A 57263-nucleotide genomic window follows, 5' to 3' on the forward strand; every position below is an offset into this window, starting at 1 on the left:
TCCTGGATGCGGCGAGCCTCCGCGTACAGGGCGGCCGGCTCGTAGACCCACTCGCGCCCTGAGATCTCCTCGATCTGGGTGCGGATGGCCTCCAACTCGGAACGGATCTCCGCCAGAACCTGGCTGTTATCTGCGCTCGAAGCACCGGAAGCCGTCAACGTGGATGCGGCATGGGCGCGCTCTACTGCCAGTAGCTCCTTGGCTTCGTGTGCCTGGCGGCGGTAGCGCACCACCAGGAAGAAGCCCAGCACCGCGGCCCACAGGGAGGCGAGCAGGGCAATCTTCAGCGCATTCGCCGAACCCGAAATCAGCATGACCAGGCTGGCAATAACCGCGAGGATGACTAGAACGATGAGCCCGATGGAACCGGCGTCCGTCTTCGAGCCGGACTCAGAAGTCTCTGAAGTCTCTGCCGACGTTGGCAGCTGAGAGTCCGGCTGCGCAGAAAACTGGGTCGTCGGGCGATCATCCGGGGCCGACTCGTGCTGTGGCTGAGGGGCGTGGTGCGGGCTCGTCATGCCCACTAACTTACCGCTTGTGCACCATCAGTTGGAGGTGGCACCTCGCAGTGTCGCTCCAGCACCACTCCAGCGATACACATCGCGGCACCACCCAGCGCCGAGGACACCACCCCGGCCAGGTCACCGGACGCAGCGACGAGCTCACCGGCGCGCGGCACGACATAGACCGCCATGCCCGCATAGGCCCCGCCCACGATCGCACCCGTCCACGCGGAGGCTTTACCGACGAGCAGGAATTGCGCGATGGTCATGGGATTCAGCTGCGAATTATCCAGGCCGATGCCGTGTTCATCCTCTTTGGCGTTGCGGACTTTGAGGGTAAGGAGGCCGCACACCACAGCCATGGCCCAGAGAGAAATCGACACCGTTGCCGGAATGGCCAGCATTGAGCCATAAAAGCGGGTGGTGAGGATGGCGGCCGCCGCGGCCACGAAGAGGGCCGTGCCGATGAGCGCGCCTACCGACGTCCTTGTCATTACTCCCCCAGTTCCTTCACCGCAGCGACCTCGTCTTCATCGAGGCCCGCGATGAGCTCGCGCACCGAGGTGCCGTTGAGCTGTGCGTTCTCATCCGCGGCCAACCACGGCACGAGGACGAAGGCGCGCTCATGCGCATAGGGGTGCGGGAGGGTCAGCTCAGGATCATCGGAGGTCACGCCGTCAACCTGCACGATGTCCACGTCCAAGGTGCGCGGACCCCAGTGCCGCACGCGGACGCGCTCGGCGGCCTCCTCCAGCTTCTGGCCACGGCGAAGAAGTTCCAGCGGGGTGCAATCCACGTCCACGATGAGCACCGCGTTGAGGAATTCATCTTGATCGGTCACGCCCCACGGCGGGGTGGCATAAACCGGGGAGGCAGCGACGGTCTCCTCAGCAAACTCATCAAAGACGGTCTGCAGCAGCGCACGGCGGTCCTCCATGTTGGAGCCGATGGACAAGACAGCGCGCATTAGCCTGCCATCCGCTTCCGGGAGCGGCGCGCTACGACCGCGACGTCGGCAAAGGTACGCGGGATGGGTGCCTTCGGCTTGTGGATGGTCACCTCGATGGCGTGGAGGATCTCAAAACGCTGCATCGCGGTCTCAGCGACCTCCTCAGCCACCGTCTCGATGAGGTCCCGGGAGGGGCCCTCGACGATGTCTGCGGCGACGTCAGCAAGCTCGGCGTAATTCACCGTGCGGGACAGGTCATCCTCAATGCCCGCGGTGTCCAACCAACATGTGACGTCCACGATGAAGGGCTGGCCGGTTTTCTTCTCTTCCTCGAAAACGCCGTGGTAGCCAAAGCATTCCAGGCCGGTGAGCTCGATGCGATCTGCCATGGGCTTAAGCCCTCCCCAGCGAAGTCGAGACCACGGTTCCTCCATCGGCGCCGTTGGCGTAGCTACCGGAGGCATGCGCGCCACCGGTGTAGGCCGCGCCCGCATTCCAGGCGGCGGCGACATCCACGGCATCGCGCGAGACATCGACCTCGTGCACGCGCACGCCCCACGCTCCCATCTGTGCGGAGATGGCGGTCACGGCCGCGGTGGCCGGATCCGCGAGCAGCGGGCTGGACTCGGCACCCCGATCCTCCCGGATGGCGGCGAGGAAGCGCTTGCGGGAAGCGCCCACGAGCAGCGGAAACTCGCCCTGCAGGAACTCCGGCAAGGCCTTGAGCAAAGCCCAGTTATCCTGCGGGGACTTGGCAAAACCCAGGCCCGGATCCACGACGATATTGTCGTGGCTAACACCGGCTTGCAGGGCGTTATCGGCAAGCTTCGCCAAGGATTCGTGGACATCGCGCACGACGTCCCCGCCGTGGTCGGCCACTCCGGCCGCGCTGCCGAACTGGACGGTGCGCCAGTGCATGAGGCACACCGGCAGGCCGGTAGCCGCCATCGTGCGGTACATGTCCGGGTCGGCGGCACCACCAGAGACGTCGTTGATCATGTCGACACCGGCTTCGGCGGCCGCTGTGGCAACCGAGGCCCGCATCGTGTCCACCGAGGTCTTGATCCCCTCCTCGTGCAGCGCCTTGATGACGGGCACGACGCGACGCTCCTCCTCCTCGGCCGCAACACGCACCGCACCCGGGCGGGTGGACTCGCCGCCCACATCGATCATGTCCGCGCCGGAGGCCACCAAATGCCGGGCGTGCGCGATGGCGTCGTCGACATTAATCCAGCGTCCGCCGTCAGAGAAGGAATCTTCCGTGACGTTGACGATGCCCATGACCAGCGTGCGGCCGGGGACGGTGAGGTTGCTGACTGCCATGGAAACTAGCTCCTAATGAGGCTCATGACCTCCGCACGGGAGGCTGCATTCTTCTTGAAACCGCCGCGGACCGCGGATGTCGTCGTGGTCGCCCCCGGCTTACGGATGCCGCGCATGGCCATGCACAGGTGCTCGCACTCGATGACGACGATGACGGACTGCGCGTGGAGGACCTCCACCAGCGCATCGGCGATCTGGCTCGTGAGGCGCTCCTGCACCTGCGGGCGCTTGGCGTACATATCCGCCAGGCGTGCCAGCTTGGACAGGCCGGTGACGTGACCGTCGGAACCAGGGATATAGCCAATGTGCGCCGTGCCGTAGAAGGGCACGAGGTGGTGCTCGCAGGTGGAATAGATGGGGATATCGCGCACGAGGACGAGCTCTTGGTGCTCCTCGGCAAAGGTCTTGTGCAGGACCTCAGTCGGGTCCTGGTGGAGTCCTGCGAAGACCTCGGCATAGGCGCGGGCCACACGGGCCGGGGTCTCGCGCAGGCCCTCGCGGTCGGGGTCCTCGCCCACCGCGATGAGCAGCTCACGGACGGCGGCTTCGGCACGCTCGTGATCGAAGTCGCGCTGCGCCGGGATGTTATCGCTCATTGTTCTGGCCGTCCTTGTACGGGTTGTTGCGGTATTCATTCTCTCCCCAGCCGGGCGCGCCCCAGGCGTGATCCTCCGGCTTGGCGTGGCGGCCGCGGCGTTCCGGTTCGCGCGGTTGCGGCTGGGAATCTGGCTGCGGTGCAGCAGCATTCGGTACACGCGGAATCTCTTGGGTGTCCTCGCTGCTGGGCCCTGCTTGCTCTGGGGCCACGGTCTCCTCCTGCGCCGCGTCGCTGACAGCTTCGTCCTCGCTCAGCTCGCGGCCAGTGGGTTCGGTGATCTCGGATTCGCCGAAGAAGGTATTGCCCTTGTCCGGGTCCACATAGTCACCTGCGTGCTGGCCAAAGCTGAAGCCGATCTCCTCGACCGGCGCCCCCTGCTTCGGACCATTGGCCTCCCCGCGCTCGAGCTCCGCCTGGCGGCGCTCGCGGGCGGCACGGGAGGCGTCGAGAAGCGTCATGCGTTTCGGCAGCTCCTCACCGCGCTCCTGGGCCAGCTCCACCGGGGTCTTCACCGGCTCGCGGCCAGCCTGGCGCGGGAAGCGAGCGTCCTCGTTCGGGAAGACGTCGAAAGCCTCGCGCGGCTCGATGCCCTTGAAGATGCCCTCGAGGTCCGGGCGGCGCAGGGTTTCCTTCTCCAGCAGCATCTCGGCGAGCTTATCCAGGTAGTCGCGGTGCTCGGACAGGATGTCATAGGCCTGCTGGTGAGCGCGGTCCAGCAGGTAGGCCATCTGCTCGTCGATCTTGGCAGCCACGGCATCTGAGTAATCAATGCTTCCACCGCCGCCGGCATAGCTGAAGGGATCGCCCTGCTCCTGGCCGTACTTGACGGTGCCCAGGTCCGGGCTAAAGCCATACTCAGTCAGCATGGAGCGCGCGATCTTGGTGGCGTGCTCAATATCGGAGGATGCACCGGTGGTCGGTGCGCCGAACACGAGCTCCTCCGCGGCACGCCCGCCCATGGCGAAGACAAGGCGAGCGAAAAGCTCATCGCGGGTGTACATGCCCTTATCGTCTTCCTGCGCGGTCATGGCGTGGCCGCCAGTGCGGCCGCGGGCCAAGATGGTCACCTTGTAGACACGCTCGATATCCTTCAGCGCCCACGCGGACAACGTGTGGCCACCCTCGTGGTAGGCGGTGACCTTCTTCTCATGCTCGGAAATGATCTTGCCCTGGCGGCGCGGGCCGCCGACGACGCGGTCGGTAGCCTCCTCCAGCGCGTCATAGGTAATGACGTTGCCGCCAATGCGGGCGGTGAGCAGGGCGGCCTCGTTGAGCACGTTGGCCAGGTCTGCACCGGACATGCCAGCGGTGCGCTTGGCCAGCTGCGCCACGTCGACTTCCTTGGCCAGCGGCTTGTCCTTGGCGTGCACGCGCAGAATCTGCTCGCGGCCGGCCAGGTCCGGGTTGGTCACCGGGATCTGGCGGTCGAAGCGGCCCGGGCGAAGAAGCGCGGGGTCCAGGATGTCGGGACGGTTGGTAGCGGCAATGAGGATGACGCCTTCACGGTCGCCGAAGCCATCCATCTCCACGAGCAGCTGGTTCAGCGTCTGCTCGCGCTCATCGTGACCACCGCCAGTGCCGGAACCACGCTGGCGGCCCACGGCGTCAATCTCATCGACGAAGATGATGCACGGGCTATTCTGCTTGGCCTGCTTAAACAGATCACGCACGCGGGAAGCACCCACGCCGACGAACATCTCCACGAAGTCGGAACCAGAAATGGAATAGAAAGGCACGCCGGCCTCGCCCGCGACCGCGCGGGCCAGAAGCGTCTTACCGGTACCCGGCGGGCCATAGAGCAGCACGCCGCGCGGGATCTTCGCGCCCAGCTCATGGTAGCGCTCCGGATCATCCAGGAAGTCCTTGATCTCCTGCAGCTCATCCACAGCTTCATCCGCGCCGGCCACATCCGCGAAGGTGTTGGTGGGCATGTCCTTGGTCAGCTCCTTCGCCTTGGAGCCACCGATGCCGAACATGCCGCCCGCGCCCTGCTGCATGCGGGTCATCATCCAGAACAGCAACGCGAAGAGGATCAGCATCGGCAGCAGGAAGCTGATCATGGAGCCAATGAAGGAATCCTGCGTGACCTTGGTCTGGTACTTATCCGCACCAGAATCCTTCACCGCGTTGAAGACCTGCTCGGAGGCGCGTGCCGGGTACTTGGCAATGACTTCCTCGATACCCTCCTGCTCTTCTACCGTCACCGGTTCTCTGAGCTTGAGGCGCACCTGTTGCTCGCGATCATCGATCTGCGCTTCCTCGACGTTCTTAGAGCTCAACTGCTCCATGGCCACGGAGGTGTCGACCTGCTTGAAGCTCCGGGCATCGTTGCTAAAGAACGTAAAGGCGTACAGCAGAATGAGAACCAGGCCCGCGATCGAGCCATAGCGGATGATGTTCTTGTTTTTCATTAATTACCTTGCGAATTCGAGGCCTCAAACCAAAAGAGGGCAAGAAAAGACTAATCGTTGCTGTAGACCGCAGGCTCCAGGGTGCCCACGTAGGGCAAGTCGCGGTAGCGCTCCGCGAAATCCAGGCCATAGCCCACGACGAACTCATTCGGGATGTCAAAACCTACATCGAAGAGATCCAGCTCCGCCTTGACTACTTCGGGCTTGCGCAACAGCGTCACCACTTCCAGGGAACGCGGCTGGCGGCCCTGCAGGTTGCGGATGAGCCAGGACAAGGTCAGGCCGGAATCAATGATGTCTTCCACGATGACAACGTCGCGGCCCTCGATATCGCGGTCCAGATCTTTCAGAATCCGCACCACGCCCGAGGATGAGGCAGAGTTGCCGTAGGAGGACACCGCCATGAACTCCAGCTGGGACGGGATAGCCAGTTTGCGGGCGAAATCCGTCAGGAAGAAAACCGCGCCCTTGAGCACGCAGACCAAGATGAGGTCCTCGTCGGTGTTGCTGTATTTCTCGGACACGCGATCCGCCATCTCCTGGATGCGCGCCTGAAGTTCATCTTCGGTGATGAGAACGTTTTTGATGTCCTCTCCATAAGGATTGGCGGGGACGGCTAAATCATGGTTGTCGTGCACGTGAGCGCTCCTTTGCTGACCGAGGCAATATTGACAGTTTGCCACCAACGCGTGCGACTTCCAACCTTGTGCCTTTCTTTTCACTGCGGACGGCGACGGGGCCTTGTCCATGCCACCGCGTGCACAGGGCATCGATGCCGCGCACTGCCTCGCGAGTAACCTCTACTCCTTCCTCGCGCAGCCACGCGGCGATCGCCCGGCGGCGCTTCGGTTCTGGGAGAACGGCCAGCGCGGTGCAGTCGGTGGTGGGGTGGGTGCTGAGGAGGGCGTCGTCAAGCGCGGCGTCGTGGGCTGCCTGGGCTAAGGCCGGGACGGGGTCTCCGCCCACGATCTCCTGCAGGCGCGGGAGGATCTCGCGGCGCAGTGCCACGCGGCGGAAGGCCAGGTCCTGGTTCTGGGGGTCCTGCCAGACCTCCAGCCCCAGCTCCGCGCAGGCGGCCTCGGTCTGGGCGCGGCGCACGCTGAGCAGGGGGCGCAGGACGTGCACACCTTCGACCGAGGAACGCTCGCGCATGCCCGCCACTCTCCCGCGGAGGGCGCTGAGCAGCAGGGTTTCGGCCTGGTCATCAGCGGTATGCGCCACCGCCACCTCTTCCCAGGGTGCGAAGGCACGGTACCGGGCGCCGCGGGCTTCGGCCTCCACGGAGCCTTGCTTGCCGACGTCCACCCGCAACACCTCCGCCCCCGCCCCCAAAGCGCAGGCCTGCTCAGCAGCCCGGCGCGCCTGCGTGGCCGAGCCTTCCTGCAAACCGTGATCGACGCACAGCGCTGTCACCTCGTGCCCCTCTGCGAGGAGTGCTGCGGTCAGCGCCAAGGAGTCGGCGCCTCCGGACAGGCCCACCGCGATGGCGCGTGGTTGCTCACCCATCACGGCGCGCGCAGCGACGCGGCAGGCCAAGAAGTTGGGGCTTGTGCGCGGCCAGAAGGGCTTCTTAGAAGTCATGGAGTGCGGCGGCGAGGGCGTCTTGGGCCTGGCGGGCGGAGGTGACTTCGCCGTCGTTGACCAGGAAGGCGAAGGCGTAAACGCGGCCCGACTGCCCCTGGGCGGTGCCGGTCAGCGCGGAAGTTCCCGTGAGGGTGCCGGTCTTGGCGCGAACGTACCCGCGGGCGGGCGACTCGTGATAGCGCTCGTAGAGGGTTCCTTCGCCGCCGGCAAGAGGGAGGTAGCCCAGGAGTGGGCGTAGCTCGTCGGTGGCTACGGCTTGATCTGCGATGTGGGCGAGGAGCCCGGCGGGGATGCGGTTATCGCGGGAGAGGCCGGAGCCGTCCTTGAGGGTAACGCCGTTGACGTCGATGCCGGCTCCACGTAGCTCGTCGAGGATGGCCTTCGTGGCGCCCTCGAAGCTTGCTTCCCTACCCTGGCTGACGGCCAGCTCGCGGGCAATGGCCTCCGCCATGACGTTGTCAGAATCTTTCGCGGCTTGCTGGGCTCGCAGGGCCAGCGGCTCGGACTCGCTGGAGGCGATGACCTCGGAGTTTTCGGGTGAAGCAGCGATATCCGCCTCGTCGGCTCCCAGGCGGGTGGCCAAGGCGCGGGCAACATCGAGGGCCGGCTCGTGGGAGCGCGGAACGTCGCCGGTCTTTTCCCCGATGCGCCCACCATAGAGCATGGCCGGCTGGATGGGAGCGACATAGCCGCCATCAATATTGTCATCGTCCCAGCCCGGTGCTTGGTCGGGGCCGGCCCAGATGGAGGTGTCGATGGAGACCCGCGTGACGGTATCCATCTTCTGCTGAATCTGTTTCGCCAGCTCATCGAGGCGCTCGTCCGTCAGCCAGACATCGCCGGCGGCCTTGATAACAACTTCGCCTTCCTGCTCACCTGCGACCACTTCGGTGGTGAGGCGTTCTTCCTCATCGAGCGCGAGTGTTGCTGCGGCGAGGGTGAGGACCTTGGTGGCGGAGGCCGGGGTCAGCGGCTTCGCGGGCTCGCGCTCCCACAGCACCTCGTGGGTGGTGGTGTCGATGACCTGGCCGCCGAAAGTGGCGAGGGCCTTGTCTTTGCCCAGCTCATCCAACTTCGCTTTAAGCGCGGCGGTGTCTATCTCACCAGGCTCGACGGGCTGGACCAGTGTTGTGGGTTCTTCCTGCTTATAGGGCTGACCGTGGTCCAGGTGATCGTAGGTGCGTTGGACTTCTACGCCCACTGCGGCCGTCGCCGCCACGGCACCAGCCGTGACGAGGGCCGCAGTACTCCACCAGACATGCTTAGCTTTCATCGCCCTTTAGACTAGCGCGGTAGACTAAGCGGAGCACATACCAACCTATTAGTTATGGAGGATTCAGCCGTGAGCGTTGAAGTAACCATCGAGATCCCTAAGGGCTCCCGCAACAAGTACGAGATCGACCACGAGACCGGCAAGGTCCACCTCGACCGCTACCTGTTCACCCCGATGGCCTACCCGGCTGACTACGGCTACATCGACCACACCCTGGGTGAGGACGGCGACCCGTTGGATGCACTGGTCATCCTCCCGGAGCCGGTTTTCCCCGGCGTTGTTGTGGAGGCTCGTGTCCTCGGCGTGTTCAAGATGACTGATGAGGCCGGCGGCGACGACAAGCTGCTCGCCGTCGTCGATGACCCGCGCTGGGAGCGCTACCAGGACATCAACGATGTGGAGCAGCACATCAAGGACGAGATCGAGCACTTCTTCACCCGCTACAAGGACCTGGAACCGAACAAGGAAGTTACCGGCTCCGGCTGGGGCGACAAGGCTGAGGCAGAGAAGATCCTCGAGGAAGCGAAGGCTCGCTTCAAGTAGGCCGCCGCGTTCCGCACGTTGAGGGACGTTTCGATCAAATAGGGGTCCAAAACCAAAGGTTTGAGAGGCCTTAGTTGATCGAAACGTCCTTTTTCTTTGTCGCCGCGACAACTCCTCGTTCGTGACGTACGATTCGATCAAATAGGGGGCCGAAAACAGCGGTTTCTGGGGGCTTATTTGTTAGAAACGTACGCATCGGGGGCACATGGAAATTTTCGAGGGACGCGCGGGGACTCGCCGCGCAGCTAAGGGCCAAGCAATCAAGATTTGTCACGGTCTGTATTTATCTGCAGCGCCAACACCGCGCCAACTCGCTGAAATCGTCTCGCGGCGTTGGCCAGACTCAGCTCTGGACGGCTACTCCGCCGCCCAGCAGTATCTTGGCCAAGAGCTGACCTACCCACTTTATTTTCTTCGCGCTGGAACGATGGCATCGAGCGCGTTCTTTCGCAGTCGGCGGGCACGGCCCAAGGCACTGGGCAGCATGAACGGGGTGAACGTGTGCAGTCCACTGCAGTGCATTGAGGCGATGGAGCACGAAGATGCCGGAGCCTTCATTGAGGCTTTCTTCGCCGGGCCGCACGGGCGCTCGCGCATCGAGACCGAGCAGCTGGACTTTCGCCGCCTGCCCAAGCACACGCGCGAGGTGCTGGAACGGGCCATCGTCGGAGCGGATAGCAAGCCGGAGCGCGACCTGACCCGGGGTCTCGAGCCCCACGTCAAGGTCCGCAACAACGTGCGGGTTGGGCCCTACCGATGGGACTTGGTACTGGAGGAACACAAGGTCGCCATCGAGGTGGACGGCTATGCCTATCACAAGGGCGAGAACCGGCAGCGTTTCGAAATCGACCGCCAGAAGCTTAACGACGCCATCCAGCGCGGCTACCGGCCCCTCCACTTCACCGCCGCCACGATCGAGCATCACCTCGACGTCGCTGTTCACCAGGTCCTCGCGGTCATCAAAGGGCGGGGCGAGTTCGTGCCTCCACCTTGGAAGTGGCACCACTACTGGAGGTGGCAAGGCGAGCGTTGGGCAGGCTAGCGTTGCGGCTTACCAGCCGCAACGTGCCGACAACGAACTGGGCTGGCTAACGCTGCGACTTACTAACAATGCAGCTAACTAGCTGCAGTGGGAAGCGAGCCAGCCGTCGAGCTCGGATTCCGGGGCATCGGGGTTAATCGGGTCCTCGGCGAATTCCTCACCTGTGCGCGCCTTGTCCTTGGCAGTGGTGAGCATGAGCGAGCGGCCGTCCGGATAGTCCAGGACCACGTTGGCGGAGGCGTAGCCGGCGGTCGGCTCGCCGAAGGTGCGCACGTTGTCCAGGCCGCGGAAGGCCAGGAGGGTGGCCTCGCCGGAGGACGCGGTTTCGTCGTCGGTGAGCACAGCGACGGGAACCTCAAGCTTGCCGCCCGACGTGGTTGTCGGCGTGCCACCGCCGGTGACGGAATTGCCGTCGATGACCACCTCGGATGTGCCCATGCGGCTGACGAAGGACAGCGCGGGGCCGTCCGGCAGCAGCGGGCTTAAGCCCGCGTACATCGGGCCCATGTCGCCACCACCGTTGCCGCGCAGGTCCACCACAGCGGCACAGGCCTCCGGGTGGGCGGTCAGGCCTTGAGCCAAAGTGTCGGCATAGGCCTGGCCATCATCGTGGCGGCCGATGGAGGGCACGGTAGCGCGCAGGACGCCATCGTTGAAGTCGACCGAAGGCTCAGTGCTTTCGGCGGCCTTTTCCTTTTCGACGCTAAAGACTTTGGAGTGCTTGCCACCGGCGGCGTCGATGGCGGAATCGAGGAGCTCGGCGTTCGTGGGGTCCTCTTTGAAGGCCTCGCGGGCGCGCTGGAATTCTTCGCTCTCGCCATAGATTCCGGAGATCGCTGCAGTATCCACCATCGCGGTATTGATGCGCTTCTCGCTGGCATTGAAGAGGAAGTAGGGCTTGCCCAAGAGCGCTCCGCCATAGGAAGGGCCGAAGAAATACACGGCCGCGGCCACAGCAACAAGGGCAACAAGAAACAGTCCGCCGAAGATTTTCAGTACAGTTTTCATTCTTTCCTCCCTCCCGTGCGCAGCACGTAGCCGCGCAGGGGTTCAACAAGGACAATGGCTAGCAACGTGACCAACCAACCTATGGCCAGGAAACCGAAGGCCATGAGCATGCGGCCGAGAACGTCGACATCACTTTGATCGACGCTGGAGAAGAACATCAGCGCGGCGATACTGCCACCAAAGAGGAAGCCGAAGAAGCTCAAGCCCACCACCGGCCCCATGATGGTTAGGGCACCGGAGCGGAACTGGAATCCGCGCGGCACGCCCATGAGATCCAGGGAGCGGATGAGCTCCTTGTCCTCAAAGATGCCGGAAACCTGGCCCAGGATGATGGACATGGTGGTCAGTGTGAAGCCAAAAATGAGGGTTAATAGAACACCAGTGGAGATGTCTTTGAACACCACGTTCATTCCCTGGTCTTCCTTCAGGACCATGGCCAAGGCATCAGAGCCCAGGGGCGCGGCAACGAGGAAGCCCGTCAAGTATCCGAAGAAGCCGATGGCAGCACTCCGCTTCCATGCCGGGCGCGCATTGCCCGCTACGCGCTGGCAGGCCACGAAGTGCGCGTTTCCGGGAAAGAGGGACATGATGTGTGCGCCGAGCTGCAGGATGAAAGGGGAAATGAGGTTGATACTCATCACCATGCCAAACATGACCACGATGACCATAGCGGTCGGCGGCCCCGCCTTACCGGAGAGCAGAACACCACCGATACCTGCGATGATGAGGAAGACGATGACACGCCACCAGCGGTAGGCCGCGGGCATCTGGCGCTTGGCGACGCCCAGCGGGCTCACGCGCACGCGCTGCATGCCGGCGAGTGCGGCACCGATGGCCAGCAGGAAGAGCACACCCGCCACGGCGAGGTAGCCCCACCACGGGAGGAGAAGCTCGGACAGAGCAATGGAACGCATCTGGAAATCCAGCTGGGTGAAGACCGGCGCGACGAGCAGGCTGATCAGCCCGCCGAGCACGATGCCGATCACTGCCTGGAGGCCGGTCTCGACGATGACCATGCGCTCCACCTGGCGGGAGCTCAATCCCAACAGGCGCAGCGTGGCCAGGCGCTGCTCCCTGCCGGAAGCACCCAGGACGGCGGCTTGGGCAGTGAGGTTAAACAGCGCCGGAAGAATGAACGCGCAGGCCAGCAGGGCCAGGGCGAACCACGGGTAGAGGAAGGCCTCCATCTCGTTGCCGAAGGCCTCCTGCAGAGCGGGCGCGGCATCCTCAACGTGCTGGGCGCGCTCCCAAAACATCCACGTACCGCCCGCCACCAGGAAGGCGATGGCGGAACCAATGGTCAGGCTCACAATTGCCAGAAGCGAGACAATACCCGTTCCCGAGCGCGCGCGAATCGATTCGCGCTGCAGGTCAAAGACTAAAGTCGCGGTGTTCATCGGATCACCTCGAGGCGGCGGTCATCGTGAATGATGCCATCGCGAATCTCCACGCGGCGCTGCATCCAGTCGGCCACCTTCGGGTCGTGCGTGACCATGACCAGGCTGGCACCCGACTGGCGCACGATGGTGGTGAGCATCTGCATGACCTCGTGGCCCGTGGACTGATCCAGCGCACCGGTCGGCTCGTCGGCGAAGACCACGCCCGGAGAAGCCACCAGCGCACGCGCAATGGTCACGCGCTGCGCCTGACCGCCAGAAACCTGCGCCGGGCGGCGCTCCGCCAAACCACCCAGGCCCAGCTGATCTAAAAGCTCCATCGCGCGCTTGCGGGCCGCACCCCGCCCCATACCGTTAAGCATCGCGGGCAGCGCCACGTTATCCACGTTGCTCAGCTCCGGCAGCAGCTGGCCATCCTGGAAGACGAAGCCGAAATTGCGCAGGCGGGTGCGGGAGCGGGGGCCGTCGCCAAGCGCGGAAAGCTCCTCATCCCCGTAGCGCACACTGCCGTGCGTGGGGGTGAGCACGCCGGACATGCAGTGCAGCAGCGTGGACTTGCCAGAACCGGACGGCCCCATGACGGCCACGAGCTCGCCCGGTTCAATGTCGAGGGAGATTCCGGCGAGCACCGGGCCGCCGCCGAAATCCTTGGTGATGTCTGTCAGGGAAAGTGTCTTTGCCATGTCTCTCATTCCACCGTGAAGGGCCCGCGGAAAGAACAGCCCTAGCGTTGCTCTTTAAGGTAGTGCCAGCACTACCCCTGTGATCAGTAGAGCCCGTTATGCTGAAAACCGTGTTCCGAAGAAAGCCCCAGCCCACCAACCATGAGCAGCAGCAAGCGGAGAAAATCGCGCAGCTCACGGCCTCGCGTCGCGCCATCGCGGATGCCTACGAGGTGGAGCGCGCACGCATCGAGCGCGACCTGCACGACGGCGCGCAGCAATACCTCGTGGCCGCGAGCATGAAGTTGGGGGAGGCTCTTCTCGACGCCCCCTCTGACCTCGCCGTGCTGCTTACCGCCGCCAAACAGGACGTGGACCGCGGCCTCAAGTCCTTGCGCGCCACGGTGCACGGCATCCACCCGCAGGTGCTGCAGGATCACGGTTTGGTGGCCGCGCTTGCCGACGCTGCTTCTTCCCACGGCCCCCACGTCAGCGTCTTCGCCCCGCATCCTTTGCCCAAGCTTTCCGCCTCCGTGCTGGCCTGCGGCTACTTCTTCGGCACGGAGGCTTTGACCAACGCTGCCAAGCACGCGCCCGGCGCGCCGGTGTCTGTTTTAGTGACCGCGGATGCCTCCTTGAAAATCGCCGTGGTGGATGAGGGGCCAGGCGGCGCGCGGGTGGTGCCGGGCCATGGCTTGGCGGGGATGGCCGAGCGCCTCGCCGCTTTCGGCGGAGAGATGACTCTGTCCTCTCCCCCAGGCGGGCCGACGAGGCTAGCGTGCTCGATTCCTCTTCTTCTCGATCGCGGACAGTCAGGAGTTTAAGAAATGAGTTTGAGAATCGTCGTGGCGGATGACTCCGCCATTCTGCGCGAGGGCCTCGCCGGCCTTCTGGAGCGCCGCGGGCATTCGATTGTGGGCCAGGCGGACTCCGCACCGGAGCTTGAGGCCGTTGTGGATAAGCTGCGCGATGAGCTTCCGGACATCGTCATCACGGACGTGCGCATGCCGCCAGGCATGGGCGATGATGGCTTGAAAGCCGCCGTGAACTTGAGAAATGCATACCCGGGCTTACCCGTCATGGTGCTCTCCCAGTATGTAGCCCCGGCTTACGCGGTGGAGCTCTTCGACTCCCCCGATGCCGGCACCGGCTATCTTTTGAAGGACCGTGTCTCCGAAGTGCGGGACTTCCTCTCCAGCCTGGACGTGGTGGCTCAGGGCGGCACCGTCATCGATCCCACCGTGGCCCAGGCTTTAATGAGCTCCGGGCGCAGCGGCTTGGGCGAGCTCACCCCGCGCGAGCGCGAGGTGCTCGAACTCATGTCGCGCGGCAAATCCAACAAGGACATCGCCTCTGAGCTCGTCCTGTCTTCCGCCGCGGTGGCCAAGCACGTTTCCAATATCTTCACCAAGTTGCGGCTGGATCCCAGCGAGGACAACCGCCGCGTGAAAGCCATTCTGGAGTACCTCTCCGCGCACCGCTAAAGCCCGCGCCTGCCCACCGTCCACACGAGCGCCCTGACAGGGACCGTTCACAGGATCCCAAGGAAACTGTGACGCAAGACACATAAGCTTGTCCGTGCCCTTACCCAACCCACTCTGGAAGGACCCCGCTTAATGGACGTGCAGCTCAACATCGTGCGCTTTAACCGAGAAAAAATTGCTGACCATGACTATTTTCTGGAGTTAATTCAGACGGAAGGGCTGGCCTCCTTCCGGAAGCCGGATCCAGAAATGGAAGAAGCATCGGCCGCACTCTCCAAACTTTTCGGACAGGACGTGCCCGCGCATTCGGCCGTCACGGTCACGATGGATTCGAGCGATTTAGAGCTCCAAGAAAAGCTAGCTTTGCTGGCGTATTACCACGGCTTGGTGGTCTTCATTGGAACCACGGACATCCTCTTTAATGCGACTGGAATCCCCACGAGCAGCAATGGCCTTTCCTCCATCAGAAACTGCATGGGAACTATGTGGCGACAGGTCAGCAGACCTATGCTTGATCGCGCCTTTGAGGACGCCCTGCGCCTGCCGGTGTCCGAACAGACGTGGATTCAGGTAATCAACTATGGCTCGGAAGAACGAAGCTACGGCCTCGAAATGTCCATGCACGTGCGCGCAAGCGGACAGTTCGAACTGATATGGTCCAGCCTCCCTCCAGAGGCCACTCAACCGGTATTCCGCACGCTCACTGTCGATACCTATGAAGAATCACGAGAGATTCTGCTTTCCTTCAGTGATCACAACCCGTTGATCGAAGAACTTGCGTGGGAGCCGTTGCCTCAACGCGCATCTAAGCCAATCCTGGATCCTTCAGTCCGCCACGAAACACCCTGGCGCCGGCTGGACGCGGTGAAGGAGCTCCCCGCAGGCGTGATGGTCCACCTGCATAAATGGCCAACATTTTCCTTGGCCTACGGCCGCAATGCACAAGGACAGTGGACCGCGAAAGTTTACGATAACCTCGGCACCGACAATGTGCAGACCTTCGACATCGCAGACGAAGCCATCGCAGTGGCGGAGCACTATTTAGACGGCAACGGCGAGATGATTTCCACAGTCTTCCCGGACTCTTCATCTTCGGATCCGGCGCCGTACACCACGGTCACCGCAATGGAGCTGCCGGAGCGCGAAGAGCAGTGGACTGAAGCATCAGTATGCATGATGCACCGCATCCGCGCTGACCATAATGGCGAGCCCAGCCCTCGGATGCAGAAATATATTGAGAGGATTAACACAAAGCTCGGAAGCGAAATCCTCCTCGCCGAGGAGCACGTGGAGGCACAAGCACTCACACGGCTGCTCATCCCTGCTGATGTCAGGACGGTCACGATAGAGAGGCTTACTCATCTGGCGCAGGATTACGGCATTTCGCTTGTTGTCGATGATTCCCTGGCACTGTATAACCCGTCGGGCAAGCCGCTTCCGGGAGCCGAGAGCTGCCAGTTGAAGCTACTCGCGGATAAGTTGTATGTGAACACCTGGGAGGTGGCCACATCCTCCTCCGTACTCGAAGCGGGGCTTCGCCTCTTCACAGGATGGAGGCTTGAGGTTCGATCCGGGAGTCAGGTGGACTTCCAGGAGCGTTATACCTTGGAAACAACCTATACGGGCGACAACGTTTCGCTTGACCTTGTCACCCCCGACGGGAACCTACACGAAATCCCATCCATCTCACTGCCCCTTGCTCTGGATTTGATGGTTGAATTCACCTACTCCCCAGCGCAGTTGGTGGACAAAGTGAATTGGCAAGATCAGAAGTCGTCCTCAGATATCCCTGAGGACGAGCGCTTCATGGTCAACGCCACGGTCTTCGGCTCAGCTGCGTATCTTTTCAACGATGACCTTCTCGAGGCAGTTCGCCAGGACGGCTTCCCCGAAGTGGGAGCGTGGGTAGCGGCCTTTGACCGAATAGTCCCGGGCGACTACTGCCAGGTCGACCGTGTGGAACCCTCAGAAACAGGAGCGGCACGCTACCTCGTCGAATGGGGCCACAACAACGGTGAGGAAGAAAACTTCCAGATGCTCCTTGAGGACATCGACGAAGCCTTGTCCCTCCTTGAACGGTTTGTGAACGGGGACCGCGCAGAGTTTGAGGCCCTTCCGTGGACGCGGCGAGTGGAGTAACAGCACTAGGCCCTATGCGTGACTAGGGTATGGGGCATGAGAAACGTAACGCCCCAGGAAGTACCTGAGAACGCCCAGCTTATCGACGTCCGCGAGGACCACGAGTGGAACACCGAGCATGCCCAAGGCGCCACCCATATCCCGATGGGAGACCTGGTCGAGCGCCTCGACGAGATTGACCCGGACCGCGATATCTACGTCATCTGTCATGCAGGCGGGCGCAGCATGCAGGTCTGCCAGTACCTCGAGCACGCGAAAGGCTGGGATGTCATCAACGTCGACGGTGGCACGGATGCGTGGAAGACCCAAGGCTGCCCTATGGTTTACCCAAACCACTAGTGGTACCATTTGCGGTACCATGCAAGTGTGGTTTCCAAGATAGAAAAGATCCTCACAAAGATGCGGACCTCACGGACAAACGTCCGCTTCTCAGAGCTGCAACTTGTGTGCGACTTCTATTTCTAGGAGCAGATCATGAACCTCGCAGACAAGTACACCTACCAAACCGCTTGGTCCGAAGAAGATGGCGAGTTCGTGGCCACAGTCCTAGAGTTCCCTTCCCTGTCATGGCTGGATACTACTGCGGCCACCGCAGAGGCCGAGTTGCGCAGCGTCGTCGAAGAAACCCTAGAAGATATGCAACGCAACAATGAACACATCCCAGAACCATTCGGACAACGAAGCTACTCGGGGAAGTTCAACCTCCGCATACCTCAGTCACTTCACCGAGACCTGACCATCGAAGCAGAACGGGAAGGCGTTTCTCTCAACACACTCATTGTGCAGAAGCTAGCCTCAGCCTAAAACTAATGGGCCACAACCCATGATTTAGGCATGCCACCGTAGGCGCGTTAGAATCATCGGCATGCCTTCATTGAATTCTGTTTCCATCCCTACCGCGCTCCTGGAGTCCCCCTCCTTCCAGCTGGAGCGCCTCCGCCGCCGCACCCGCGAGGGCGTCGAGGCCGCGCTGCAAACGCAGAAGACCACCCTGCGCGAGTACTGGGTTCTCACCTGCCTCGTTGCGGAGGCCGCGTCCTCGCAGTCCGCACTATCGGAAACCTTGGCCATTGACGCCTCCGACATGGTGCGCCTGCTCGATTCCCTGGAGTCCCGCCACTGGGTTAAGCGCGAGCGGGATGCCAAAGACCGCCGCCGCCAAATCATTGCCTCCACCAAGAAAGGCGTGAAGGCGCACAAGGAGCTCACCGTTTTGGTAGCGAAGGCTGAGGACGAAGCCCTCGACGCGTCCACCAACAAGCAGCTCAAGCACCTGCGCAAGCTGGCCACCGCCATCATCGCGGCTGACGCACCCGGTGATACAGAAAGCAGTGATGCTTAAATGTCGGAACCCGATAACCTTCCTAGTACTGGGGGCCGCCACGCCCTCCGCACAGACGAGCCCGAGACCCCGACGATGCCCGAGGTCCCCGAACACTACCTGCTAGGCTCCGAGGCCGCCCCCGCGCGCACCCTCTGGGATATCGTTCAAACCACCGCCGAGCACTACCCCGAAGCCGCCGCGCTCGACGACGGTGAAATCCTCACCTACGCCGAGCTGCTTGCCGACGTCTCCGCATGGGCCACCGAACTCTACGCCAGCGGAGTGCGCCGCGGCGACCGCATCGGCATCCGAATGACCTCCGGCAAGCGCGAGCTCTACCTGGCCATCCTGTCCACGCTCGCCGCCGGCGCGGCCTACGTGCCCGTCGACGCCGACGACCCCGATGAGCGCGCCGAAATGGTCTTCGGTGAGGCCGATATCGACGGTGTCTTCACCGACGAAGGTTTCCGCATGCTGCGGGAAGGTGGGGCGGCGCGCCCCACGTTCGACGAAAGGGACGGTAGAGACGGCGCACTTTTCCAGGAGCCGCGCCCCGAAGACACCGCGTGGATCATTTTTACCTCCGGATCGACGGGCAAGCCCAAGGGCGTGGCCGTCAGCCACCGCTCCGCGGCCGCCTTCGTCGACGCCGAGGCAGCCCTCTTCCTGGCAGATAACCCGCATGGCCCGCTCGGCCCGGACGACCGCGTCCTGGCCGGCCTGTCCGTGGCCTTCGACGCCTCCTGCGAGGAAATGTGGCTGGCCTGGGGTCACGGTGCCTGTTTGGTCCCGGCCCCTCGCTCCCTGGTGCGCTCCGGGATGGACTTGGGTCCCTGGCTCATCCGCCGCGACATCACGGTGGTCTCCACTGTGCCGACCTTGGCCGGCCTCTGGCCCGCCGAGGCCCTAGACAACATCCGCCTTCTCATCGTTGGCGGCGAGGCCTGCTCCCAGGAGCTCACGGACCGCCTGGCCACCGAGGACCGCGAGATGTGGAATACCTACGGTCCCACCGAGGCCACCGTCGTGGCCTGCGCGCAGCGCATGCTGCCCGGCAAGCCCGTGTCGATTGGGCTGCCGCTGAAGGGCTGGGATCTGGTGGTCGTCGACAAGCACGGCGTCCCCGTGAACATCGGTGAGGTAGGCGAACTCGTCATCGGTGGTGTGGGCCTGGCTGCCTACCTGGACCCGGTGAAGGATGCAGAGAAGTACGCGCCGCTGGAGTCCCTGGGCTGGGAGCGCGCCTACCGCACCGGTGACCACGTGCGTTTGGAAGAGGATGGCCTGTACTTTGTCGGCCGCGTCGATGACCAGGTCAAGATTGGTGGCCGCCGCATCGAGCTCGGTGAGGTGGAGGCTAACGTCGCCGCCCTGCCGAACGTGTACAACTCCGCCGTGGCCGTGCAGAAGACACCGGGCGGCGAGTCCGTGCTCGTCGGCTACGTCTCCCTGGATGACCCGGATGCCGGCTTCGACCACGAGGCCGCGCATGCCCGCCTGGCGGAGACCATGCCGGCAGCGCTCGTCCCGCGCATCTGCATCATGGAAGAGCTGCCGATTCGCACCTCCGGCAAGGTGGATAAGAAGGCCCTGCCGTGGCCGCTGCCAGGAGTAGGCGTGGAGGCAGACGGCCTCAACCCCACCGAGCAGTGGCTGGCGGAGCTGTGGGTGGACACCCTGGGTGTTTCCGTCGAGGACGTCAACGCGGACTTCTTCTCCCTCGGCGGCACCTCCCTTGCCGCAGCGACCTTGGTCGGCCGCATCCGCGAGCGCTTCCCTACCGTGGCCGTGCGCGATCTCTATGACCACCCGCGCTTGGGCTCCCTGGCGGAGCAGCTTGCTGGTGCCGAGTCCGTGGAGGACGCAGGGCCTGCACGCGAGGTAGCGCCCGTGCGCGCCGGCACGCGCATCGCGCAAACACTCATCCAGATCCCCGTAATGACGCTGGCCGCCACGACGTGGCTGGCCTGGTTGCTGCTGGGCTCCAACGTGGCGAACCTACTGGGCGTGGACTGGGCCATGACCACCCCGTGGTGGCTGGTCATTCTTCTCCTCGTCATCTTTGTCGCTCCCATCGGCCGCATCCCCATCGGTGGTTTCGGGGCGCGGCTAATCACCGCCGGCATCACGCCCGGCGAGTATCCGCGCGGCGGTTCCACGCACCTGCGCATTTGGGCAGCGGAGCGCTGGGTTAATGCCATAGGCGCCAGCTCCCTGGCGGGCGCTACCCGCGTCAATAACTATGCCCGCGCTCTGGGCGTGAAGATTGGCCGCGGTGTGGATCTCCACTCGCTGCCGCCTGTGACGGGGCTGCTGACCTTGGGCAAGCACGCCGCTATTGAACCGGAAGTGGACCTCACCGGCTACTGGCTGGACGGCGATATCCTCCGCGTCGGTGCCATTGAAGTCAAGGAAGGCGCGCGCGTGGGTGCGCGCTCCACGCTGCTGCCGGGCACCGTCGTGGGCAAGTACGCCCACGTGGAGGCCGGCTCCACCGTGACGGGGCGCAAAAAGGTCAAGGACGGCCAGCGCTGGTCCGGCTCCCCCGCCAAGAAGGTGGGCCGCTCCAAGCACCGCTTCCCGTCCCATACCCCGAAACGCCGCCCGCTATGGGTTCCTGTGTATGACTTCACGTCCGTCCTGCTAGCCTTGCAGCCCATTGTGGCGCTGGCGGTCGGCGCGGCTGTCGTCGTTAGCCTCATCGCGCTGACCGATGGCTCCGCCTTCGTCGGCTCCATCTTCTTCGCGCCGCTCGGCGCCCTAGTGGCGTTTGCTACCTATATGCTGCAAACCTGGCTGGGCGTGCGCTTGCTTTCCATTGGCATCACACCCGGTGTCGCACCGGTGCGCTCCGCCAAAGGTTGGCGCTTGTGGACCATCGAGAGGCTCATGGACGAGGCCCGCACGCAGCTCTTCCCCATCTATGCTTCGCAGCTCACCCCGGCGTGGCTGCGTTCCTTGGGCGCCACGATTGGCAAGGACGTGGAGATTTCCACGGCTGTCATGGTGCCCAAGCTCACTGAGGTCAAAGACGGTGCCTTCCTGGCGGATGACACCATGATCGGCGGCTATGAGCTCGGCGGCGGATGGCTGCTCACGGGTGAGACCAAGGTGGGCAAGCGTTCCTTCGTGGGCAACTCCGGCATCACAGGCCCGGGCCGCAAGCTGTCGAAGAACTCGCTGGTTGCCGTGCTCTCCTCGACACCAAAGAAGACCAAGTCCGGCGCTAACTGGTGGGGTTCCCCGCCGGAGCGCATGCGCCGCGTCGAGGCCCACGTGGACGGTGTGGAGGGCGAATCCCTGACCTATAACCCGGGCTTTGGGGTCAAGGCCGCGCGTGGTGCGATTGAGACCATGCGTCTGCTGGCGCCGATGACCTCGGCCATGCTGCTGGCGGGCACCCTGGCATCGCTTTACGCGCTTGCCGACGCCCTCGGCATCGCCGCCGCCTGGGCCCTCGGCGGCCTCATCCTCATGGTGGCCGGCGCCATCGCCATGACCATCACCGTCGCGGTGAAGTGGATCTGCGTGGGCACGCAGACCGCTGGCGACCACCCACTGTGGTCCGCCTTCGTGTGGCTCAACGAGCTGCAGGACACCTTTGTGGAGGCTGTTGCTGCCCCATGGTTCTTTAGCCACACGTATGGCATGGGCGAAATCAACCAGGGCCTGCGCGCTCTCGGCGTGACGATTGGCCGCGGCGCGTGGATCGATTCTTACTGGTTCCCCGAGACGGACCTGTGCTTCGTGGGCGAAGGCGCGTCCGTTGGCCCCGGCACTGTGGTGCAAACGCACCTCTTCCAGGACCGCGTGATGAGCCTGGACACCGTGACCATTAAGGCTGGTGCCACCTTGGGATCGCATTCGGTGGCGCTGCCAGCCTCGGTCATTGGCAGCGTGGCAACCGTCGGCCCCGGTTCCTTGGTGATGCGCGGCGACCAAGTCCCTGGCAACTCCGAGTGGCAGGGCAACCCGATTGAACCGTGGAAACATTAGCTACATAAAGAAAGAGGCGGTCAGGATACCTGGCCGCCTCTTTCTTTATGCATGCACGAGCCGCTAATGCGCGGCCGGTGCGTGGTGACTAGTCACCGATCTGGTCGCGTCCACGCTTGACGATCTTGTCATCTACCTGATCAACGAGCTCGTGATCCTTGTTGGTGTACTCAAACTTGGAGAGCACGTAGCGCATCGCGTTAATGCGGGCGCGCTTCTTATCGTTGGACTTAATGGTGATCCACGGAGACTCTTCAGTATCCGTGTAGCGGAACTGCTCCTCCTTGGCGCGGGTGTAATCATCCCACTTATCTAGCGATGCCAAGTCCATGGGCGAAAGCTTCCACTGACGGACGGGGTCGATCTGGCGAATAGCAAAGCGGGTGCGCTGCTCCTTGCGGGTCACGGAGAACCACAGCTTGGTAAGCGAAATACCAGAGCCCAGAAGCATATTCTCCAGCATCGGCACCTCACGCAAGAATTCCGCGTGCTGCGACTCCGTACAGAAGCCCATGACACGCTCCACACCGGAGCGGTTGTACCAGGAGCGGTCAAAGAAGACGATTTCACCGCCGGACGGGAAGTGTTGAATATAGCGCTGGAAGTACCACGAGGTGGACTCGCGCGGGGATGGCTTCTCTAGCGCTACGGTGCGTGCACCACGCGGGTTGAGGTGCTCGTTGAAGCGTTTAATGGTGCCACCCTTGCCCGCGGCATCGCGGCCTTCAAAAAGGATGATGTGGCGCTGGCCGGTTTCCTTGGTCCAGTTCTGCCACTTCAGCAGCTCTATCTGCAGGGCGCGCTTGATGGACTCGTACTCATCGCGCGTCATGCGCTCTTCGTAGGGGTAGTTCTCGCGCCAGGTCTCGACGGGCGAGCCATCCGGCATGATCAGCGAAGGATCATCTTCATCAGAGTCATCGACGACGTAGCCGTCGGTCTGTGCAAGGTCGATCTCGGGGAGTTCGTCGTCTTTAATGTCAGCCATACTTTTAGTTTAACCCGAACCAACACCACAAGTGCCCTAAACCTTCGCAGTTACCCCTTCCCTCAAGACAGCAATCAAAACGAAAAGAAGGCCTACCGAAACGGTAGGCCTTCTTGCTTCAGTGAGCTTTAAAGCTCAGAGCTGAGGTTGTTCTTAAACGAACATGCCGATCAGCTGGGAAGCGCCGTCAGCGATGGACACAAACGGGGAAACGATGCCGCGGAATACCTCGAAGATCTGAGCGAAAGGCAGAATAGCGACGGAAAGACCCTCAGCGAATGCGGAAGAGCCAGCAAAGAATTCAGACATAGTGTCTCCTTAAGAGTTGTATGTAGTGTGGATTACTTGGAGGACAGCTGGGAGGAGCCAGCGAAGATGTTCAGGCCCTGCAGGGAGTTGAGGCCGGTCTCAGCAGCGTTGGAGTTGCCACCGTTAGCAGTAGCAAAGACGTCGATGAACTTGATGAAGCCATCGAACACCTTGCCCCAGCCCTGCCAGGTGTCAACAAAGTTGTCGAGGTGAGTCTGAATGAGGGAGAGATCCATAATGAACTCCTATTTTAGGTCCGAAGCTATTCATTGCCCCGGAGGGGTTTGCAGTTTGCAGACACCCTCGGTGGGCGTCACAAGAAGTATTTTGGCACAAGATGACAACAAATCAAGTTCGTTTGGGCCACAAGTTTCGCCAATTCTAAACCTCGGCAATCGACACTCGAGCGCTCCATCACCTTCCCCGCTAACGGGGCGCACACTTTAAAAACGTATTCTAACTGGGGTTTTATGAAAGGCGCAGGGATTAAGCTGCGAAAACCTCACGGCATTGCGTAACGTTTTTCGCTCTAGCAAGCGATAGCCTTTAGCCATTCTCTTTCAACCGCATCAGTTTCTGCTGAAAATAATTCTTGAAGGGGCACCCCCATCTGGGGGTCTAAAGTTAATGGTGGGACGCCTGTTACTAAAGGGAGTGGAGCCACACTCCTCGCCGTGATTTATATGGTGAGGTGCAAATCTCTCATATTGATACCGAAAAGCTCTCAAAGAGCACATCTGAAGAGCGAAGTGGCCGAGACACGCCGAAGCGCCCCACAAACAGCGTTTATCGCCATTTGTGGGGCGCTTCAATTCCTTGATGGTTCGGCTCCATCGTCTGCCGCTAGGGCGACGTACGGGGCCTTCAGGAGGCTTAGAAGCCCATGCCGCCCATTGCGTCAGCGTCCGGCATGCCAGCGCCTGCACCGGCCGGTTCCGGCTTATCAGCCACAACAGCCTCGGTGGTCAGGAACAGAGCCGCGATGGACGCAGCGTTCTGCAGCGCGGAGCGGGTGACCTTAACCGGGTCGTTAATACCCGCAGCCATGAGATCCACGTACTCGCCAGAAGCGGCGTTGAGACCCTGGCCAGCCGGCAGGGAGGCGACCTTGTCAGCGACAACGCCCGGCTCCAGGCCAGCGTTCTGAGCAATCTGCTTCAGCGGAGCAGACAGCGCCTCACGGACAATCTTGACGCCGGTTGCCTCGTCACCGGTGAGGTCGGAGAGGGAATCCAGAACCTCAGCTGCCTGCAGCAGAGCCACGCCACCACCGGCAACGATGCCCTCCTCAACAGCAGCCTTGGCGTTGCGCACGGCATCCTCGATGCGGTGCTTGCGCTCCTTAAGCTCGACCTCGGTAGCGGCACCAACCTTGAGGACTGCCACGCCGCCGGCCAGCTTGGCCAGGCGCTCCTGCAGCTTCTCGCGGTCGTAGTCGGAGTCGGAGTTCTCGATCTCGGCGCGGATCTGCTTGATGCGGCCGTCGATCTGCTCCTGGGAGCCAGCACCCTGAACGATGGTGGTCTCATCCTTGGTCACAACGACCTTGCGCGCCTGGCCGAGGTACTCGATCTCGGCGGTCTCCAGGGAGAGGCCGACCTCCTCGGAGATAACCTGGCCGCCGGTGAGGATAGCCATGTCCTGCAGGGTGGCCTTGCGGCGGTCACCGAAGCCCGGAGCCTTCACAGCAACAGACTTGAAGGTGCCGCGGATCTTGTTGACCACGAGGGTGGACAGGGCCTCGCCCTCAACATCCTCAGCGATAATCAGCAGCGGCTTGCCGGTCTGCATAACCTTCTCCAGCAGCGGCACGAGGTCCTTGATGTTGGAGATCTTGGAGGAGACCAGCAGGATGTACGGATCCTCGAGGACTGCCTCCTGGCGCTCCATATCGGTAGCGAAGTAACCGGAGATGTAGCCCTTGTCGAAGCGCATACCTTCGGTGACCTCAAGGTCAACGCCGAAGGTGTTGGACTCCTCAACGGTGATAACGGAATCCTTGTTCACGGAGCCGTTGCCCACGGTGTACATAGCCTCGGCGATCTTCTCGCCGATTGCCGGGTCAGCGGCGGAGATTCCTGCAGTGGTGGCGATCTCTTCCTGGGTCTCTACTTCCTTCGCGGAGGAGAGCAGAGAGTCAACAACCTTCTTGGTGGCGGCCTCAATGCCGCGCTTGATGCCCATCGGGTTGGAACCAGCGGCTACGTTGCGCAGGCCCTCACGCACGAGAGCCTGTGCCAGAACGGTAGCGGTGGTGGTGCCGTCACCGGCGACGTCATCAGTCTTCTTGGCTACTTCCTTGACCAGCTCAGCGCCAATCTTCTCGTACGGGTCCTCGAGCTCGATCTCGCGCGCGATGGAGACACCGTCGTTGGTAATGGTCGGGGCGCCCCAGGACTTCTCCAGGACGACGTTGCGGCCCTTGGGGCCGAGGGTGACCTTGACGGCGTCGGCAAGCGTGTTGAGGCCACGCTCGAGGCCGCGACGTGCCTCTTCATCGAAGGCAATGATCTTTGCCATGTGTTTGTGCTCCTTAAGCTTTGTTGAGGACGACACTCACGTCTGATCTATGACGGACGCCCGCGACGGCACGGCTGGCGAGTGTTCTCCAGCCCCAACCACATAGATGACTCTGTTTATTTCTGGCACTTGCCATGTGGAAGTGCTAGCGACCATTCTGGCACTCAGACCTACCGACTGCAAGGTTCAACACGAACGCTATAAGCGAACGGGCGGTGCAAAAACACCGCCCGTTTGATCGAACCGCCCTTTAAAAAGAACCAATCACGCTGTCTTAAGAAGCAGCCTTCTTCGCCGTCCACTTATATGCCGCAGCGATACCGCCAACGAAGAGGATGACGCCAACGAACTTGGCTCCCGTGCCGCCCTCGAAGATCTCCAGCGGGGAGTCGCCGGCCGATGCCGCGATAATGCCCGCGTTGACCACACCGAAGAGGGACTCGCCCACGATGAGGCCGGTGGCCAGCAACGTACCCATGCGCTTGACAAAATCCGGCTTGGACTGGCGTGCCGCCCAACGGTTGTAGAAGTAGCCCAAGAACGCACCAATCGGCACCACAATGGTGATCGCCGCCGGCAGGTACATGCCCATGCCCACTGCCAGCGGGGACAGGGAGTACTTGTCGGTGAAGTGGCGCAGGCACTCATCCACGATGATGATGACGGCACCAATCGCCGCGCCCAGACCAATGAGATCCCACGGCAGGGAGTTATCGAAAATACCGGAGGCCACCGAGGACATCAGCGCAGCCTGCGGTGCGGCCAGTGCATCCTCGCCAGCGCCTTCCATGCCCTGGAAGCCAAAGCCGGTGAGCATGACCTGGAGAATCGGCGGGATCACCAAGGAACCGAAGAGGACACCAATGATGAGCGCTACCTGTTGCTTCCACGGTGTCGCGCCAACCAGCTGACCAGTCTTGAGGTCCTGCAGGTTGTCATTGGAAATGGTCGCGATGCCGAAGACAATGGCCGCGGTAAACAGCGTATAAGCCACCAGCGAGAGCGGCTCCGCATCCGTACCGCGGGTCACGGCGGCAATCAGCAGCGCAGCGGCGATGACCGCGATGATGCCAATCGAGGAGATCGGCGAGTTAGAAGCGCCAATGAGGCCCGCCATGTAGCCACACACCGACGCGATAACGAGGCCCACCAGCAAGGTGAAGAGTACGGAGACCGTGATCAGCCGCCCATGTGGTCATGAATATCGGTACCGCGCACGAAGTTCCACAGCAGCAAGCCAATCGGAACCATCAGGACCAGGATGGTGCCAATGACATAGGGCGCTGGAATATCGCGCTCCTCCACTGCCATTTGCTGGCCATCCTTACGGTTGCGGGAGGAGGCGAAGGACTCAGCCATGCCTTTGGCAATCGGGCCCGCAATCTTAACCAACGTCCATACGGCCGCGATGGCCATGGTGCCCACGCCGATGAAGCGGATCCTATCGGAGAAGACCGTATCCACGGTCTCCATGATGGCAGCCGGATCACCCAGGCCCTCACCACCGGTCAGGATGGGCAGCAGGATGAGGTAAGAAATAACCACGCCGACGAGCATGGCGATACCCACGGCCAGACCCACGAGGTGGCCCACGCCGACCAGCGCCAGCGAGAGGGAGGTGCCCAGCGTCGTCGCGCCCGAGCCGAATTTGAAGTAGGTGGCCACCTCAGAGGCAGCCGCCTTCATTGCCGCGAGCAAAGCCATGAGCGCGGAGAGGATGCCACCGAAGACGATGACGCGCAGGCCCTTCGCGTTTTCCTCATGGGCGGCCTCGCCGTCCTCACCGGAGCTATCGCCCACCTTGAGGACCTCGGCCGCGGCCACGCCCTCCGGGTAGGGCAGGTCCGAGCCCGTCACCAGCGCACGGCGCAGCGGGATGGAGTACATCACGCCGAGCACACCACCGATGGCGCACACTGCGGCGGTATCAATGAAGGAAAAGCCCTGCCAATAGCCCACCATCACCAGGCCCGGGAGCACGAAGATGATGGCGGACAAGGTACCGGCTGCCGACGCGATGGTCTGCACAATGTTGTTCTCTTTAACGTTGTGCCCGGCAAAGCGGCGCAGCACCGCCATGGAAATCACGGCGGCAGGAATGGACGTGGCAAATGTCAGGCCTACTTTGAGGCCGAGATACACGTTGGCGGCAGTAAAGATCAGAGTGATGAGTCCACCGATAATAATGCCGCGCAGCGTGAGCTCGCGGAGCGTGGACTGGGAACCTTCGGCGGTCGTCGTCGCCATGTCAGGTCCTTTCTAAGGAATAGTTACTAGAACCCGGAATATATTACTCCCTACTTGTCGATAGACCGATTCGGGGATACGAGTAGGTTGGAGGGCATGACCAAGATTTCTGAGTTTGTCAGCAACGACCGCGATACCATTTTCCAGCAGCTCAAGGAGCTCGTCTCCTTCAATTCCGTTCACAACGAGCCGGGTCTAGAGGACCAGACCGCGAAGGCGGCGGAGTGGGTTCACGCAGCGCTTGTCGACGTCGGCTTCACCCCCGAAGCCATCACCACCGCTGATGGTTCCACGGCGATCGTCGCCAAGCGCCCCGGCAAGGAGGGCGCGAAGACGGTGCTGCTCTACTCGCACTATGACGTGGTGCCCGCCGGCAACCCGGAGGCCTGGGATTCCGATCCTTTCACCCTGACTGAGCGCGATGGCCGCTGGTACGGCCGCGGCGCCGCGGACTGCAAGGGCAACGTCGCTATGCACCTGGCGGCACTGCGCGCGCTCGACGCCCACGGTGGAACCGACCTTAACCTCACCGTGCTTATTGAGGGTTCCGAGGAACGCGGCGGCGAGGGCCTGTCCGCGCTCATCGAGGAACGCCCGGAGCTTTTTGCTGCCGACGCCATCCTCATCGCCGATGCCGGCAACGCCAAGGTGGGTGTGCCGACGCTGACGACCTCCCTGCGCGGCGGCTCCCAGATCAACGTCAAGGTCTCCACCCTCCACTCTGCCGTGCACTCCGGCCAGTTCGGCGGCGCGGCTCCCGACGCCGTCAAGGCGCTCATGCGCGCGCTGGATTCCCTGACGGATGAGTACGGCCGCACGACTATCGACGGCGTCGATTGTGCGGGCACCTGGCCGCTGGCCGAGGGCCAGGACACCGCCTACAGCGAGGAGAACTTCCGCGCCGACGCGCAGATGCTTGAGGGCACCGAAATCATGGGCGCGAAGGATCCGGCCGGTGCCACCGCCATCGCGGATATGATTTGGGCCCGCCCGGCGATTACCGTCACCGGTTTTACCTCCACCCCGGTGGCCGAGGCCGTCAACGCCGTGCCCGCTACCGCCGAGGCCAACATCAACCTGCGCACCCCCGCCACCATGGATCCCCGCACCACCGCGGAGGCCATGGCCGAGCACCTAAAGAAGCACGTCCCGTGGGGCGCACACATCGAGGTCACCATCCTGGAGGCCAACCTGGGCTTCGAAACCGATCCGGCAAAGCCCGCCGTGGCTCAACTCGGCGAGTGCCTCGGCGAGGCCTTCGGGGCCGAGACCATCACCCAGGGCATGGGCGGATCCATCCCGCTGACCGTAGAGCTGCAGGAGAAGCACCCGAATGCGGAGATCGCGCTCTTTGGCGTCGAGGAGCCGCAGTGCACCATTCACTCCGCCAATGAGTCGGTCGACCCGAGCGAAATTGAAAAGATCGCCATCGCCGAAGCGCTCTTCCTCCAGCGCTTCGCTTAAGTGGCGCGATCCCGCTCGGCAGAGCCATCCGCCGGGCGGGGTCCCGCTTCCTTCCGGATGCACTCTGGACGCGCTGTTGGTGACGTGGCGGAACGCCAACAGGAGACGCATTTATAACTGGATGAAACGAAAATGTGAAAATTGGGATTTCAGACTGTATCGTGAGCATTAGTGAACGCCCGCCAGTGCGGTGGGTTTAGCCCAGTCCCCCGACAAGGAAAGGACGCCACTGCAACCTCGTGCTCACCCTCTTTTGCGCTTTGGTCATCGCCACCATTGCTGCCCCATTCCTCATTTTCTACCTTGGCCGCCGCGCCTTCGGGCTTTTGGCAATCGCGCCCGCGGTCGGCTTCTTCTGGGTACTCCAGCAGCTCACCACTGGCACGCTACGCAACGGCAACCAGCTGGCTTATGACCTCAACTGGATGCCGGCGGCACACCTGAACATCAGCTTCCGCATGGACGCGCTTTCCGCGTTATTCAGCCTCATCATCCTGGGAGTAGGCGCGCTGGTCTTGCTGTATTGCTGGGGCTATTTCGACCATTCCCGGCGGCGCCTCGCCCTCTTCGGTGGCCAGATGGTGGGCTTTGCCACGGCCATGTATGGCTTGGTCATTTCCGATAATTTCCTGCTGCTCTACGTCTTCTGGGAAATCACCTCCCTGCTGTCTTTCCTCTTGGTGAGCTACTACGGCGAGCGTGCCTCGTCGCGTCGATCAGCGCAGCAGGCCCTCATGGTGACCGTTCTGGGCGGCCTCGCCATGTTGGTGGGTATCACCCTCCTCGGCCGCCAGACCGGCGCGTGGTCTTTAAGCGGTATCGCCGCCACCGAAGACCTCGCCAACACCCCCTACCTCACCGTGGCCATCGTGCTGATTCTCTGCGGTGCGCTCTCCAAGTCCGCCATCGCCCCGGCCCACTTCTGGCTGCCCGGCGCCATGGCCGCGCCGACCCCAGTCTCGGCCTACCTGCACTCCGCGGCGATGGTGAAGGCCGGCATCTACCTCGTCGCGCGCCTTGCCCCCTCGGTGCATGACATTTCTACCTGGCACCTCGTGGTCATCCCCCTTGGCGCTTTCACCATGTTGCTCGGTGGCTGGATGGCGCTCAAGCAGCGCGACCTGAAGCTGGTTCTGGCCTACGGTACCGTCTCGCAGCTGGGCTTTATCACCGCCATCATCGCCATCGGATCCCGCGAGGCCATGCAGGCAGGGTTGGCGCTGACCTTCGCGCACTCCCTCTTCAAGGCCGCGCTCTTCATGATCGTCGGCGCTATCGACCATTCGACGGGGACCCGGGACATCGACAAGCTTGCGGGCCTGGGCAAGAAGAAACCCGCGCTGTACATCCTGGCCCTCCTCCCCGCGATGTCTATGGCCGGTATCCCGCCGCTGCTGGGCTTCGTGTCCAAGGAGGCCACGCTCGAGGCGATCATGCACGAGGAGCTCTTGGTCGGCATGCCGCGCAACATGCTGCTCGTGACGGTCGTCGTCGGCTCCGCGCTGACCATGGCCTATGCGCTGCGCTTCCTCTGGGGCGCGTTCTCCTCGAAGGGGCAGGAGAAGCCCTCTGAAGCGGTAGCGAATATGCACCACATCGGCCCCTTCCTGTGGATCCCGCCGACGGTGCTGACTCTGCTGACCATCTTCTTTGGTCTGCTGCCGCTGCCTTTGTCCCACGGCATCACGCAGCACCTGGACAACACCTTTGGCGCGAAGCACGCGTCCGAACTAGCGCTATGGCATGGCTTCACCATCCCGTTGCTGCTCTCCGTGGTCATCATCGTCGCCGGTTCTCTCCTGCACTGGCAGCGCCAAGCCCTCACGAAGGCCCAGTTCACCTACCCGGCCTTGGGCTCGGCCGATGACTCCTACGACGCCGTCATCAACGCCCTGCGCCAACTCTCCCTGCGCATCACCGCTTCCACGCAGCGCGGTTCGCTGCAGTTCAACCTCACGGTCATCTTCGCCACCCTCATGGTGCTGCCCATCGTCATGCTCATCAACGGTGATATCACCAACGTGCACATGATCGTGGCCGAGAACCCTTGGCAGGCCATCGCCGCGGTGATCATCATCATTGCCGCTGTCGCTGCCACCGTGCTGGATAACCGCCTCTCGGGCGTCATCCTCGTCGGCGTGACCGGCTACGCCTTGTCCTTCATCTTCGCGCTGCAGGGCGCACCGGACTTGGCGCTGACGCAGCTCCTCGTGGAGACCATCATTATGGTGCTCTTCATGCTGGTGCTGCGCCGCATGCCGGCGAATACCGAATGGAAGCAGGACCCCAAATCCGGCCGCCTGCGCGCGTGGCTGGCGGTGGGCGTGGGCCTGGCCGTCACCGTGGTGGGCATGTTCGCCATCAACGCCCGGCGCGAGGAACCCATCTCGCAGTACATGCCGGAATTGGCCAAGGAGATCGGCCACGGCGCCAACACGGTCAACGTCTTGCTCGTGGACCTGCGCGCGTGGGATACCTTCGGCGAAATCACGGTGCTCATCATCGCGGCGACGGGTATCGCCTCGCTGATCTACCGCACGCAGAGTTTCACCCGCTCCTCCCGCCGCCCGACCTTGCAGGTCACCGGCCGCCGCTGGCTGGCCGCGGGCGTGGAATCAGAGAAGGCGCTCAACCGCTCGCTCATGGTGGACGTGAGCACCCACATCCTCTTCCCCTCGATGATGGTGCTCTCCCTGTACTTCTTCTTCGGCGGCCACAACGCCCCCGGCGGCGGTTTTGCCGGCGGCCTCGTGGCGGCCTTGGCGCTGATTCTGCGCTACCTGGCGGGCGGGCGCGAAGAGCTCGATGAGGCGCTGCCTCTCGACGGCGGCCGCACCATGGCGGTGGGGCTGCTTCTTTCCCTCAGCGCAGTTATCACCCCGATGCTCTTGGGCTATCCGCCCCTGACCACCGGGTACACGAAGGTCGGCGTGCCGCTCATCGGTGATGTATCCCTGCCTTCGGCGCTGATTTTCGACGCCGGCGTCTACCTCATCGTCGTCGGCCTCACGCTCTACGTCCTGTCCTCCTTGGGCGCCAAGCTCGATGAGGAAGAAGAGATGCGTAAGCAACGCGCCCGCGACCGCGCCCGCTCCCTGGCACGCCGGGCGAACGAGAAAGAAACCACTGCCACTGCAGAGAAAGGACGCGCCTAATGGATGCCAACCTCATGCTCCTACTCGCTGCGGGCGTACTCTGCGGCGCCGGGGTGTACTTGTTGCTAGACCGCGCCATGACCAAGATGCTGCTCGGCATCTTGATGCTGGGCAATGGTGCGAACCTCTTCATGCTCATGGCCGGCGGTAAGGCTGGCTCGCCGCCAATCGACGGCCGGACTTCCCTGCCCTATGGCGAGGAAATCGCCGATCCACTGGCTCAGGCGATGATCCTCACGGCCATCGTCATTTCGATGGCGCTGACCGGCTTCATTCTCACGTTGGCCTACCGCCAGTACCGTTACCGCACGGCGGACGTGATTGAGGACGACACCGAGGACACCGCCATCGCGGCGATGGCCTCGCGCCCAGGCAACGCCTCGGCTGCCCCGGACCACGATGCTTCCAATGACCCGACCACCGGCCGCAACACCAAGGAAGGCGATAAGTTTGGCCCCGAGTTCTTCGAGGCTCCCGTGAAGGAGGCCACCGATGAGTGAGACCATCTCGCCCCTGGTGGATCTGTTGCTGCCGTATATCAGCTACCTGATCCCCCTGCCGATCATCATCCCGGCTTTGGCCGCCGCGCTGGCGATGCTCTTTGCGCGCAATGCCCATGCGCAACGTCGCATCGCCTTCTTCTCCCTGCTCACGCTCGCCACGGTGAACGCCGCGTTGATTTTCATCGCGGATACCACCGGCATTCAGACCGTGCAGGTGGGCGGCTGGGACGCGCCGGTGGGCATCACGCTGGTGGCGGACCGTTTGTCCACGGTCATGCTCTTTACCTCCTCCGTCGTCCTGTTCTCCGTGATGTGGTACGCCATTTCCCAGGGCGTGCGCGACGGCACCAAGGACGAGCCGGTGGCGGTCTTCCTGCCCACCTACATGTTGCTGACCATGGGCGTAAACGTGTCCTTCCTGGCCGGTGATTTGTTCAACCTCTACGTGGGCTTCGAAATCTTCCTCGTGGCCTCGTATGTGCTGCTGACCCTCGGCGCCTCGCCTGCGCGCGTGCGTGCGGGCGTGGGATATGTCATGGTCTCCATGGCCTCCTCGCTCATCTTCGTGCTGGCCTTGGCTTATATCTACGCCGCGGTGGGCACGATGAACATGGCCCAAATTGGTATCCGCATGGAAGATATCCCGGCGGGCACGCGCTCCGCAGTGTTCGCCGTACTGCTCATTGCCTTCGGCATTAAGGCAGCCGTCTTCCCGCTGGACGCCTGGCTGCCGGACTCCTACCCCACCGCACCTTCGCTGGTCACCGCAGTCTTCGCGGGCCTGCTCACCAAGGTCGGTGTCTACGCCATCATCCGCGCGCGCACCTCCATCTTCACCGCTGGTGGGTTAGATAACCTGCTCATGTGGGTCGCGCTGGCCACGATGCTCGTGGGTATTTTGGGTGCCATCGCCCAATCGGATATCAAACGATTACTGTCCTTCACGCTGGTCAGCCACATCGGTTATATGATCTTCGGCGTTGCCCTCGGAACCGCGCAGGGCTTGTCAGGCGCCATCTTCTACGCTGTGCACCACATTCTGGTGCAGACCGCGCTCTTCCTGGTGGTGGGCCTCATCGAGCGTCAAGCCGGCACCTCTTCGCTGCGGCGCTTGGGCTCGCTGATCTACACCGCACCGCTCATCGCTATCTTGTACTTCATCCCGGCCATGAATCTGGGTGGCATCCCGCCCTTCTCCGGCTTCCTGGGCAAGATCATGCTGCTCCAGGCGGGCGCGAACGAGGGATCGTGGATGTCGTGGGTCCTCATCGGCGGCGCGGTGGTCACCTCGCTGCTCACTCTGTACGTCATGGTCCTCGTCTGGGCCAAGGGTTTCCTGCGTGACCGCGGCGACGCACCCGAGGGCAACCTCGCCATGGTGCGTCCTTCCCCGCTGGGCGAGGTCACCGAATACGTTGAGCTAGAAGAGCGCGATGACGTCGGCCGCGTGCCCTTCGGCATGCTGGCCTCCACTTCCCTACTCGTCATCGCTTCGGTGTCGATGTCCTTCCTGGCGGGACCCATCTCCGGTGTGACCACCCGCGCGGCCACCTCGGCGCAGGATGACTCCATCTACCGCTATGCCGTGCTGGGTGATTCTGCCGAGGACCCGACGCGCCACCTAGACCCCGCTGAGCGCTACGAGGAGGGCGCGGATTCTCGCAAGAACCGGAGCGAGCCCATCCCGGATCCGGAGCCGGTGGCGCCGACAACGAAGACGTCGCCAAGCGCTACGCCCGCCCTGCCCACCACCGTGAGCAAGGATGAAAAGGAGGTATCGCGATGAGATTTGCCGGGCTTAAGCACCGCTTCCGCCCCTGGTTCATGGTGTGGATCATCGTCATGTGGTGCATGCTCATGGGCGAAGTCACCGTGGCGAACCTGGTAGGTGGGCTGCTTGCCAGCCTGTTCATCGTCTTCGCGCTGCCACTGCCGGCGATGCCCGTGGCGGGGATTTCGGTGAGCTGGGGAAAGCTTTTCATCTTCATGGTGCAGTGGTTTGTGGAGCTGATGGAAGCTTCCGTCAAGGTGGGCTGGCTGGCGGTGCGCCCGCAGGAGGTGCCCAAGACAGCGATTGTCAGGCTCCCGATGCGCTTGGAGAATGAGTTCGTTCTGGCGCTGGCGGTCAGCCTGTACAACCTGCAGCCGGGCGGCACCGTGTCCGATATCGACATTGCCAACCGCATGCTCACCATCCACCTGCTCGACGCCGATTCTGAAGCCCACCTGGAGCGTGAGATCGCGGCGGTGCGCAAGCTGGAGGCCGATATGATTGCCATCTTCGAAAGGAGCCACCCCTGATGGATACTGACGTGTATAACATCCTGCTCACCGTGGCCGCGGGCTTCCTCGTGGTGGCCTTCCTCATCACCACGTGGCGCATCGTCATCGGCCCCAACTCGCTCGACCGGCTCATCGCCATGGACGGGCTGGTGGCCATGTTCCAATGCGCCCTGGCCACCTATATCTGTTGGACCTTGGACACCACAGTCTCCAACGCGATGCTGGTCGTGGCTCTCCTCGGCTTCATCTCTACGGTTTCCGTTACTCGCTTCAGGAAGAGGGATTCATGAGTTATGCACTGATTGCCGATGTCCTCTCCATCATCCTCATCCTTGTCGGCTCGATACTCATCTTGGCGGCCGCGATTGGAGTGGCACGTTTTGGGGACACGATGGCGCGCGTGCATGCCATCGCCAAACCCCAAACCACGGGCCTCATCTTCACCATTCTGGGCGCCATCATCAAGGTAACGGGCTCGGAGTATTTCAGCGTGGCAGAAAAGGGTGACCTGGGAATCCTCATCCTTCTAGTCCTCTTTGCCATGATCACCAGCCCGGTGACCGCACAAAGAACCACGCGTATCGCCCGCCGCGAGGGCCTGTACGGCCCGCCGGAGTCAATGCTGCGCAATGAGGCCCCTGCCGCGCGTTCCATGCGCCGAAAGTAGGGACACGGGCCCCTTCTCCCAGGAAAAGAGGGAGCGTTAATATAGGCTGCAAAAGGCAATAATAGGTGCTCATCCGAGGAGAGTCGACGTGAAGAAGCTGCAAGGCGTACCAACAATATGCGCTGTCCTCGCAATGGGTATCGCTGTGATGGTGTACAAGTTCAGCCACTTCGATGGACCCCACTCCTTCACCTATATCCTCCCCTTCGACCTCGCCATCTACCGCATGGCGGGCGAAGACCTCAACGCGGGCGGCCTGCTTTACGACGCCCCCTATATCTTCCAATTCCCCTTCACCTACCCGCCCTTCGCGGGTCTGCTGTTCAAGGTTTTGCCCTTCTTCAGCAAGGGTGCGCTGACCATTATCTGGCCCTCGCTCATGTTCCTGGCAGTGCTGGCGATCGTCGTCATGATCTTCCGCGAGCGGGGCGTGAAGATGACCCCAGCCGCGGTACTCGTCGCGGTGCTGCTTACCGCGCTCACCCCAGCGAATGAAGCGATGCACGGTTCGCTCTACTACGGGCAGGTCAATGTCTTCTTGATGCTGCTCGTGGCTTTGGATTTCCTGCCGCTCAAGCGCCGCCTGCCGGGCGTGGGAATTGGCTTAGCTGCGGGCATCAAGCTGACCCCGGCTTATATGGGGTTGGCTTTGCTCTTTGAGAAGCGCTGGTGGGCCGCCCTAGGAGCGGTCATCACCTTCTTGGTGACCGTGGTGCTCGGCTTCCTCTTCGTGCCCGATGCGATGGATTTCTGGACCGATGCCATGTTCAATTCTTCCCGCGTGGGTGAGCACGCCAACCCCGGGGCGAAGTCGCTGCGCTCGCTTATGTTCCGCGAGCTCGGCATCGATGGCGGCATCTGGTGGCTGCTGGCGGTCATCGCGGTCTTCGCGCTTACCTGCTTGGCGCTGCGCACCGCATACCTGCGTGGCAACCGTACCGCGGCCTTCGCACTGACTGGGCTCAGTACGTGCTTGGTCTCCCCCTTCTCGTGGTACCACCACTTCGTGTGGACCATCCCGTTTGTGGTCATGGTCTTCGTATCCGTCAACCAGGCGCTAACTGCACGGCTGTCCGGTAAGTTCGGCGAGCAGCTCGCCGGTCTTGCCTCCGTGGCGGCCCTGTTCGTGGTGTCGCTGCCCTTCATGTCGGTGCCGGTCTGGTTCACCATGTCCACGGCCAACCTCGACGCGATCGAATCCTTCCAGCCGTGGGCGACCTCGCTGTGGACGCTGTCTTGCATCGCCTTCATCGCCGTCTACGCAGTGTGGGGCTTCGTCGCGCCGCGTAAGCGCGCGGTGGAGAAGAGCTAGGGGGCGTTTCGATCAAATAAGGGGGCAAAACCCGCCTGTTTTAGCGCACTATTTGATCGAAACGTCCTCGTCGAGGCGAGACAGCTTCCCCAAAGTACGTTTCGATCAATTAAGGCCCTGAAAACCACCAGTTTCCGGGCCATATTTGATCGTTCGGTACTCACTCTAAAGCCGCAAAAGCTGCTCCATCTCATCCGCGGTGGCCTTGACCACCTTCTGCCAGCTACCGGTCTCCTCATACAAGCGGCGCTGGCGCTCATAGCCTGCCCCGGAATCGATGATCTCCTGCACCAGCTGCAGCTCCCGGGCACAGCCCAGCTCTTCCGAGAGCGGGGCCAGCTCCACCAACAGATCCGCCAGCTCATCCTTGATCCAGCGCTCATCGGTCTCGCGCGAGGTGATGACCAGCGCGTCCATGCCATAGCGCGCGCCGCGCCACTTATTCTCCGCCACGTGCCACGGCTGGAGGGTCGGCAACTTCTCGCCCACATCGATCATGCGGTCATAGTGCACCACCAAGCAGTGCGTGAGCGCCACGATGGCGGAGAGCTCGCGGAGGTTGGAGGCGGCGTCGGAAATGCGAACCTCCACCGTGCCCCACTTGGAGGCCGGACGAACATCGAAGTGCATCGAGCCGGTGTGGTTGATGACCCCCGAAATAGCCTGGTCCCGCATGTAGGACTGCCACTGCTCCCAATTCTCAAACTGGTAGGGCATGCCCGCGGTGGGCAGCTGTTGATAAAGCATCGTGCGGTTGGAGGCATAGCCGGTATCGAGCCCCTCCCACCCCGGCGAGCAGGCAGAAATGGCCAGCAGGTGGGGGTACTTCGTCATCAGCGCATTGATGATGGGCCACACGCGGTCCTCATGGCTGATGCCAACGTGCACGTGTGTGCCCCACAGTAGCATTTGCTGTCCCCAGTACTGGGTGCGGTTGATGATTTCGGAGTAGCTCTCCTTCGCGGAGACGGGGTTCTTCCGGAAGTCCGTGAAAGGGTGCCCGCCCGAGGCCCACAGACGCACGTCCATGGAATTGGCCGCTTCACGCACTGCGCTTAGCGACGCCTCAAGGTCCCCCATCGCCTCCGGCACCGTCCGGCACACCCCGGTCACCAGCTCCACGGTGTTCTGGAGGAATTCCTTTTCCAAGTGGGTGTCGGGGTGAGCGGCGTGTACGCGGTCAATGAGCTCCGCACCACGCGGCACGAGGTCCCAGGTCACTGGGTCAACGAGGGCGACTTCCCATTCCACGCCCAGGGTGGGCTCGGGCGAGCGGGCGAAGTTCTCTTCCGGAATATTCACCCATTCATCCTATCCGTCGGACGGGTGAATTTAATAAGATTTTATTCCCTAGGCTTGGGGAACGGCGAGGACGACGACGACGGCATCGCCCTTGGTGTAATCCCCGGTCAGCTCGGCCGGGTAAGGCGCAATGGCTTCCGCCGGAACGTTGCCGCCGTAGTACTGGGCAGCGACTTCCTTGGCCAGGTTCTCGGCGGCCGCATCACCCTGCGGGAAGAAGACTGTAGTCTGCGGTGCGACGAGGACGTCGTCGCTGATGTTTCCTACCTCGGCGACCTTGAATTTCTCGGTCTTGAGGCGCTCTGCCTCGTCAGCCGCGTAGTTGGCGCGGCCGGAGTTGTTGAAGACGTTGACGGGGATCTCCGCCTGCGGGCGGTCAGCGTTGCCTGCGGCGGCGCCCGCCTCAGCGTTCCCTTCGCGGCTCTCCTTGCGCTCGGCGCCGGCCTGGTCGGCGTTCTCCGAGTCAGCGTCGGCATCAGCCGGGCGCTCGTTCTCGGCGGCATCCTTGTTCTTATCGGCTTCGCCCTCCGCACCGCCGGTGGCAACATCGCCTTCAGCTCCACCGGTGGCGGGACCGGAGACGGCGGCGTCGTTGGCCGGCGCGTCCTGCGCGGTGTCCTCGGAACCATCCGAGGTCATGGCGTAGAGAGCCCACATGCCGAGCATGACGGCCACGGCGATGAGCACCATGGCGACACCACGCAGCGGGAGCTTGCTAGCGGAGGCCGGGGCGGCGGCAGCCGAATCGGAATCGGCGGCGTGGCGCGCGCGGTCAGCGGACGAGGCAGAGTTTTCCGGATTCACATTAGTCACACAAGCAACTCTAGTATCTATATGCCTCAGTCCGGCGCATTGTCGCGAGCGGCGCGCCGGACGTCCTCGCGGGCGTCGCGAAGCCGGCGCAAACGTGTCACCAACAGCGGGTAGGAAGCGTGCGCGGCGGGGTTATCAAGGAGCACGTTGAGGCGTTGGTGATAGCGCACCGGAGTAATGTCCAGCTGCGTACGGATGGCCTCCTCCTTAGCGCCGATATCGCGCGGGACGTGGGACTCGAACTCCAAAATCGCGGCGTCTAGGTCTGACAGGGAGTGCATGCTTAGACTGTATGCCATGACTATTCGTCCCATCGTTATCCACGGCGACCCGGTCCTTCACAATCCCACCGAGCCGGTCACTGAAGCCATCGATTCCCCCGAGCTGCAGGAGCTCATCGCGGACATGCACGAAACCATGGACGCCGCGCACGGGGTCGGTCTAGCCGCAAACCAGATCGGCGTGAACAAGCGCCTCTTTGTTTACCACTGCCCCGACACCGACGGGCCTGATGGCACCGAGCTTCCCGAAGGCGGTATGCGCCGCGGCTGCGTCATCAACCCGGTGCTGGAAACCTCCGAGATCCCGGAGACCATGCCGGCTGACGACGGCTCCGAGGACGAAGGTTGCCTCTCCGTTCCGGGCGAGGGCTTCCCCACCGGGCGCGCCGACTGGGCCCGCGTGACCGGCAAGAATGAAAAGGGCGAGGACATTTCCATCGAGGGCTATGGTTTCTTCGCGCGCATGCTGCAGCACGAAACCGGCCACCTCGATGGCTTCGTCTACACCGACGTGCTCACCGGCCGCTACAAGCGCCAGGCCAAGAAGGCCATTAAGCGCAACGGCTGGACCGAGGCCGGGCTTACCTGGCTACCGGGCGAGGACGAAGATCCCTTCGGGCACGAGGACTAATGTCCCGCATCTTCCGCTCCGATTCCGTCCAGGTGGGCGAGCGCGTGGTGGCCCGGCGCAATTTTGGCGGCGTGCACAGCGATGTGATTGGCCACGTGCTCAGCGTAGATCCGCTGGTCATCCGCCCACAGGAGGTGGGCGGCTACCCGTCTTCGCTCGACGCGGTGGAGATTCCGCCAGAACAGCTCAAGATTATTAAGCGCCTCTCCCCGCGCACCGTCCGCAACTCCGATATCCGCGCCGTCGAGGTGGCCACCGCGGCTGCCTTCCCGGGCAAGGAACATAAGTGGACCTCGGATGGCCAGTGGCTCATGCGCGCGGGTGATGGCGTGACGGGCCGCTCCAACTCCGCGATTCCGCTGGGTCCTTCCGCGGGTTTCCTGCCGGTGCCTTTCGATGAGATTGAAGCGTTTTATGCGCGCCACGATCTTCCTGTGTGCTTGGCCATCCCGGAGCGCATCGGCAAGCCTGCTGAGAAGCTCGTGGCGGCCGAGCCCGAAGCTTGGGAGCTCGAACCGGAAATCTTGGTGATGGTCCGAGACCTGGATGAGCTGCCAACACCCGACGATGTCACCTTCCGCATCGATGCGCAGCCCGATCCCGAGTGGCTCGACCTCTACCACTTCCGCGGCCAAGCTTTGCCACCTCTAGCCCTGGAGTACCTGCGCAGCCACATCGAGGGAACGATGGGCTTTGGGCGTCTCCTCTCCCCTGCTGGTGAGACCATCGCGATTACACGCGGCACGCTCACCGAATCCGGTGACGGCACCGTGTGGCTGGGTTACTCCGCCGTGGAGGTGGCCGAAGGTTGGCGCCGCAAAGGTTTGGGCACCGCCTTGGGAGCGCACATGCTGGACTGGGGCAAGGCCCACGGCGCGGAGAAGGCCTACCTGCAGGTCGTGGCTCATAATACGGCGGGGATTCGGCTCTATGAGAAGCTCGGCTTCCTAGAGCAACACCGCCACCGTTACGCCCGCCGCCTGACTCAAGTACCCTAAACCACATGCGCATCGCTACCTGGAACATCAACTCCGTTCGCACCCGCGCTCAGCGCGCGGTAGATCTTCTGGCCAAGCACGACATCGACGTGCTCTGCCTGCAAGAAACCAAGGTGGCGGATGCGAAGTTCCCACGCGAGCCTTTCGAGGAGGTCGGTTACCACGTGACCTGCCACGGTCTCAACCAATGGAATGGCGTGGCCATCCTGTCCAAGGAAGAACCGGAAGAGGTCCAGACCTTCTTCCCCGGTCAGCCTGGTTTCCACAAGGACCCCGCCAAGGAGCAAGCGCGCGAGGCCCGAGCGGTCTCGGCCCGCGTCCGCGGGATTGAAATTTGGTCCCTCTACGTTCCCAACGGGCGCGAAATCACGGACCGGCACTTCGATTACAAGCTGGACTTCCTCTACTCCTTGGCGCGCTATGCGGAGAACCGGACGCAGTCGAAACTCTTGCTCACGGGTGACTTCAACATTGCGCCGTGGGATGAGGACGTCTGGGATATGTCCCCCTTCCGTGGCAAGACGCACGTCACCGAACCGGAACGCGCGGCCTTCCAGATGCTGGAAGAGGCCGGGCTGGTGGAAGTCACCCGCCGCTTCACCGAGGAAGATCGCTGGACCTACTTTGATTACAAGTCCCTGCGCTTCCAGAAGAACGAGGGCATGCGGATCGATTTCCAGCTGGCCAGCGAACCCCTCGCACGCTTGGTCCAAGGTGCCCAGGTGGACATGGTTGAGCGCGCCGGTGACAAGACCTCCGATCACGTCCCGCTGATCGCGGACTTCGATGTCCCTGATTTCGCGTCGGTGCGCTAGCCTGCCATGAACCTCAACATCGATCTCTCCGTCTGGCAGTTCGTACTGCTGCTCATTGATTACGGCATCAAAATCATCGCCATCGGCGTGGTTCCCGAAGGTCGCCGCCCCTCCAGCTCCACTGCCTGGCTGTTGGCTATTCTTGTGCTGCCCATCGTGGGTCTGCCGTTGTTCTTGCTCATGGGCTCGCCCTATATCAACCGCCGGCGCCACCGCATCCAGCAAGAAGCCAACGCACTGCTTAACGACGTCACCGCCTCCACCCCCAACCACCCCTCGGGCCGCCTCTCCCCGGAGGTGGAATCCCTCATCCAGCTCAACCGCAACCTCACCGGGCACCCGGCCCTCATTGGCCACAACAAAGGCCTGCACGCCTCCTATGAGGAGGCCATCCTTGCCATGGCCCGGGCCGTGGACCGCGCTGAGAAATACGTGCTCATCGAAATCTACATCCAGTCCTGGGATGAAGTGACCGATGTCTTCTTCCAGTCCCTCGCCCGCGCCCGAAAGCGCGGCGTAGAGGTCAAGCTGCTGCTAGATCAGATTGGCAGTTTGAAGTACAAGGGCTACTTCACGCTGGGCAAACGCCTCACCGAGATTGACGTCGACTGGCGGCTCATGCTTCCGCTGCAGCTGCACAAAGGCCGTTTCCGCCGCCCGGATTTGCGCAACCACCGCAAGATCGTGGTCATTGACGGCCACACGGGATTCTTGGGCTCGATGAACATGATCAAGCGCGAGTACAAAACCAAAGACCGCGCATGGATCGACTACATGGTCGAGATGACCGGCCCTGTGGTGACGTCTTTGGCCTCGGTATTCGCGGTGGATTGGTACCTGGAATCGGAGGAGCAGCTGTCCTTGGACATGCAGCCCTACGACGACGCCATGACGGCGGACTCCAACCACCTCCAGTTGGTCCCCTCCGGGCCCGGTTACACCACGGAACCCAACCTGCGCATGTTCAATTCGGTGGTGCACCACGCTAAGGAAAAACTCATCCTTTGCTCGCCCTACTTCATCCCGGACGAATCCCTCTTGGAGGCGGTCACCACCGCGTGCTACCGCGACGTTGAGGTGGAGTTGTTGGTTTCTGCGAAGGCGGACCAGTTCATGGTCAACCACGCGCAGTCCTCCTACTACCAGGCACTTTTGGAGGCCGGCGTGCGGATCTTCCAGTTCCCCGAGCCCTTCGTGCTGCACTCCAAGTTCATCCTGGCGGACCCGAACCTGCCGGAGCGCGACTCCTTGTGCATGTTTGGTTCCTCCAACATGGACATGCGTTCCTTCGGCCTCAACTATGAATCGACCATGTTGGTGGCCAAGGGCGACCTCATCGAGGATTTCACCCAGCTGGCCAGGAATTACAAGAAGGTCTGCCACGAGCTCACCCTCGAAGAGTGGAACGAGCGCGGACTGCTGCGCCGCTACGTGGACAACGTCATGCGCCTGACCTCGGCGCTGCAGTAGGGCTGCGTGGGGACCCGCACGTGGTTCCAGTCAAACGGTTCCTCTGGGGGCAAACAAACCTTCTGCGAGGCGGTAGATGGTTCGTTTGGGGGCAAACGAACCATCTGACTAGAACCATCTCTGAGGATGGCAAGAGCCCCGCCCTGGTGTACTCGCCGCGCACGTGGCGCGCGCCACAAGACATCCGACGAAGGCATCTAGTAAATGGCATCTCCCAGAAGGCATCTCTCAAAAGGTGTTTTTGGTGCTAAAAACGCCATCTAGGACCCGCAAAAGGCGTTTTTAGAGGAAAAGACGCCTTTCGACTGATGCCATTTGTGGGATGCCTTTTGCAAGGCGCCGTTTGGGTGCTCGATGGCTTGAGTTCGGCGGCCTGTGCACGAGACGGCGCGGTGCACTACGCGGCGCCGCGGGCCAGCCGCGTGGACACTGCAAGGCCGCACAGCGAAATGAAGCTGCAGCAGACCATTCCGGTGGCCATGGTCAGCGCCGCATTTGAGCCCCAGCCCATGAGCGGGCTGATGACGCTGGCCAACATGGACTGCCCGAATCCCATGATGGCGGACACGCTGCCCGCGCGCGGGCGCATGAGGCCCGTCGCCAGAGCGGTGGCGTTGCCCATGATGAAGCCGGTCGGCGCCACGCAAGCAAAAAGCACGACGAGGCAAACCCATACCGGGGCGCCGAGCAACACCGACAGCAACAAGAGCACCCCGCACAGGAAGACGCCGGTCACACCGATGCGCAGCATGACCGCCGGGGAGACCGAATCCATAGCCCGCGAATTCACCAGCGTGGCCATAAAGAGTCCCACCGCGTTGATGCCGAAAATCAACGAATAGCCCAACGGCGAAAAGCCCCACTGGTTCTGCACCACGAAGGCCGAGGCGGCGATGTAGCAAAACATCGAGCAGAAGCCGAAGGCCATGGTCACCAGGTAGCCCCACACCCGGGCATTGGTCAAGACCGCCCAGTAGTTGCCCGCCACCGTGCGAAACAGCCCGGCGCGGGAGCGCCCACCCGCGGTTTCCGGGACGATGGCAACAGCCAGCACCAACTGCACCGCGTGCAGCCCGGCGAGTACCCAGAAGATGCCACGCCAGCCCAGCGGCTCCGCCAGGACGCCACCCAGCACCGGGGCTACCGCCGGCGCGATGCCTTGCAGCGCCATGAGCAGCGAATAAGCCTTCGCGGCAGCCGCGCCGTGCACAAGGTCCGGAACCACCGCGCGGGCAAGTACCACGCACGCGCCGCCGCCGAGGCCCTGCAGTATGCGGGCCGCCACGAGCACGGTGGCCGTCGGAGCCAGCGCCGCCAACACGGAAGCGAACAGCGCGAGGGAGGCACCGGCGACGAGGAGGCGTTTGCGCCCGATGGCGTCGGAAAGCGGGCCCATGACCAGCTGTCCCACTCCCATGCCGATGAAAAAGCCCGAGATGGTCAGCTGGACCATGGCCCGGGTGGTACCCAGATCGGAGAGGATCGCCGGCATCACCGGCAAATACATATCAGTGGCAAAAGGCGCTGTTGCGGACAACAGCGCCAATGTAGCCAGGAGCGGGTAAGGGATCACGCGTCGCGCTTCTCCAGCACGATGACGCCCAGAATCCACAGAACTGCGGCCCAACCGAAGAAGACGAGGGCCTCAAAGCCTACCGATGACCAGGGCGCGTTCTCATCGACATAGTTCACCGCCCAGTTCTGGAAGGCGGTAAAAGGCATGAAGTGAATGACTTTATCGCCCACCAGCGGCAGCACGCGCACGATATTTTCCAAGCCCAAGTACAAGATGAGGCAGATGGCCACCGTGCCGGCGGTCTGCCGCAGCAGCATGCCTAGGCCCTGGACAAAAGCAACCACGCCGAAGGCCGCGAGCGGGAAGGCCCACAGCATGTACTTGCCGTCCTCGCTGGCAAAGGGCTGGAAGGCCTCGGCCGCAGATTCGTTCGTAGTCAAATCTGCCAACACGAAGATGTACACCAGGCCCAAGAATGCAATGACGGCCGCAATGACCCCGTAGAGCAGCAGCTTGGCGCAGGCCACGGTCCAACGCTGCGGGTTGGCCATGAAGGTCAGGGATTGCGTCTTATAGCGGTACTCCGTGGTCACCACCATCGCGGCCTGGATCATGATGATCGGCATGCCCATGAGCAAGATGATGGAACCCAAGCTGCGCTCCTGCAGCGGGCTAATGCCCAACACGGCTTCGCCCGCGTTGAGCGAGTTCAGCAGCGTCCAGCCGGTCACGATGAGGAAGATGAGGACCGTGGTCCACCAGAAGGACTTCGTCGTGCGCAGCTTCGTCCACTCCGAGTGAACAGTATTGAGAAACATTAGCGCTGTACCCCTTCCTGCGGTGCCTCCGCCTGGTACTGCACCGCGCGATCCGTCATAGCCACATAGGCCTCTTCCAGCGAGGCGCGGTGGAGCGTCAATTCCGTCAGCGGCACGCCCGTGGAGTACGCCAGCTGGCCCACGTAGTCCGTGGTCTGCTCAGGGATGATCAAAGTGGGGCGCTGCTCCTCGTCGACCGATTCCCTAAAGGAAATGCCGGCCTCCTTCAGCGCCGAGCCGAACTCGCGCAAGTGTTCCGAGCGCACGATAACCGAAGAGCTGGAGTTTTCCTTCACAAAGTCATAGGTGCGCTGATTGGCCAAGAGCCGGCCGCGGCCAATGACCACCAGGTGGTCCGCCGTTTGCGCCATCTCCGCCAGCAGGTGGGAGGAAATGAGCACCGTGCGGCCTTCAGCTGCCAGCGCGCGCACGAGCGAGCGCACCCAGCGGATGCCCTCCGGATCCAAGCCGTTAACCGGCTCATCCAGGATTAGTACGCCCGGGTCTCCCAACATGGCTGCCGCCAGGCCAAGGCGCTGGCCCATACCGAGGGAGAAGCCGCCGGCCTTCTTGCCCGCAACATCAGCCAATCCTACAAGCCCGAGCACCTCATCGACGCGGGAGGTCGGGATGCCGTTGGCCTGCGCCATCCACGTCAGGTGGTTGGCGGCGGTGCGGTTGGCGTGGACCGCTTTGGCGTCGAGAAGCGCGCCCACCTCACGCAGCGGGTTCTTCAGCTCGCGGTAGGGTTTGCCGTGCACCAGGGCGGTGCCAGCGGTGGGCTTGTCCAAGCCCAGGATCATGCGCATCGTCGTTGATTTTCCAGCGCCGTTGGGCCCCAGAAAGCCGGTCACTTGGCCCGGCTCCACCTTAAAGGTGAGGTCATCGACGGCGCGGACAGACTTGTACTGTTTGGTCAGTCCGGCTACTTCAATCATGTCCTACAGCGTGCCACAGGTTCCCACCGCGCGCCTGTATCAGCTGCCGTTTTCTTCCCAATACTTCAGCAACCGCGGCAGTGCTTCCCGGAAGGGAGCCAAAAGCTCCAGCTCTTCCATCTGGTTAAACGGGACCCAGCGCAGCTCAGCGGATTCTTCATTGGCGGTCGTGGCCAAACGCTGCCCCGAAACCGTCCGCGCCAACACCGTGGTATAGGTCCAGCCTTCCTCGAAGGGCCCGGCGGTAACGAGCGAGCCTAGAACCTCGACGTCCGCCGGCGAGATTCCGGTTTCTTCCTCCGTCTCCCGCAGTGCCGCCTGTTCCGGCGACTCCGGCTTATCACGCGCCCCGCCCGGGATTCCCCAGGTCCCACCGTTATTCGTCCACGTAGCGCGATGCTGCAGAAGCACCTCATCCCCCGCCACGAGGAAAAGGCCTGCTGCTCCAAACTTGCCCCATACCGGCACCCCGCCCGGACCTTTAGACCAGCCATCACCGGAAAGCTCTGGGTTAACGCGTGTACACATGCCTTATACGATACGCGAGAATAAGCCCACGCCACCCTGCCCCAAATCATCGCGCGATGCGGTGCGGGGCGCTATCCTAAGGGAATGACCGGCCCGGCCACCGAACTGCGCGAGCACTCCCCCGAATCGTGGGGCGATCATTGGCTCGATGAGGTCACCGAGCCTTCTACCCCGGCTTTTAGCCGCCCCACGCAGCTGGCCATGAGTTCCTTCTCCGGCCCAGCGCGCGTCCTCCGGCGCCTCTATAGCTTCGCGGCCACCACGCCCGGCAAGCTGTTCACGGTCACCGTTATCCTGACCGCCGCGCTCGCGGCAGCCGGGTTTTCTATGTCTTCCTCCTCAGCCGCGCGCCACGATGACCTGGATACGCTGCTGACCTCCACTGAGCCGATGTCGAATGCGGCGCACCACCTCTACACCAACCTGTCTCTGGCCGATACCGTGGCCACCACCGGCTTCGTTCAGGCGGGCGTCGAGCCGGAGGATAACCGCGACCGCTATAACGAGGCCATCGATGCCGCGTCCGTCGCCGCCACGCAGGCCATCGTCGGCACCTCGGCCGAGGATGAGCGCGTGCGCGAGCTCGTCACCTTTATCCAGCGCGAGCTGCCGGTGTACACCGCCCTCGTGGAAAAGGCGCGTGTCAATCACCGCGCGGGCCACGCCGTGGCGAATTCCTATATGTCCAACGCCTCGGCGCTCATGCGGACCCAGATTCTCCCCGCCGCCGCGGAGCTGTTCACCCTGACCTCGGAGAAGGTGAGCCAACAGCAGCAGCGTCTGACCCGCCCGCAGTGGGTTCCGCTGTCCGGGCTGGTTGCCGCACTCATTTTCCTCGGCTTGGCGCAGTGGTGGCTGTGGCGGCTGACCCGCCGCCGCTTCAACCGTGGCTTTGTGGCGGCCACGGGGTTGCTGTTCCTCGCGCTGGTGTGGGCCTCCGCCTCCAACTTCGCCACGTGGGCCTCGGGCCACCAGGGTTTCGAGACGGTGTCGCGCCCCTGGGACTCACTGACTGCCTCGCGCATTGAGGCCCAGCAGATGCGCACCTCGGAGACCCTCGCCTTGGTCCTGCGCTCCTCCGAGCAGGACATGTCCGTGCACTTTAGCTCCACGGTGTACTCCGTGGACCAGGCTTTGCGGGACTATGAGCAGGCGCTTAGCGACGACGACTTCCCCTCCTCCGATCCTTCCCTGATTCCCCGCGCCAAGCAGGCAGTGGAGGACTGGACTTCCACCCACGAGAAGTTCACCGAGGACCTCGCTAAGGGCGACTACGATGGCGCGCTGTACCAGGCCACCGCCATCGATCCGGACGGTGACCCGACCGCCGCCAGCGCCTTCAACGCCGTGGATAGCTCCTTGGCCGCGCTCATCGACCAAGCCCGCGACGCCATGCGCACCTACCTGGTCCAGGGTCTCAACGCCATGACGATGGTGTCCACCGGCGTGCTCCTGGCCACCTTCGGCGCGATCATCGCCGTGTGGCTAGGTATTCGTCCCCGTCTGCAGGAGTACCTGTGATGCGCCGCCGAAACTCTCAACGCTTAGCGTGGACCACAGCCCTGCTCGTGCTCAGCAGCGCCGTGGCGCTCAGCGCCTGTGAGCCGGAGCCGCCCAGCACGCAGGACCCCATCCTTCCCTCCACCGCGAACCTCGATTCCACTCCGGGGCCGCCGCTGCCGGAGGATGCCATCATCGAGCCCGCTGGCACCGGTGAGGTATCCCGGCAAAGCGATGCAGAGGCCTATGGCTCCTACCGCCCGGACGATAAGAAGCCGGAGGAACGCGTGCCCGATATCCTGGCGCGCGGACGGCTCATCGTGGGCGTGGACCGCTCCAATAACCTGCTCAGCTACCGCGATACCGCCAGCGGCGAGGTGCGCGGCTTCGAGGTCGACATCGCCCGCGAAATCGCCCGCGATATCTTTGGGGATCCCAACAAGGTGGACTTCCGCTTCGTGGAAGCTTCCGAGCGCGCGCGTGCCCTCAACGACCGCACGGTGGACATCGTCATCCGTACCATGACTATTAGCCCCAAACGTCAGCGCGAAGTCACCTTCTCCATTCCCTATATGCAAACGGACGCTCGTTTGCTGGTGCTGAAGAACTCCGGTATTGAGTCCATCGCGGATACCGCTGGGATGACCCTGTGCGCGACGAAGGGTTCCACCATGGTGGACGCGATACGCACGCACGCGCCTGCTTCCGACATCCTGGAGACCCGCGCCTGGGGCGATTGCCTCATGGCCCTACAGCTGGGGCAAGCGGATGGCATCGTGGTGGATGATGCGCTGCTCTCCGGCATGTTGGCCCAGGATCGCTACACCGAGATTGTCGGTGGCCCCCTTGAGAGTCAAAACTACGGCGTGGCAGTGCGCAAGCCCGATGGCACGTATGACTCGCGCCCGCTTATCCGTCAGGTGAACTCCACGCTGGAGCGCATTCGCAAGGACGGGACCTGGCAAAGGCTCTTCAACGAGTGGCTGGGGGATTATATGGACCAGCCCATGCTCCCGGCGCCAAAGTACCTCGATGAGACCCCACCCGCGACGGAATCGCAGCCGAGTTCCCCAAGCAGCAACCACCCCGGTGAGAAGAAGGAGGGGCACTAATGTCGCACCGCTTCAGCGAGGATGAGCTCGACCACCTCACGCCCGAAGAGCACGAGGACGCTGCTCTCGAAGCTGTGGAGCTCGAAGCACCCGCCGACGCTACCCAAGCCGTCCGCTTCGATCCCTTCGCCGATGAGGAGGATGATCTCTCGGAGGATCACCTTCTCAGCACCTCGCCTGCGGAACCAGGTGATCCGGGAACAACGGCTTCCGGTGCCGGTAACACGGAAGCCTCCGACCGCACCGCGGCCGTACCTTTCGATCCTTTCGCCGATGACTACGAGGAAGATGACCCCACTGCCACCGGCGCCGTCCTATCCCCTTCCGGTCAGCCCGGCACGCACGGCACCGCGACGAATAAGCCTGGCGATGGCGAATACGTCGATTCAGACAACATCGCGGCTCTGATCGAAGAGCTGGGGCAGCTGCGAGATCGTCGCAAAGCAGAGGACCCCTCGCAGGCCTCCCGCCGCCGCGCGCTCGATACCTTCCGCCAGCGCCGCAGCACCAAGCGCACCGACCGCGAAGTGGCCGATGGCATGGCCACCTTGCCCTTCGTGGTCCCGGATGATCCCACTCAGGCGCTTATCGATCCGCAGGATGCGCCCCGCGCCGCCCCGCCGCAGCTTAAGCCGGGTGACATGGTGGCCGGCCAATACGAAATCCTCGGCGTGCTCGCCCATGGCGGGTTGGGCTGGATCTACCTGGCCAATGACCACTTCGTCTCCGGGCGCATCGTGGTGCTCAAGGGAATGCAATCCACCAACTCCGCAGAAGAGACCGCCACGGCGGAGGCGGAGCGCGAATTCCTCGCGGACATCACGCACCCGAATATCGTGAAGATTTTCAACTTCATCGATGATCCCCGCGTACCCGGCGGCTTCATCGTCATGGAGTACGTCGGCGGACCTTCGCTGAAGCAGCGCCGCAACGACCAGGCCAATGACCGCTTCCCGGTCGACACCGCGATTGCCTACATCCTGGAAATCCTGCCCGCCCTGGATTACCTGCACGCCCGCGGCGTGGTCTACAACGACTTGAAGCCCTCCAACATCATCGTCACCGAGGACCAGGTCAAGCTCATCGATCTGGGCGCGGTCTCCGGCATCGGTGCCTTCGGACACATCTACGGCACGCAGGGTTTCCAGGCGCCGGAGATCTCCACCCAGGGCCCCTCTGTGGCCAGCGATATTTACACCATCGGGCGCACCCTGGCCTGCCTAACGCTGAAGCTGCCGGTGGAGGATGGCGTCTACAAGCCCGGCCTGCCCTCCCCCACGGAGGAGCCGCTGCTGCGCCGCTACCTTTCCTTCTACCGCCTCCTCTTGCGCGCGACCGATCCGGACCCGGAGCGGCGCTTCGCGTCCGTCTCCGAGCTGCGTGACCAGCTCTTCGGCGTCCTGCGCGAGGTCATCGCGCTCCGCGATGGCATCCAGCACCCTGCTCAGCATTCCGTCTTCTCCCCGCAGCGTACGACCTTCGGCACGAAGCACCTGGTCTTCCGCACCGACCAGCTCATCGATGGCATCGACCGCACCGTCCGCATCACCGCCCCCGAGGTGGTCTCCGCGCTGCCCATCCCGCTCATTGTCCGCTCCGATATCGGCGCCCCGCTGCTGCAGGGTTCTTCCTATACCGAGCCGCAGGAAGCGCTAGAAACCCTGCGCCAGGCCATGCAGACCCCGGAGTACGAGGAGTCCGCCGAGATTCCCCTCGGCGTGGTGCGCGCCATGATTGACCTGGGCTATATCGGCCAGGCCCGCGAGTGGTTGACCTCCATCGAGGAGCGCTTGGGCAAGGACTGGCGCTTCCACTGGTACTCGGGCGTGACCGAGCTGCTCTTGGACAAATACCGCGAGGCCCAAGCCCATTTCGCGCACGTCCTCGACGTGCTGCCCGGCGAGGCTGCACCGAAGCTGGCCATCGGCGCGGTCAACGAGCTCATCCTGCAGCAGCTGGGTTTTTCGGAGGCCGCGCTGATCGACGCCTCCGTTGCCCGTGCCTGCGCCAACCTCACCACCTCGCTGGCGGATCTGCCCAACGATGCTTTTGAGGACCAGCCAGGTATCTGGGACCACATCACCGATGATCCGGCCCACCTGCGTTTCAACTCGCTGCGCCTCTACGGCATCGTGTGGGCGACGAACCCGACGACGGTCTCCTCCGCCTTCGGCTTGGCCCGCCAGCTGCGCGCCGAGCACCAGGTTGAGCTTGCCGTGGCCACCTTGGATAAGGTGCCCAACGCCTCGCGCCATCACCGCATGGCCCGCTTGACCACGGTCCTGCAGCTCATCGTGCATGATCTCTCCGAGTCACGCATCCGGCGTGCTGCCCGCCGCCTAGAGGAGATTCCGCAGAACGAGCCGCGCTTCTTGCAGATCAAGATTGCGGTCATCTCCGCCGGGCTGACCTTCCTGCGCGAGGCAGACCTCGACGCCGCGGCCTCCCCCAACGATCTTTTCGAGTTCCCCTTTACCCAGCGCGGCCTGCGCTATGGCCTGGCGGATACCCTGCGGGCATTAGCCCGCCAAGCACCATTCGCCCGCCACCGCTACGCGCTGGTGGACTTGGCCAATAAGGTCCGCCCAGTCACGATGTTCTAGCCGCCAGCGCTACCGGCCGGCGGCATAGCCGACGCTCGACTTAGTACAGGCCCGCCTCCCGGGCCATGGCAGCAATACCTGCGGACTTCTGCGCGATAGCCAGCTCCTCGTTCGTGGGCACCACGAAGACCTTGACCTGGGAATCCGCGGTCGAAATCATGCGCGGCTCCTTCGAGCGCACGAGGTTGGCTTCTTTATCGAAGTCAATGCCGTACATGTCCAGGTTGTACAGCGAATCCTGGCGGACCTCAGTATCGTTCTCGCCCACACCGGCGGTAAACGTAATCGCGTCCACGCGGCCCAGCGCAATCATGTACGCGCCGATGAAGCGGCGCAGCTGGTGGATGTAGATGTTGTAGGCCAGCCAGGCGTCCTGGTCCTCGTTGTTGATGCGCTCGCGCAGCACGCGGAAGTCGTTGACACCCGCAATGCCCTTCACACCGGAGCGCTTGTTCAGAAGGTTATCGATCTCATCGATCGACATCCCCGCCTCACGCGAGAGGTGGAAGATGATACCCGGGTCAATATCGCCCGAGCGCGTGCCCATGGCCAGACCTGCCAGCGGGGTCAGGCCCATCGAGGTATCGATCGGGCGGCCGTTGCGAATCGCCGCCGCCGAAGCACCGTTGCCCAAGTGCAGCGTGATCTGGTGAACATGCCCTGGGTCACGGTCAAGAAGCTTCGGCACCTGCTGCGAGACGAACTCGTGGGAGGTTCCGTGGAAGCCATAACGGCGGATGTCATACTGCGAGGCCACATCGTTGTTGATGGCGTAGAGCGCGGCCGCCGGCGGCATGTGGTTGAAGAAGGCCGTATCGAAGACCGCCACGTGCGGGATCTCCGGCAGCAGCTTGCGCGCCACGCGGATGCCGTCCAGGTTCGCCGGGTTGTGCAGCGGCGCGAGCGGAATGAGGTCCTCGATCATGGACTCGATCTGATCCACGATGAGCTGTGGCTCGCTGAACAAGCGCCCGCCGTGTACCACGCGGTGGCCCACGGCGATGACCTCGACATCCGTCGGGCCCACGCCATGCTCGTGCATGATGCTAAACGCGCGGTCCAGGCCGAAGGAGTGGGTGGGAATCTCCAGCTCTTCCTTGAATTCCTCACCGCCCGTCTTGACGGTCACCGCACCCTGCGGCTCACCAACCTGCTCCACCAAACCGGAGACCAGCGGGGTATCTGTAGCCGAGCTTTCCGGGTCCACCAGCTGAAACTTAACTGAGGAGGAACCCGAGTTGAGAACGAGTACGTACGCCATCTACTTCACCCCTGCCTGAATAGCAGTGATAGCCACCGTGTTGATGATGTCCGGAACAGTCGCGCCACGTGAAAGGTCATTGACCGGCTTGTTCAGCCCCTGCAGAATCGGGCCCACCGCCAGTGCACCACCGGTGCGCTGCGCCGTCTTATAGCCAATATTGCCGGCCTCCAGGTCCGGGAAGACGAAGACCGTGGCCTTACCCGCAACGTCGGATTCCGGCGCCTTCTTGGCGGCCACGCCGGGGTCGCAGGCGGCGTCGAACTGCAGCGGACCATCCACCGCCACGGAAGAGTCGATACCGCGAGCCGCCTCGACGGCCTGCGCCACCTTCTCCACGTCTGGGCCAGCACCCGAGGTACCCGTGGAGTAGGACAGCAGCGCCACGCGCGGGTCCAGGCCAAACTGCGCGGCGGTCTGCGCGGAGACGATGGCGATCTCGCCGAGCTGCTCCGGGGTCGGGTTCGGGTTCACCGCACAGTCACCGAAGGCCCACAGGCGTCCGGGCATCACCATGAGGAAGATGGAGGAGACCACGGAGGCCTCCGGCTTGGTCTTAATGATCTGGAAGGAAGGCTTAATGGTGTGCGCAGTGGTGTGCGCCGCACCGGAGACCATGCCATCGGCCAAGCCCTTGTGCACCATCATCGTGGCGAAGTAGGACACGTCCTTCATGGTCTCGCGCGCCTGCTCCAGCGTCACGCCCTTCTTCTTGCGCAGCTCCGCAAAGTCTGCCGCAAACTCTTCTGCCAGCGGGGATTCCAGGTGGTTGATGATGTCCACGCCAGGTAGGTCGATCCCGAGTTCCTGGGCGCGCTTTTCGACGTTCCCGTCACCCAAAATCGTCAGCTTCGCCACCTTGCCCTTGATGAGCTCGCCTGCGGCCTCCAAGATGCGATCGTCTTCGCCCTCCGGCAGCACGATGTGCGCGCCAATCTCGCGGGCCTGATCCAAAAGCTGCTTCTGGAAGAGCTCGGCGCTCATATAAGGTTCGATCTCTTCCAGGGAGGAAATCGCGCTGGGGATGGAGGAGACGTCATCCACCGCGCCCACCACGGTGGCTCCCACCGAGCGCGCGTGGTTCAGCGCCAGCTCCGCGGCGCGGTCAGGCGCCTCGGAAACCAGCACGAAGGGCAGGCCCAGGGCGGCGGCGGCCTTGGCATCAAAGTCCATAACTCCGGTGCCTTGGAGGACCAGGTTGCCCGCGGGGGCATTCTCCAGGACTTCGCTGAGCGTGGTTCCCAAGTCATCTACCTGGGCGAAGGTGGCCCCCAGTTCCTGAGCCACAGCAGCAACGTCCAAACCGTCGAAGCCGCGCCCAATGACGCTGATGAAGGCGGAATTCCGTGAGGACTTGGCGGTCATGAGAAACCTTTCTCTGCTTAGAAAGCGTGTACCCAAGCTCACATAGTGGGGTACACAGTGACACTACGACACTTTCACAGTACGGGAACACACCCCTTCTCGCCGCCGACTTAACACTGACCATCAGCAACTCCCCAGGCCACTGCCACCTCACCCGAAGCCAAAGTGTGCTATCACACAGAAACTTGTCCTCCCTTGTTCCCTCGGAGTAGGCTCCTAACCAGGATTGTTACTTCGGGCAAGACCTAGGCTCCCCGCTCTTAGCCGTGTGGGGATGGTTCGCTTGTGAACCATTGTGGCCTAGGTCTTTTGTGGTTTTTAGCCACAGTGCCTGCCTACTCTCGAAAGGATTCTCATGTCGACAGAGACTCGCTCGGCAGCCGAAGCCATCTTGGATGGCATCGGCGGAGCGGAGAACATCACCTCTTTCACGCACTGTGCTACGCGCCTGCGCTTCGAGCTGGCTGATGCCTCCAAAGCCGATAAGGAAGCACTCGAATCTATCCCCAAGGTCATGGGCGCTGTGCCCCAGGGCGGCCGCAACTACCAGGTGGTCATCGGCGGCGACGTGGCCACGGTCTATGACCAGATCAACGCCCTGCCGCAGATGAAGAACGCCGGTGAGTCCGCCGGCCGCTCCAACGATGATGTCAAGGCCGCCGCCCGCGCCAAGTCCAAGGGCAAGCTGCCCTGGATGGATACCTTCTTCGAGTACCTCTCGGATTCCTTCCGCCCCATCCTCGGCGTGCTGCTGGGCGCCTCCCTGGTTATTGCCTTCGCCTCGGTGCTCGATGCTTTCGGCGTTGTGGACTTCCGCTCCCCTGACAAGCCGGCCTCGTGGTTCTTCGTGGATGCCATGTGGCGTTCCGTCTTCTTCTTCCTGCCGGTGATGGTGGCGTATAACGCGGGTAAGAAGCTGCGCATCGACCCCTGGGTTCCCGCGGCAATCATGCTTGCGCTATTCACCCCGGAGTTCCTCAATCTCTCGGAGAACCCCGCGGTCCAGTGCGTTACCAACGACACCCTCGGTGCTGAGCAATGCTCCATTGAGATCTTCGGTATGACCATGCAGCTGCAGGACTACGGCGGAAACGTCTTCGTCCCGCTCATCATGGCCGCCGTTGCCGCGCTCTTCTACAAGGGTTTCCAGAAGATCATCCCCTCCGCGGTGCACATGGTCTTTGTCCCCTTCCTTACTATGATCGTCCTCATCCCGCTGACGGCCTTCCTCATTGGCCCCTTCGGTGTGTGGGCTGGTAACGGCATTGGTGCTGGCCTGTCCTGGATGAATGACAATGTTCCGTTCGTCTTCGCCCTAGCCATCCCGATGCTCTACCCCTTCCTGGTCCCGCTGGGTCTGCACTGGCCGCTTAACGCCCTCATGCTGGTCAACATCCAGACCTTGGGCTATGACTTCATCCAGGGCCCGATGGGCGCATGGAACTTCGCCTGCTTCGGCGCTACCGCCGGTGTTCTGGCCCTGTCCATCCGTGACCGCGACACCGTGATGCGCCAGACCTCCGGCTCCGCCCTCCTGGCCGGCCTGCTCGGTGGTGTGTCTGAGCCTTCCCTGTACGGTATCCACCTGCGCTACAAGCGCATCTACCCGCGCATGCTGGTGGGCTGCT

Annotated in this window: 51 protein-coding genes and 1 pseudogene (2 of these 52 cut by a window edge); 25 read left to right on the forward strand and 27 right to left on the reverse strand. The window is 62.8% G+C overall.

What is annotated here, in order from left to right; genetic code table 11:
- The 10 genes in view from HMPREF2743_RS13010 to dacB are tightly spaced (at most 50 nt apart) and all read right to left on the reverse strand, a layout consistent with a single transcriptional unit that may run on beyond the window.
- Window positions 1–518: the start of a DUF6779 domain-containing protein gene (locus HMPREF2743_RS13010; protein WP_070818450.1), read on the reverse strand. Its footprint begins 721 nt before the window's first position; the window shows 518 of its 1239 coding nt (coding positions 1–518); its start codon is at window positions 516–518; the stop codon falls past the left edge of the window.
- Window positions 519–523: 5 nt separating this feature from the next.
- Window positions 524–997 carry a DUF3180 domain-containing protein gene (locus tag HMPREF2743_RS06700; RefSeq protein ID WP_070524617.1) on the reverse strand — a complete coding sequence of 158 codons (474 nt, stop codon included), beginning with the start codon at window positions 995–997 and terminating at the stop codon, window positions 524–526.
- The gene (folK, locus tag HMPREF2743_RS06705; protein ID WP_070524619.1) at window positions 997–1470 is read right to left on the reverse strand and encodes a 2-amino-4-hydroxy-6-hydroxymethyldihydropteridine diphosphokinase; all 474 of its coding nucleotides are present in this window, start codon (window positions 1468–1470) and stop codon (window positions 997–999) included. The genes HMPREF2743_RS06700 and folK overlap by 1 nt, the downstream gene beginning before the upstream one ends.
- Complete coding sequence (folB, locus tag HMPREF2743_RS06710; protein WP_070524621.1) at window positions 1470–1841, reverse strand: dihydroneopterin aldolase; 372 nt, start codon at window positions 1839–1841, stop codon at window positions 1470–1472. Before folB ends, folK begins: the two co-directional genes overlap by 1 nt.
- A 4-nt stretch (window positions 1842–1845) precedes the next feature.
- Entirely contained in the window at window positions 1846–2775 is a 930-nt protein-coding gene (gene folP / locus HMPREF2743_RS06715) for a dihydropteroate synthase (protein WP_070524622.1), read from the reverse strand.
- A 5-nt stretch (window positions 2776–2780) separates the two neighbouring features.
- Window positions 2781–3371, reverse strand: a complete 591-nt coding sequence (folE, locus tag HMPREF2743_RS06720; protein WP_070524624.1) for a GTP cyclohydrolase I FolE — start codon at window positions 3369–3371, stop codon at window positions 2781–2783.
- Complete coding sequence (gene ftsH, locus HMPREF2743_RS06725) at window positions 3361–5784, reverse strand: ATP-dependent zinc metalloprotease FtsH (protein WP_070744610.1); 2424 nt, start codon at window positions 5782–5784, stop codon at window positions 3361–3363. The genes folE and ftsH overlap by 11 nt, the downstream gene beginning before the upstream one ends.
- 50 nt (window positions 5785–5834) lie before the next feature.
- On the reverse strand, window positions 5835–6422 hold the full coding sequence (hpt, locus tag HMPREF2743_RS06730) for a hypoxanthine phosphoribosyltransferase (protein WP_070524628.1): 588 nt from the start codon (window positions 6420–6422) through the stop codon (window positions 5835–5837).
- Window positions 6406–7365 (reverse strand): tRNA lysidine(34) synthetase TilS, encoded by a 960-nt coding sequence (gene tilS, locus HMPREF2743_RS06735; protein ID WP_070524630.1) that lies wholly within the window; start codon window positions 7363–7365, stop codon window positions 6406–6408. Before tilS ends, hpt begins: the two co-directional genes overlap by 17 nt.
- Entirely contained in the window at window positions 7355–8641 is a 1287-nt protein-coding gene (gene dacB, locus HMPREF2743_RS06740) for a D-alanyl-D-alanine carboxypeptidase/D-alanyl-D-alanine endopeptidase (protein WP_070524632.1), read from the reverse strand. The genes tilS and dacB overlap by 11 nt, the downstream gene beginning before the upstream one ends.
- A gap of 69 nt (window positions 8642–8710) precedes the next feature.
- On the opposite strand from dacB, the gene HMPREF2743_RS06745 reads away from it, so the two are divergent.
- Both HMPREF2743_RS06745 and HMPREF2743_RS06750 read left to right on the forward strand, forming a co-directional pair.
- A complete protein-coding gene (locus HMPREF2743_RS06745; RefSeq protein ID WP_070524634.1) occupies window positions 8711–9184 on the forward strand; it encodes an inorganic diphosphatase in 474 nt (157 codons plus the stop codon).
- A 205-nt stretch (window positions 9185–9389) separates the two neighbouring features.
- A complete protein-coding gene (locus HMPREF2743_RS06750; protein ID WP_070524636.1) occupies window positions 9390–10226 on the forward strand; it encodes an endonuclease domain-containing protein in 837 nt (278 codons plus the stop codon).
- Window positions 10227–10304: 78 nt separating this feature from the next.
- On the opposite strand, the gene HMPREF2743_RS06755 is transcribed toward HMPREF2743_RS06750, so the two are convergent.
- Genes HMPREF2743_RS06755 through HMPREF2743_RS06765 form a run of 3 tightly spaced genes read right to left on the reverse strand, consistent with a single transcriptional unit; the run spans window position 10305 to window position 13314 of the window.
- Window positions 10305–11234 carry a S41 family peptidase gene (locus HMPREF2743_RS06755; RefSeq protein WP_070524638.1) on the reverse strand — a complete coding sequence of 310 codons (930 nt, stop codon included), beginning with the start codon at window positions 11232–11234 and terminating at the stop codon, window positions 10305–10307.
- On the reverse strand, window positions 11231–12631 hold the full coding sequence (locus HMPREF2743_RS06760; RefSeq protein WP_070524639.1) for an FtsX-like permease family protein: 1401 nt from the start codon (window positions 12629–12631) through the stop codon (window positions 11231–11233). Before HMPREF2743_RS06760 ends, HMPREF2743_RS06755 begins: the two co-directional genes overlap by 4 nt.
- A complete protein-coding gene (locus HMPREF2743_RS06765) occupies window positions 12628–13314 on the reverse strand; it encodes an ABC transporter ATP-binding protein (protein WP_070524641.1) in 687 nt (228 codons plus the stop codon). Before HMPREF2743_RS06765 ends, HMPREF2743_RS06760 begins: the two co-directional genes overlap by 4 nt.
- 98 nt (window positions 13315–13412) lie before the next feature.
- On the opposite strand from HMPREF2743_RS06765, the gene HMPREF2743_RS06770 reads away from it, so the two are divergent.
- From HMPREF2743_RS06770 to HMPREF2743_RS06800, 7 genes are all read left to right on the forward strand, one after another.
- The gene (locus HMPREF2743_RS06770; protein ID WP_070524642.1) at window positions 13413–14117 is read left to right on the forward strand and encodes a sensor histidine kinase; all 705 of its coding nucleotides are present in this window, start codon (window positions 13413–13415) and stop codon (window positions 14115–14117) included.
- 3 nt (window positions 14118–14120) lie between these two features.
- Complete coding sequence (locus HMPREF2743_RS06775) at window positions 14121–14777, forward strand: LuxR C-terminal-related transcriptional regulator (RefSeq protein ID WP_070524644.1); 657 nt, start codon at window positions 14121–14123, stop codon at window positions 14775–14777.
- Window positions 14778–14909: 132 nt separating this feature from the next.
- On the forward strand, window positions 14910–16916 hold the full coding sequence (locus HMPREF2743_RS06780; RefSeq protein WP_070524645.1) for a hypothetical protein: 2007 nt from the start codon (window positions 14910–14912) through the stop codon (window positions 16914–16916).
- A gap of 36 nt (window positions 16917–16952) precedes the next feature.
- Entirely contained in the window at window positions 16953–17255 is a 303-nt protein-coding gene (locus HMPREF2743_RS06785) for a rhodanese-like domain-containing protein (RefSeq protein WP_070818432.1), read from the forward strand.
- A gap of 135 nt (window positions 17256–17390) precedes the next feature.
- Window positions 17391–17720 carry a type II toxin-antitoxin system HicB family antitoxin gene (locus tag HMPREF2743_RS06790; RefSeq protein WP_070818433.1) on the forward strand — a complete coding sequence of 110 codons (330 nt, stop codon included), beginning with the start codon at window positions 17391–17393 and terminating at the stop codon, window positions 17718–17720.
- Window positions 17721–17781: 61 nt separating this feature from the next.
- Window positions 17782–18258 (forward strand): MarR family winged helix-turn-helix transcriptional regulator, encoded by a 477-nt coding sequence (locus HMPREF2743_RS06795; RefSeq protein WP_070524659.1) that lies wholly within the window; start codon window positions 17782–17784, stop codon window positions 18256–18258.
- A complete protein-coding gene (locus HMPREF2743_RS06800) occupies window positions 18259–22236 on the forward strand; it encodes a Pls/PosA family non-ribosomal peptide synthetase (protein ID WP_070818434.1) in 3978 nt (1325 codons plus the stop codon).
- An 88-nt stretch (window positions 22237–22324) separates the two neighbouring features.
- On the opposite strand, the gene ppk2 is transcribed toward HMPREF2743_RS06800, so the two are convergent.
- The 5 genes and pseudogenes from ppk2 to HMPREF2743_RS06820 all read right to left on the reverse strand — a co-directional run bounded on the left by ppk2 (window position 22325) and on the right by HMPREF2743_RS06820 (window position 28300).
- Entirely contained in the window at window positions 22325–23224 is a 900-nt protein-coding gene (gene ppk2 / locus HMPREF2743_RS06805) for a polyphosphate kinase 2 (protein WP_010188788.1), read from the reverse strand.
- 153 nt (window positions 23225–23377) lie between these two features.
- Window positions 23378–23533, reverse strand: coding sequence for a hypothetical protein (locus tag HMPREF2743_RS12755; protein ID WP_168167316.1), 156 nt, complete (start codon window positions 23531–23533; stop codon window positions 23378–23380).
- 32 nt (window positions 23534–23565) lie between these two features.
- A complete protein-coding gene (locus HMPREF2743_RS06810) occupies window positions 23566–23769 on the reverse strand; it encodes a hypothetical protein (RefSeq protein WP_070818435.1) in 204 nt (67 codons plus the stop codon).
- 637 nt (window positions 23770–24406) lie between these two features.
- Window positions 24407–26053, reverse strand: coding sequence for a chaperonin GroEL (gene groL / locus HMPREF2743_RS06815; RefSeq protein ID WP_070445838.1), 1647 nt, complete (start codon window positions 26051–26053; stop codon window positions 24407–24409).
- Window positions 26054–26327: 274 nt separating this feature from the next.
- Window positions 26328–28300 (reverse strand): annotated as a pseudogene (locus tag HMPREF2743_RS06820) (OPT family oligopeptide transporter).
- A 96-nt stretch (window positions 28301–28396) separates the two neighbouring features.
- On the opposite strand from HMPREF2743_RS06820, the gene HMPREF2743_RS06825 reads away from it, so the two are divergent.
- From HMPREF2743_RS06825 to HMPREF2743_RS06860, 8 genes are all read left to right on the forward strand, one after another.
- Window positions 28397–29764 carry a dipeptidase gene (locus tag HMPREF2743_RS06825; RefSeq protein WP_070818436.1) on the forward strand — a complete coding sequence of 456 codons (1368 nt, stop codon included), beginning with the start codon at window positions 28397–28399 and terminating at the stop codon, window positions 29762–29764.
- Between the two features lie 239 nt (window positions 29765–30003).
- Window positions 30004–32919, forward strand: a complete 2916-nt coding sequence (locus HMPREF2743_RS06830; RefSeq protein WP_070818437.1) for a Na+/H+ antiporter subunit A — start codon at window positions 30004–30006, stop codon at window positions 32917–32919.
- Window positions 32919–33419, forward strand: a complete 501-nt coding sequence (locus HMPREF2743_RS06835; RefSeq protein WP_070522657.1) for a Na(+)/H(+) antiporter subunit C — start codon at window positions 32919–32921, stop codon at window positions 33417–33419. The genes HMPREF2743_RS06830 and HMPREF2743_RS06835 overlap by 1 nt, the downstream gene beginning before the upstream one ends.
- A complete protein-coding gene (locus HMPREF2743_RS06840; protein WP_070524671.1) occupies window positions 33412–35208 on the forward strand; it encodes a Na+/H+ antiporter subunit D in 1797 nt (598 codons plus the stop codon). The genes HMPREF2743_RS06835 and HMPREF2743_RS06840 overlap by 8 nt, the downstream gene beginning before the upstream one ends.
- Window positions 35205–35723, forward strand: coding sequence for a Na+/H+ antiporter subunit E (locus HMPREF2743_RS06845; RefSeq protein ID WP_070524673.1), 519 nt, complete (start codon window positions 35205–35207; stop codon window positions 35721–35723). The genes HMPREF2743_RS06840 and HMPREF2743_RS06845 overlap by 4 nt, the downstream gene beginning before the upstream one ends.
- Window positions 35723–35995, forward strand: coding sequence for a monovalent cation/H+ antiporter complex subunit F (locus HMPREF2743_RS06850; RefSeq protein WP_010188770.1), 273 nt, complete (start codon window positions 35723–35725; stop codon window positions 35993–35995). Before HMPREF2743_RS06845 ends, HMPREF2743_RS06850 begins: the two co-directional genes overlap by 1 nt.
- Window positions 35992–36372 (forward strand): monovalent cation/H(+) antiporter subunit G, encoded by a 381-nt coding sequence (locus HMPREF2743_RS06855; RefSeq protein ID WP_070524675.1) that lies wholly within the window; start codon window positions 35992–35994, stop codon window positions 36370–36372. The genes HMPREF2743_RS06850 and HMPREF2743_RS06855 overlap by 4 nt, the downstream gene beginning before the upstream one ends.
- An 88-nt stretch (window positions 36373–36460) precedes the next feature.
- Complete coding sequence (locus HMPREF2743_RS06860) at window positions 36461–37684, forward strand: glycosyltransferase 87 family protein (RefSeq protein WP_070818438.1); 1224 nt, start codon at window positions 36461–36463, stop codon at window positions 37682–37684.
- Window positions 37685–37849: 165 nt separating this feature from the next.
- On the opposite strand, the gene HMPREF2743_RS06865 is transcribed toward HMPREF2743_RS06860, so the two are convergent.
- The 3 genes from HMPREF2743_RS06865 to HMPREF2743_RS06875 are packed head-to-tail and all read right to left on the reverse strand — an operon-like array spanning window position 37850 to window position 40080.
- Window positions 37850–38986: a glutamate--cysteine ligase gene (locus tag HMPREF2743_RS06865; RefSeq protein ID WP_070818439.1), complete on the reverse strand. Its 1137-nt coding sequence runs from the start codon at window positions 38984–38986 to the stop codon at window positions 37850–37852.
- A 48-nt stretch (window positions 38987–39034) separates the two neighbouring features.
- The gene (locus HMPREF2743_RS06870; protein ID WP_083321612.1) at window positions 39035–39799 is read right to left on the reverse strand and encodes a LytR C-terminal domain-containing protein; all 765 of its coding nucleotides are present in this window, start codon (window positions 39797–39799) and stop codon (window positions 39035–39037) included.
- A 26-nt stretch (window positions 39800–39825) separates the two neighbouring features.
- On the reverse strand, window positions 39826–40080 hold the full coding sequence (locus HMPREF2743_RS06875) for a DUF3263 domain-containing protein (RefSeq protein ID WP_070818441.1): 255 nt from the start codon (window positions 40078–40080) through the stop codon (window positions 39826–39828).
- Window positions 40081–40096: 16 nt separating this feature from the next.
- Here HMPREF2743_RS06875 and HMPREF2743_RS06880 point away from each other — a divergent pair, with 16 nt between their 5' ends.
- The 4 genes from HMPREF2743_RS06880 to cls are packed head-to-tail and all read left to right on the forward strand — an operon-like array spanning window position 40097 to window position 43994.
- Window positions 40097–40711 (forward strand): peptide deformylase, encoded by a 615-nt coding sequence (locus HMPREF2743_RS06880; RefSeq protein WP_070818442.1) that lies wholly within the window; start codon window positions 40097–40099, stop codon window positions 40709–40711.
- Entirely contained in the window at window positions 40711–41709 is a 999-nt protein-coding gene (locus HMPREF2743_RS06885) for an N-acetylglutamate synthase, CG3035 family (protein ID WP_070818443.1), read from the forward strand. Before HMPREF2743_RS06880 ends, HMPREF2743_RS06885 begins: the two co-directional genes overlap by 1 nt.
- 5 nt (window positions 41710–41714) lie before the next feature.
- The gene (locus HMPREF2743_RS06890; RefSeq protein ID WP_070818444.1) at window positions 41715–42524 is read left to right on the forward strand and encodes an exodeoxyribonuclease III; all 810 of its coding nucleotides are present in this window, start codon (window positions 41715–41717) and stop codon (window positions 42522–42524) included.
- A 6-nt stretch (window positions 42525–42530) separates the two neighbouring features.
- The gene (cls, locus tag HMPREF2743_RS06895) at window positions 42531–43994 is read left to right on the forward strand and encodes a cardiolipin synthase (protein WP_070818445.1); all 1464 of its coding nucleotides are present in this window, start codon (window positions 42531–42533) and stop codon (window positions 43992–43994) included.
- Window positions 43995–44391: 397 nt separating this feature from the next.
- On the opposite strand, the gene HMPREF2743_RS06900 is transcribed toward cls, so the two are convergent.
- From HMPREF2743_RS06900 to HMPREF2743_RS06915, 4 genes are read right to left on the reverse strand one after another with little or no spacing between them, the layout of a single operon-like run.
- Window positions 44392–45567: a multidrug effflux MFS transporter gene (locus HMPREF2743_RS06900; protein WP_083321613.1), complete on the reverse strand. Its 1176-nt coding sequence runs from the start codon at window positions 45565–45567 to the stop codon at window positions 44392–44394.
- Entirely contained in the window at window positions 45564–46328 is a 765-nt protein-coding gene (locus HMPREF2743_RS06905) for an ABC transporter permease (protein ID WP_070524686.1), read from the reverse strand. The genes HMPREF2743_RS06900 and HMPREF2743_RS06905 overlap by 4 nt, the downstream gene beginning before the upstream one ends.
- Complete coding sequence (locus tag HMPREF2743_RS06910; RefSeq protein ID WP_070744638.1) at window positions 46328–47266, reverse strand: ABC transporter ATP-binding protein; 939 nt, start codon at window positions 47264–47266, stop codon at window positions 46328–46330. The genes HMPREF2743_RS06905 and HMPREF2743_RS06910 overlap by 1 nt, the downstream gene beginning before the upstream one ends.
- A 39-nt stretch (window positions 47267–47305) precedes the next feature.
- Window positions 47306–47794: an NUDIX domain-containing protein gene (locus tag HMPREF2743_RS06915; RefSeq protein ID WP_070744640.1), complete on the reverse strand. Its 489-nt coding sequence runs from the start codon at window positions 47792–47794 to the stop codon at window positions 47306–47308.
- Between the two features lie 84 nt (window positions 47795–47878).
- Between HMPREF2743_RS06915 and HMPREF2743_RS06920 the strand changes: the two genes are divergently transcribed.
- The 3 genes from HMPREF2743_RS06920 to HMPREF2743_RS06930 are packed head-to-tail and all read left to right on the forward strand — an operon-like array spanning window position 47879 to window position 53009.
- Window positions 47879–49315: a hypothetical protein gene (locus HMPREF2743_RS06920; RefSeq protein ID WP_070818447.1), complete on the forward strand. Its 1437-nt coding sequence runs from the start codon at window positions 47879–47881 to the stop codon at window positions 49313–49315.
- Entirely contained in the window at window positions 49315–50406 is a 1092-nt protein-coding gene (locus tag HMPREF2743_RS06925) for a glutamate ABC transporter substrate-binding protein (RefSeq protein WP_070524694.1), read from the forward strand. The genes HMPREF2743_RS06920 and HMPREF2743_RS06925 overlap by 1 nt, the downstream gene beginning before the upstream one ends.
- On the forward strand, window positions 50406–53009 hold the full coding sequence (locus HMPREF2743_RS06930) for a tetratricopeptide repeat protein (RefSeq protein WP_070524696.1): 2604 nt from the start codon (window positions 50406–50408) through the stop codon (window positions 53007–53009). The genes HMPREF2743_RS06925 and HMPREF2743_RS06930 overlap by 1 nt, the downstream gene beginning before the upstream one ends.
- A gap of 40 nt (window positions 53010–53049) precedes the next feature.
- Here HMPREF2743_RS06930 and HMPREF2743_RS06935 read toward each other — a convergent pair whose 3' ends face one another.
- Together HMPREF2743_RS06935 and pta are read right to left on the reverse strand one after the other, a co-directional pair.
- Window positions 53050–54270 carry an acetate kinase gene (locus tag HMPREF2743_RS06935; protein WP_010188744.1) on the reverse strand — a complete coding sequence of 407 codons (1221 nt, stop codon included), beginning with the start codon at window positions 54268–54270 and terminating at the stop codon, window positions 53050–53052.
- Window positions 54271–55635 carry a phosphate acetyltransferase gene (gene pta / locus HMPREF2743_RS06940; RefSeq protein WP_070524698.1) on the reverse strand — a complete coding sequence of 455 codons (1365 nt, stop codon included), beginning with the start codon at window positions 55633–55635 and terminating at the stop codon, window positions 54271–54273.
- A 355-nt stretch (window positions 55636–55990) separates the two neighbouring features.
- Between pta and HMPREF2743_RS06945 the strand changes: the two genes are divergently transcribed.
- Window positions 55991–57263 carry the 5' portion of a glucose PTS transporter subunit IIA gene (locus HMPREF2743_RS06945; RefSeq protein WP_070818448.1) on the forward strand. The gene runs 836 nt beyond the window's last position, so 1273 of the gene's 2109 nt are visible here — the first part of the coding sequence; the start codon lies at window positions 55991–55993; its stop codon lies beyond the right edge, outside the window.

This window comes from Corynebacterium sp. HMSC036D02 (assembly GCF_001836165.1).
In the GTDB taxonomy this organism is placed as follows: domain Bacteria; phylum Actinomycetota; class Actinomycetes; order Mycobacteriales; family Mycobacteriaceae; genus Corynebacterium.

Bases quoted from the DNA above. Each gene is read 5' to 3' on its own strand.
- folE (WP_070524624.1), bottom strand. From the start codon at position 3,371: ATGAGCGATAACATCCCGGCGCAGCGCGACTTCGATCACGAGCGTGCC.
- HMPREF2743_RS06790 (WP_070818433.1), top strand. From the start codon at position 17,391: ATGAACCTCGCAGACAAGTACACCTACCAAACCGCTTGGTCCGAAGAA.
- HMPREF2743_RS06760 (WP_070524639.1), bottom strand. From the start codon at position 12,631: ATGAACACCGCGACTTTAGTCTTTGACCTGCAGCGCGAATCGATTCGC.
- HMPREF2743_RS06775 (WP_070524644.1), top strand. From the start codon at position 14,121: ATGAGTTTGAGAATCGTCGTGGCGGATGACTCCGCCATTCTGCGCGAG.
- HMPREF2743_RS06765 (WP_070524641.1), bottom strand. From the start codon at position 13,314: ATGGCAAAGACACTTTCCCTGACAGACATCACCAAGGATTTCGGCGGC.
- HMPREF2743_RS06885 (WP_070818443.1), top strand. From the start codon at position 40,711: ATGTCCCGCATCTTCCGCTCCGATTCCGTCCAGGTGGGCGAGCGCGTG.
- HMPREF2743_RS06935 (WP_010188744.1), bottom strand. From the start codon at position 54,270: ATGGCGTACGTACTCGTTCTCAACTCGGGTTCCTCCTCAGTTAAGTTT.
- dacB (WP_070524632.1), bottom strand. From the start codon at position 8,641: ATGAAAGCTAAGCATGTCTGGTGGAGTACTGCGGCCCTCGTCACGGCT.
- pta (WP_070524698.1), bottom strand. From the start codon at position 55,635: ATGACCGCCAAGTCCTCACGGAATTCCGCCTTCATCAGCGTCATTGGG.
- cls (WP_070818445.1), top strand. From the start codon at position 42,531: ATGAACCTCAACATCGATCTCTCCGTCTGGCAGTTCGTACTGCTGCTC.
- folK (WP_070524619.1), bottom strand. From the start codon at position 1,470: ATGCGCGCTGTCTTGTCCATCGGCTCCAACATGGAGGACCGCCGTGCG.
- HMPREF2743_RS06915 (WP_070744640.1), bottom strand. From the start codon at position 47,794: ATGTGTACACGCGTTAACCCAGAGCTTTCCGGTGATGGCTGGTCTAAA.
- HMPREF2743_RS06850 (WP_010188770.1), top strand. From the start codon at position 35,723: ATGGATACTGACGTGTATAACATCCTGCTCACCGTGGCCGCGGGCTTC.
- HMPREF2743_RS06810 (WP_070818435.1), bottom strand. From the start codon at position 23,769: ATGGATCTCTCCCTCATTCAGACTCACCTCGACAACTTTGTTGACACC.
- HMPREF2743_RS06750 (WP_070524636.1), top strand. From the start codon at position 9,390: ATGGAAATTTTCGAGGGACGCGCGGGGACTCGCCGCGCAGCTAAGGGC.
- HMPREF2743_RS06825 (WP_070818436.1), top strand. From the start codon at position 28,397: ATGACCAAGATTTCTGAGTTTGTCAGCAACGACCGCGATACCATTTTC.
- HMPREF2743_RS06910 (WP_070744638.1), bottom strand. From the start codon at position 47,266: ATGATTGAAGTAGCCGGACTGACCAAACAGTACAAGTCTGTCCGCGCC.
- HMPREF2743_RS06700 (WP_070524617.1), bottom strand. From the start codon at position 997: ATGACAAGGACGTCGGTAGGCGCGCTCATCGGCACGGCCCTCTTCGTG.
- ppk2 (WP_010188788.1), bottom strand. From the start codon at position 23,224: ATGGCTGACATTAAAGACGACGAACTCCCCGAGATCGACCTTGCACAG.
- folP (WP_070524622.1), bottom strand. From the start codon at position 2,775: ATGGCAGTCAGCAACCTCACCGTCCCCGGCCGCACGCTGGTCATGGGC.
- groL (WP_070445838.1), bottom strand. From the start codon at position 26,053: ATGGCAAAGATCATTGCCTTCGATGAAGAGGCACGTCGCGGCCTCGAG.
- tilS (WP_070524630.1), bottom strand. From the start codon at position 7,365: ATGACTTCTAAGAAGCCCTTCTGGCCGCGCACAAGCCCCAACTTCTTG.
- HMPREF2743_RS06780 (WP_070524645.1), top strand. From the start codon at position 14,910: ATGGACGTGCAGCTCAACATCGTGCGCTTTAACCGAGAAAAAATTGCT.
- HMPREF2743_RS06845 (WP_070524673.1), top strand. From the start codon at position 35,205: ATGAGATTTGCCGGGCTTAAGCACCGCTTCCGCCCCTGGTTCATGGTG.
- HMPREF2743_RS06925 (WP_070524694.1), top strand. From the start codon at position 49,315: ATGCGCCGCCGAAACTCTCAACGCTTAGCGTGGACCACAGCCCTGCTC.
- ftsH (WP_070744610.1), bottom strand. From the start codon at position 5,784: ATGAAAAACAAGAACATCATCCGCTATGGCTCGATCGCGGGCCTGGTT.
- HMPREF2743_RS06855 (WP_070524675.1), top strand. From the start codon at position 35,992: ATGAGTTATGCACTGATTGCCGATGTCCTCTCCATCATCCTCATCCTT.
- HMPREF2743_RS06905 (WP_070524686.1), bottom strand. From the start codon at position 46,328: ATGTTTCTCAATACTGTTCACTCGGAGTGGACGAAGCTGCGCACGACG.
- HMPREF2743_RS06755 (WP_070524638.1), bottom strand. From the start codon at position 11,234: ATGAAAACTGTACTGAAAATCTTCGGCGGACTGTTTCTTGTTGCCCTT.
- HMPREF2743_RS06795 (WP_070524659.1), top strand. From the start codon at position 17,782: ATGCCTTCATTGAATTCTGTTTCCATCCCTACCGCGCTCCTGGAGTCC.
- HMPREF2743_RS06770 (WP_070524642.1), top strand. From the start codon at position 13,413: ATGCTGAAAACCGTGTTCCGAAGAAAGCCCCAGCCCACCAACCATGAG.
- HMPREF2743_RS06800 (WP_070818434.1), top strand. From the start codon at position 18,259: ATGTCGGAACCCGATAACCTTCCTAGTACTGGGGGCCGCCACGCCCTC.
- HMPREF2743_RS12755 (WP_168167316.1), bottom strand. From the start codon at position 23,533: ATGTCTGAATTCTTTGCTGGCTCTTCCGCATTCGCTGAGGGTCTTTCC.
- HMPREF2743_RS06930 (WP_070524696.1), top strand. From the start codon at position 50,406: ATGTCGCACCGCTTCAGCGAGGATGAGCTCGACCACCTCACGCCCGAA.
- HMPREF2743_RS06835 (WP_070522657.1), top strand. From the start codon at position 32,919: ATGGATGCCAACCTCATGCTCCTACTCGCTGCGGGCGTACTCTGCGGC.
- HMPREF2743_RS06840 (WP_070524671.1), top strand. From the start codon at position 33,412: ATGAGTGAGACCATCTCGCCCCTGGTGGATCTGTTGCTGCCGTATATC.
- HMPREF2743_RS06920 (WP_070818447.1), top strand. From the start codon at position 47,879: ATGACCGGCCCGGCCACCGAACTGCGCGAGCACTCCCCCGAATCGTGG.
- folB (WP_070524621.1), bottom strand. From the start codon at position 1,841: ATGGCAGATCGCATCGAGCTCACCGGCCTGGAATGCTTTGGCTACCAC.
- HMPREF2743_RS06890 (WP_070818444.1), top strand. From the start codon at position 41,715: ATGCGCATCGCTACCTGGAACATCAACTCCGTTCGCACCCGCGCTCAG.
- HMPREF2743_RS06875 (WP_070818441.1), bottom strand. From the start codon at position 40,080: ATGCACTCCCTGTCAGACCTAGACGCCGCGATTTTGGAGTTCGAGTCC.
- HMPREF2743_RS06880 (WP_070818442.1), top strand. From the start codon at position 40,097: ATGACTATTCGTCCCATCGTTATCCACGGCGACCCGGTCCTTCACAAT.
- HMPREF2743_RS06785 (WP_070818432.1), top strand. From the start codon at position 16,953: ATGAGAAACGTAACGCCCCAGGAAGTACCTGAGAACGCCCAGCTTATC.